The sequence below is a fragment of the Calothrix sp. FACHB-168 genome (assembly GCF_963889195.1).
GTDB classification, from domain to species: domain Bacteria; phylum Cyanobacteriota; class Cyanobacteriia; order Cyanobacteriales; family Nostocaceae; genus Aulosira; species Aulosira anomala_A.
The window spans coordinates 1-48,773 of record NZ_CAWPNJ010000060.1 but is presented as its reverse complement, the minus strand read 5'-3'; the positions used below and the strand labels follow the sequence as shown (position 1 = coordinate 48,773).

At 41.6% G+C, this 48,773-nt stretch carries 46 protein-coding genes and 1 pseudogene; 27 read left to right on the top strand and 20 right to left on the bottom strand.

Annotated elements, in window-relative coordinates; all coding sequences use genetic code 11:
• The coding region (locus AACW45_RS30205; RefSeq protein WP_190636804.1) for an ATP-dependent DNA helicase at window positions 1–1,118 on the top strand (1,118 nt) is incomplete at its 5' end.
• Window positions 1,119–1,295: 177 nt separating this feature from the next.
• Here AACW45_RS30205 and AACW45_RS30200 read toward each other — a convergent pair.
• The 3 genes from AACW45_RS30200 to AACW45_RS30190 form a co-directional block, all read right to left on the bottom strand.
• Window positions 1,296–2,711: an HlyD family secretion protein gene (locus AACW45_RS30200; protein WP_190636802.1), complete on the bottom strand. Its 1,416-nt coding sequence runs from the start codon at window positions 2,709–2,711 to the stop codon at window positions 1,296–1,298.
• Between the two features lie 47 nt (window positions 2,712–2,758).
• Window positions 2,759–4,600 (bottom strand): ATP-grasp domain-containing protein, encoded by a 1,842-nt coding sequence (locus tag AACW45_RS30195; protein WP_190636800.1) that lies wholly within the window; start codon window positions 4,598–4,600, stop codon window positions 2,759–2,761.
• A gap of 220 nt (window positions 4,601–4,820) precedes the next feature.
• Window positions 4,821–4,943 carry a hypothetical protein gene (locus AACW45_RS30190; protein WP_339385104.1) on the bottom strand — a complete coding sequence of 41 codons (123 nt, stop codon included), beginning with the start codon at window positions 4,941–4,943 and terminating at the stop codon, window positions 4,821–4,823.
• A 445-nt stretch (window positions 4,944–5,388) separates the two neighbouring features.
• Here AACW45_RS30190 and AACW45_RS30185 point away from each other — a divergent pair, with 445 nt between their 5' ends.
• A complete protein-coding gene (locus AACW45_RS30185) occupies window positions 5,389–7,533 on the top strand; it encodes a peptidase domain-containing ABC transporter (RefSeq protein WP_190636799.1) in 2,145 nt (714 codons plus the stop codon).
• 506 nt (window positions 7,534–8,039) lie between these two features.
• Here the strand turns inward: AACW45_RS30185 and AACW45_RS30180 are convergent.
• Both AACW45_RS30180 and AACW45_RS30175 read right to left on the bottom strand, forming a co-directional pair.
• Window positions 8,040–9,830 carry a relaxase/mobilization nuclease domain-containing protein gene (locus AACW45_RS30180; RefSeq protein WP_190636797.1) on the bottom strand — a complete coding sequence of 597 codons (1,791 nt, stop codon included), beginning with the start codon at window positions 9,828–9,830 and terminating at the stop codon, window positions 8,040–8,042.
• A complete protein-coding gene (locus AACW45_RS30175; RefSeq protein WP_190636795.1) occupies window positions 9,805–10,218 on the bottom strand; it encodes a plasmid mobilization protein in 414 nt (137 codons plus the stop codon). The genes AACW45_RS30180 and AACW45_RS30175 overlap by 26 nt, the downstream gene beginning before the upstream one ends.
• Before the next feature lie 548 nt (window positions 10,219–10,766).
• Between AACW45_RS30175 and AACW45_RS30170 the strand changes: the two genes are divergently transcribed.
• The 3 genes from AACW45_RS30170 (at window position 10,767) to AACW45_RS30160 (ending at window position 12,991) form a co-directional block, all read left to right on the top strand.
• Window positions 10,767–11,270 (top strand): hypothetical protein, encoded by a 504-nt coding sequence (locus AACW45_RS30170; RefSeq protein ID WP_190636793.1) that lies wholly within the window; start codon window positions 10,767–10,769, stop codon window positions 11,268–11,270.
• A gap of 413 nt (window positions 11,271–11,683) precedes the next feature.
• Window positions 11,684–12,391: a hypothetical protein gene (locus tag AACW45_RS30165; protein WP_190636791.1), complete on the top strand. Its 708-nt coding sequence runs from the start codon at window positions 11,684–11,686 to the stop codon at window positions 12,389–12,391.
• Between the two features lie 318 nt (window positions 12,392–12,709).
• Entirely contained in the window at window positions 12,710–12,991 is a 282-nt protein-coding gene (locus tag AACW45_RS30160; protein WP_190636789.1) for a hypothetical protein, read from the top strand.
• Here AACW45_RS30160 and AACW45_RS30155 read toward each other — a convergent pair.
• The 5 genes from AACW45_RS30155 to AACW45_RS30135 form a co-directional block, all read right to left on the bottom strand.
• Window positions 12,931–16,536, bottom strand: coding sequence for a bifunctional DNA primase/polymerase (locus AACW45_RS30155; protein ID WP_199331269.1), 3,606 nt, complete (start codon window positions 16,534–16,536; stop codon window positions 12,931–12,933). The two genes, AACW45_RS30160 and AACW45_RS30155, sit on opposite strands and share 61 nt — an antisense overlap.
• A gap of 496 nt (window positions 16,537–17,032) precedes the next feature.
• Window positions 17,033–18,718 carry a helix-turn-helix domain-containing protein gene (locus AACW45_RS30150; protein ID WP_190636787.1) on the bottom strand — a complete coding sequence of 562 codons (1,686 nt, stop codon included), beginning with the start codon at window positions 18,716–18,718 and terminating at the stop codon, window positions 17,033–17,035.
• Window positions 18,719–18,912: 194 nt separating this feature from the next.
• Window positions 18,913–19,095, bottom strand: coding sequence for a ribbon-helix-helix domain-containing protein (locus tag AACW45_RS30145; protein WP_190636785.1), 183 nt, complete (start codon window positions 19,093–19,095; stop codon window positions 18,913–18,915).
• Window positions 19,096–19,175: 80 nt separating this feature from the next.
• Window positions 19,176–19,697 (bottom strand): ribbon-helix-helix domain-containing protein, encoded by a 522-nt coding sequence (locus tag AACW45_RS30140; protein ID WP_242045791.1) that lies wholly within the window; start codon window positions 19,695–19,697, stop codon window positions 19,176–19,178.
• On the bottom strand, window positions 19,694–19,936 hold the full coding sequence (locus AACW45_RS30135; RefSeq protein WP_199342976.1) for a hypothetical protein: 243 nt from the start codon (window positions 19,934–19,936) through the stop codon (window positions 19,694–19,696). The genes AACW45_RS30140 and AACW45_RS30135 overlap by 4 nt, the downstream gene beginning before the upstream one ends.
• A gap of 193 nt (window positions 19,937–20,129) precedes the next feature.
• On the opposite strand from AACW45_RS30135, the gene AACW45_RS30130 reads away from it, so the two are divergent.
• From AACW45_RS30130 to AACW45_RS30050, 17 genes and pseudogenes are all read left to right on the top strand, one after another.
• Window positions 20,130–20,420 (top strand): hypothetical protein, encoded by a 291-nt coding sequence (locus AACW45_RS30130; RefSeq protein ID WP_096649019.1) that lies wholly within the window; start codon window positions 20,130–20,132, stop codon window positions 20,418–20,420.
• Window positions 20,374–20,940 (top strand): hypothetical protein, encoded by a 567-nt coding sequence (locus AACW45_RS30125; protein WP_190636783.1) that lies wholly within the window; start codon window positions 20,374–20,376, stop codon window positions 20,938–20,940. Before AACW45_RS30130 ends, AACW45_RS30125 begins: the two co-directional genes overlap by 47 nt.
• Window positions 20,933–21,208, top strand: a complete 276-nt coding sequence (locus AACW45_RS30120; RefSeq protein WP_190636781.1) for a hypothetical protein — start codon at window positions 20,933–20,935, stop codon at window positions 21,206–21,208. Before AACW45_RS30125 ends, AACW45_RS30120 begins: the two co-directional genes overlap by 8 nt.
• A 324-nt stretch (window positions 21,209–21,532) precedes the next feature.
• Window positions 21,533–22,042 (top strand): hypothetical protein, encoded by a 510-nt coding sequence (locus tag AACW45_RS30115; protein WP_190636779.1) that lies wholly within the window; start codon window positions 21,533–21,535, stop codon window positions 22,040–22,042.
• A 12-nt stretch (window positions 22,043–22,054) separates the two neighbouring features.
• Window positions 22,055–22,705: a hypothetical protein gene (locus AACW45_RS30110; RefSeq protein ID WP_190636777.1), complete on the top strand. Its 651-nt coding sequence runs from the start codon at window positions 22,055–22,057 to the stop codon at window positions 22,703–22,705.
• 128 nt (window positions 22,706–22,833) lie between these two features.
• Complete coding sequence (locus AACW45_RS30105; protein ID WP_190636775.1) at window positions 22,834–23,481, top strand: hypothetical protein; 648 nt, start codon at window positions 22,834–22,836, stop codon at window positions 23,479–23,481.
• A 65-nt stretch (window positions 23,482–23,546) separates the two neighbouring features.
• A complete protein-coding gene (locus tag AACW45_RS30100; RefSeq protein ID WP_190636773.1) occupies window positions 23,547–24,122 on the top strand; it encodes a hypothetical protein in 576 nt (191 codons plus the stop codon).
• Window positions 24,119–25,621: a hypothetical protein gene (locus tag AACW45_RS30095; protein WP_190636771.1), complete on the top strand. Its 1,503-nt coding sequence runs from the start codon at window positions 24,119–24,121 to the stop codon at window positions 25,619–25,621. The genes AACW45_RS30100 and AACW45_RS30095 overlap by 4 nt, the downstream gene beginning before the upstream one ends.
• A 206-nt stretch (window positions 25,622–25,827) precedes the next feature.
• Window positions 25,828–26,688 (top strand): HaeIII family restriction endonuclease, encoded by an 861-nt coding sequence (locus tag AACW45_RS30090; protein WP_190636769.1) that lies wholly within the window; start codon window positions 25,828–25,830, stop codon window positions 26,686–26,688.
• A complete protein-coding gene (locus AACW45_RS30085) occupies window positions 26,681–27,523 on the top strand; it encodes a DNA adenine methylase (RefSeq protein ID WP_190636767.1) in 843 nt (280 codons plus the stop codon). Before AACW45_RS30090 ends, AACW45_RS30085 begins: the two co-directional genes overlap by 8 nt.
• A gap of 60 nt (window positions 27,524–27,583) precedes the next feature.
• A complete protein-coding gene (locus tag AACW45_RS30080) occupies window positions 27,584–27,802 on the top strand; it encodes a hypothetical protein (protein ID WP_190636765.1) in 219 nt (72 codons plus the stop codon).
• Between the two features lie 9 nt (window positions 27,803–27,811).
• Complete coding sequence (locus tag AACW45_RS30075; protein WP_206758487.1) at window positions 27,812–28,783, top strand: MvdC/MvdD family ATP grasp protein; 972 nt, start codon at window positions 27,812–27,814, stop codon at window positions 28,781–28,783.
• A gap of 7 nt (window positions 28,784–28,790) precedes the next feature.
• Complete coding sequence (locus AACW45_RS30070; protein WP_190636762.1) at window positions 28,791–29,429, top strand: hypothetical protein; 639 nt, start codon at window positions 28,791–28,793, stop codon at window positions 29,427–29,429.
• A gap of 236 nt (window positions 29,430–29,665) precedes the next feature.
• A pseudogene (locus tag AACW45_RS30065) lies at window positions 29,666–29,731 on the top strand (hypothetical protein); the annotation flags it as partial.
• 54 nt (window positions 29,732–29,785) lie between these two features.
• Entirely contained in the window at window positions 29,786–29,968 is a 183-nt protein-coding gene (locus AACW45_RS30060) for a hypothetical protein (RefSeq protein WP_242046853.1), read from the top strand.
• Window positions 29,969–30,031: 63 nt separating this feature from the next.
• Window positions 30,032–30,655, top strand: coding sequence for a Uma2 family endonuclease (locus AACW45_RS30055; protein WP_190636760.1), 624 nt, complete (start codon window positions 30,032–30,034; stop codon window positions 30,653–30,655).
• Between the two features lie 368 nt (window positions 30,656–31,023).
• Window positions 31,024–31,881: a tyrosine-type recombinase/integrase gene (locus AACW45_RS30050; protein ID WP_199331268.1), complete on the top strand. Its 858-nt coding sequence runs from the start codon at window positions 31,024–31,026 to the stop codon at window positions 31,879–31,881.
• 68 nt (window positions 31,882–31,949) lie between these two features.
• Here the strand turns inward: AACW45_RS30050 and AACW45_RS30045 are convergent, their stop codons facing one another.
• Together AACW45_RS30045 and AACW45_RS30040 are read right to left on the bottom strand one after the other, a co-directional pair.
• The gene (locus AACW45_RS30045; RefSeq protein ID WP_190636758.1) at window positions 31,950–32,162 is read right to left on the bottom strand and encodes a helix-turn-helix domain-containing transcriptional regulator; all 213 of its coding nucleotides are present in this window, start codon (window positions 32,160–32,162) and stop codon (window positions 31,950–31,952) included.
• Window positions 32,163–32,288: 126 nt separating this feature from the next.
• Entirely contained in the window at window positions 32,289–33,266 is a 978-nt protein-coding gene (locus AACW45_RS30040) for a pentapeptide repeat-containing protein (protein ID WP_190636756.1), read from the bottom strand.
• Window positions 33,267–33,434: 168 nt separating this feature from the next.
• On the opposite strand from AACW45_RS30040, the gene AACW45_RS30035 reads away from it, so the two are divergent.
• The 3 genes from AACW45_RS30035 to AACW45_RS30025 all read left to right on the top strand — a co-directional run bounded on the left by AACW45_RS30035 (window position 33,435) and on the right by AACW45_RS30025 (window position 36,196).
• On the top strand, window positions 33,435–34,484 hold the full coding sequence (locus AACW45_RS30035) for a PDDEXK nuclease domain-containing protein (RefSeq protein WP_190636754.1): 1,050 nt from the start codon (window positions 33,435–33,437) through the stop codon (window positions 34,482–34,484).
• A gap of 801 nt (window positions 34,485–35,285) precedes the next feature.
• Window positions 35,286–35,474: a hypothetical protein gene (locus tag AACW45_RS30030; RefSeq protein ID WP_190636753.1), complete on the top strand. Its 189-nt coding sequence runs from the start codon at window positions 35,286–35,288 to the stop codon at window positions 35,472–35,474.
• 143 nt (window positions 35,475–35,617) lie between these two features.
• Window positions 35,618–36,196 (top strand): hypothetical protein, encoded by a 579-nt coding sequence (locus AACW45_RS30025; RefSeq protein ID WP_190636751.1) that lies wholly within the window; start codon window positions 35,618–35,620, stop codon window positions 36,194–36,196.
• 270 nt (window positions 36,197–36,466) lie between these two features.
• Here AACW45_RS30025 and AACW45_RS30020 read toward each other — a convergent pair whose 3' ends face one another.
• The 5 genes from AACW45_RS30020 to AACW45_RS30000 form a co-directional block, all read right to left on the bottom strand.
• Window positions 36,467–36,721, bottom strand: coding sequence for a hypothetical protein (locus AACW45_RS30020; RefSeq protein WP_190636749.1), 255 nt, complete (start codon window positions 36,719–36,721; stop codon window positions 36,467–36,469).
• A gap of 33 nt (window positions 36,722–36,754) precedes the next feature.
• Window positions 36,755–37,795, bottom strand: coding sequence for a hypothetical protein (locus AACW45_RS30015; RefSeq protein ID WP_190636747.1), 1,041 nt, complete (start codon window positions 37,793–37,795; stop codon window positions 36,755–36,757).
• 19 nt (window positions 37,796–37,814) lie between these two features.
• Entirely contained in the window at window positions 37,815–39,524 is a 1,710-nt protein-coding gene (locus AACW45_RS30010; RefSeq protein ID WP_190636745.1) for a DEAD/DEAH box helicase, read from the bottom strand.
• Between the two features lie 174 nt (window positions 39,525–39,698).
• Complete coding sequence (locus AACW45_RS30005) at window positions 39,699–40,427, bottom strand: hypothetical protein (protein WP_190636743.1); 729 nt, start codon at window positions 40,425–40,427, stop codon at window positions 39,699–39,701.
• Window positions 40,428–40,636: 209 nt separating this feature from the next.
• Window positions 40,637–41,254 (bottom strand): glutathione S-transferase family protein, encoded by a 618-nt coding sequence (locus tag AACW45_RS30000; protein WP_190636742.1) that lies wholly within the window; start codon window positions 41,252–41,254, stop codon window positions 40,637–40,639.
• A gap of 286 nt (window positions 41,255–41,540) precedes the next feature.
• Here AACW45_RS30000 and AACW45_RS29995 point away from each other — a divergent pair, with 286 nt between their 5' ends.
• Window positions 41,541–42,185, top strand: coding sequence for a type I restriction enzyme HsdR N-terminal domain-containing protein (locus tag AACW45_RS29995; RefSeq protein WP_190636740.1), 645 nt, complete (start codon window positions 41,541–41,543; stop codon window positions 42,183–42,185).
• Here AACW45_RS29995 and AACW45_RS29990 read toward each other — a convergent pair.
• From AACW45_RS29990 to AACW45_RS29980, 3 genes are all read right to left on the bottom strand, one after another.
• A complete protein-coding gene (locus AACW45_RS29990) occupies window positions 42,180–45,062 on the bottom strand; it encodes a DEAD/DEAH box helicase (RefSeq protein WP_190636738.1) in 2,883 nt (960 codons plus the stop codon). The two genes, AACW45_RS29995 and AACW45_RS29990, sit on opposite strands and share 6 nt — an antisense overlap.
• A gap of 88 nt (window positions 45,063–45,150) precedes the next feature.
• The gene (locus tag AACW45_RS29985) at window positions 45,151–46,272 is read right to left on the bottom strand and encodes a ParB/RepB/Spo0J family partition protein (RefSeq protein WP_190636735.1); all 1,122 of its coding nucleotides are present in this window, start codon (window positions 46,270–46,272) and stop codon (window positions 45,151–45,153) included.
• The gene (locus tag AACW45_RS29980; RefSeq protein WP_096649061.1) at window positions 46,269–47,024 is read right to left on the bottom strand and encodes a ParA family protein; all 756 of its coding nucleotides are present in this window, start codon (window positions 47,022–47,024) and stop codon (window positions 46,269–46,271) included. Before AACW45_RS29980 ends, AACW45_RS29985 begins: the two co-directional genes overlap by 4 nt.
• 459 nt (window positions 47,025–47,483) lie before the next feature.
• Between AACW45_RS29980 and AACW45_RS29975 the strand changes: the two genes are divergently transcribed.
• The coding region (locus AACW45_RS29975; RefSeq protein ID WP_190636733.1) for an AAA family ATPase at window positions 47,484–48,773 on the top strand (1,290 nt) is incomplete at its 3' end.

Sequence of the window (48,773 nt, the reverse complement as noted above, 5' to 3'; positions counted from 1 at the left end):
GTGTCGGGGCAGGAATGGTGCTGCGAGACTTGCTGAATTCTGAAATAGTACCGACAACGAGATTGCAAACAATTTTTCGACAGCGAGACAAAAGCCCAATTATTTATGCAGCTAGTGACGTAAATTTTGGCACAATCCCCCCACTAGATAAATTTAATCAGGCTAAGTCGTGGATGGATGTGGGGGAGTGCGCCATGTTAGAAGCTAGTTCACCAGAAATGACTGCTAAAAGCATTGTTGAGTTAGTCAAATCTATGAAGAAAGAGAATGTAGATTTGAACCAACAAGTGATGGTGTTAGCACCCCAAAAGGAAGGGGCAGCGGGAGTTCACAATCTCAATAAGCTGCTACAGCCTATCTTTAATCCCAAAAATTCCAAGCAGCAAGAAATCGTTTCTGGGTCGGTAGTTTATCGAATCGGGGATAGGGTGATACAACTGAAAAATCGTTATGATACAGTCCCGCCAGTGATGAACGGCGAGACTGGGCGGGTGATTGCTGTAGATGAGCAAAAACAAATGGTGAAGATTTCCTGGGAAGGAGGCGCGATTGTTGACTACTATCCTGGGTACTTTGAGCAAATCATGCACTCGTTTTGTATAACATGCCATAAGAGCCAAGGTAGTGAATTTCAGTATGTAATTTTCCCCTTATTAATGTCCAACTACATAATGTTAACCCGTCAACTGCTTTACACTACGATGACTCGCGCTCAAGGGACGTTCATCGCGGTTGGGCAACCTGAAGCATTAAAGATTGCTGTGACGACAGATAAACCAGCCAAACGGTTTACTGGGTTAATGGCTCTACTTATCTCACCCATTGATGAACTAACTAAAACATTCTCGAACTTAGGTAAAGTTAGGGGAGTTGCAAGTACGAAACCATCTAAGGTCACTGTCGCGTCTAGGCTACACGAACGCGGACTTACTGCCACTCCTGGACAGATGACGACTATCGGTACTATCGCGTTGCAACTGTATGAGGATAAATATGGACATCGCCCGTCAAAGCAACTGGAACAGGTTGGCAAGTTTCGGTTTAAGACTTATCACTATGAGACTGCGGCGGTTGAGTTAATTGACTCTGCGATTGATTTGGTGATGAGAGATGAATGATAGTGGAAACCAAGCGGATTATACAGCAAAAGTCTCATGATACTCATTTCGCTCATTCCTGCAATCATCTAGTAAGCAAGAAGTAAGCAATAAAACTTTTTACTCACGCAAAAGCTTGAATTATAAGGCACCGAAAGGGGTGCGACCTCGCACCTTTCTTGCGCTGTAATGGCTGATTTAGAGGTTGGTCAGTAATCTTGCCTTTCTTAGAATGAATGTCAATATTGTTTCCTCTTTGGCAATGATCTCTGCTGAAATATCCATTCCCGCTTGGATGGGGTATTGCTGATCATTTCGCTCTAAATACAATTTTTCAGGTTCGATTGTGACTTCATAGTAAGGAACAGCACTGGTGGCTCCATTAGTTCCTGGAGTAGTAGCATCTGGTGCAATAGCGCGAACAGCTCCAGTCAATGTGCCATAGTCTGTGTAGGGATAAGCGGAGACACGCAAAAACACTTTGCCCTCTCGACAGCTTTGGATATTGCTAGCTTTGCAAACTTTGATATTAGCAACATCTTGAGTGTTAACCCGCGCTTTTATTAGTAATGACATCTGTCCTGGAGCAATTTGGGCGATTGCATCACCCGAACGGACAAATTGACCGGGGTTTCTTAGTTCCAACTTTAAAATAGTTCCAGTTGCCGATGCCCGCATGATCGCCTTCTGCTGATCAATCTCCAGCTGTTTCAGGTCTTTTTGGTCTTTATAAATTTGGCTTTTAACAGTTAAACGTTCCTGGATCAAGGCTTCCCGTTCTTTGCGTAAGGTTGCCAGAGTTGACTGACCTTGTGCCTGTGCTAGGGCAATCTGTTCTTGGGCGATCGCAACTGTGGCTTGGCTGGGATTGAGTTTAGATGTAGCTCGCTCTAACCGAGCTTGCGCTGTCTGTTGAGCCGATTCCTTTTCTTTTATTTGCAACTGGGTGATAGCACCACTTTCACTTAAGCTACGATAGCGTTTTAACTCATCCTGGGCTAGAGATAAAGCCGCTTTTGCTTCCTTAACTTCGGTTTCTGTGCTGACATGAAGATCCTGATAGTCGCGCTGATTGCGGCTCAATTGAGCTTGTGCAGAGGTAATTGATCGCTGCATTGCCGTTGTTTCAGCAGTAATCTTGCCATCTAATGCCGCCAACCCGGCGGCAATCTGAGCTAGTTGTAACTGATTTTGTTGAATACTGCCACGCAATTGACTGACTTTGGTTTGCAGTTGAGAATCTTCGAGTACAGCGATCGCATCGCCTTCGCGCACCACCTGATTCTCCTGTACAACAATCTGCTTGACTGTTCCTTCCATTGCTGCCTGTACTAAACGCAGTTCTCCCGCCGGACGCACAATGGCAGGTGCTTTAACAACAGCGTTGTACTTGGCAATTGATGCAAATGCCACTGCACCTGCAAACCCAGCTAGTAAAACCAGTCCGCTCAGTGTTGTCCAGAGTCCTAATGGGGGTAAAAATTCTTCCGTTTTAGCGGTCAGAAGAGCTTGTTCCCTAATATCTAAATCTGTATTTTTAAAGCTTTGGGGAACGGCTAAAGAATGTTCTACCGAAACTGTGGGAAAAACTTCTGGGCTAGGGTCGCTTAACATAGGTATCTCAAAAAGATTGAAACTGGAGATTTCGGGGTTACTTTTAGTTATGGTGAAGCAACTTGAAGCCCTTTGTCAGGCAACCGTTCTACTGCCAGATCAATTACTTTTGCAGCCACGTTAACTCCTGTTGCTTGCTCAAAGGCATACCATACAGGTTCACGATTCACATCAAGTATAAAGAGATCACCCGAAAAATCAACCGCAATATCAACTCCCAATAATCCTTTAGGGCTAACAAAAGGAATAACCTTTTCTGCGATCTCCAATGCTTCATTAGCACAAAACTGATAATCAGTAAAAGTTTTTGCATTGTCCCGATCAGCAGTAAGTATTTTTTCAGCTATACCGATCGCTTTACCGTCCAGTAACATAATTCGATATTCTTTTTCTATCTGAATTAATGTTTGCAAGTAAAAAGGATAATCTTTCTCCTCCTCGCTTTGATAAAAAGCTTCAATGACCTGCATTCCGGTACGAAGATCAGTAATAATGTCAACATTCTGTCCTTGGCTGCCAAAAATATCTTTGCGAATTAGTGGAAGTTGCTCTTGTTTAGCCAACTCCTGAAGAAGAGTAATAGCATTTGTGCGGTTAAATACAACATAATTGCTAGGTACTAAACCAGTTTTGAAATAACGCAATGTGATTCCTAATTTAGAAGCAGATCCTCCTGAGTGATGCGTAACCGGATCAATAATGTTACATCCAGATGCATTGAGCGCATGAACTAGAAGCATCTTGGCAATTGGGCTATTTTGACTCTCACGAATAATGCAGGTATCAAGAAGAGACAGATCTATTGACCCCATTAAAATGCTGGGTTTTTCAGAGCCACGCACAAATTTATAAATTATAGAATGAAGACTTTCAATTGAAATAATCTCTTGATAATAGTTAGGTGCTTCTTTATACAAATTCTCAAGCTCATAAGGCAGATTCTGGTGAGATATCGGCATCAGAATACCTAATGCCAACTTTGTTGAGCTTTGTTCTAGCGTGTTCTCTAAAATAGCTTGAGCAACATTGATTCCTGTTGCTTCTCTGAATGCTTTCCATTGGGGAATGCGATTTACCTCAATAATCCGAATATTATCTTGTTGATCCACTGCTACATCTACGCCAAATAGTCCTTTGCTAGTTACATTCTCAAGGGTAACAGCAGTAACATTTGGGACATCAGCAGCAACAAAAGTTCCGCCTTGTGCAGCATTCGCTGTGTGCTTCCCAGGAGCAGCTATTTTTTGGGCTGCTCCTATAGCTTTACCATCTAAAACAACAACTCGATACTCTTTTTCAATTTTCAAAAATTCCTGTAAGTAGAAAGGTTCATCCCTTTCTTCTTCATTCTGGTAAAAAGCATCCAGGAGTTCTAGACCCGTTTCTAGGTCTTCAATTACATGAATTCCTCGACCCTGGCTACCATGAACTGGCTTGAGGATAAGCGGAAATTTCCCATTATTTGCCAAATCTTGCAGTAAGTCTGCGCCATTGTTTCGGTTAAATGCGATGTATGTATTAATTCCGCAGCCCTGATTTAGATATTTGAGAATTCCACCTAACTTAGAGCCTCGTTCGGGGGTGTACCATGCCATAGAATCTAGAACGTCACAACCACACTGATTTAATGTCTGTGCCAAAAAAACAGCTGGTAATTTACGCTGTCCTCCTTGACGAAAAAGCAAGGTATCAAGGTTTGAGATGTCTTGGCCATCCAAAATTATTTTAGGTTTGCTATTGCCTTCAATAAATTGATAGCTAATAGAGCGAGGATCATTAATAGGGATAATGCGCTCATAGTGCTTTTCTGCTTCTATGAAAAGCTGGTAAGTTTCATAACCAATCTGCTGAAGGTTTTGCTGGACAAAGCAGATACCAATGGAACGCATTATTCCTTCTCCTTTTTATTTATATTTTCAGTATGAAAAGTGGTGACAAATATCTTTTTATAGATAACATGAGCAAAAGCCAGCAGTACTCTTGGAAGAAGTAAGCTACTGGCTTTGTACTATTAAAATAACGAATAGAGTGAAGATTTCAATTGATAGGCAATCTATTCACCTATACTGAATTCGTAATCTATTTGAAGAGTACGTCTTCCTCTACTTATCAAGTGCCTTCTTCTGGAGGAGGAGGAGGTGGCCCGCCTGAACCTTCACCTTCTTCTCCGCCGTTGAGCATTTCCATTTGAGCTTCGGTCAATTCCATGTGACCTTCAGCCATTTCGGCCACAATTTCAAATTTAGATCCCAAAAATGCTTTGATAGTTTGCATTTATTGTTACTCTGTTGTTTAGTGTATTTACAAGCAAGCTTGGTTGCTTATAAATTTACTTTCGCTTCTCACAGTCTGTTTTATCATCAGTGTAATCACGGTAATTTATGTGAAGTTTCGGATAAAAGTATCAAAAACAACATAACTATTGTCACATATGCAGATGCACGCTCAACACTAACTAACTTCTAGTTCCAGCGGGAATAATCATTGCATAGAAAGTATCTCAAATTGTTTACGCGATACCCTTACAGGGTATTGAGTCAAGAACAAAGCCTGCGTAGGCAGACTAAGTAAGTGGGAAGCGCAGGGTAGTCTAAGACTTGTATTCCCATTTGGTATTTCTGTGAGCGATTATTTATGTTTGGGAATCTTTAGATTTGAACTTATATTGTTACTCTCGATGAAATATCCCCATGTACGCCAACATAACCAAGAAGACTGTGGTGCTGCCTGCCTTGCGATGATCTCCCGTTTTTACGGACGTATCTTTACAATCAACCGCATCCGGGAAACGGTTGGAACTATACAAACAGGTACAACTTTATTAGGACTAAAGCGTGGTTCAGAAGCCTTAGGATTTTATGCTAGAGGCATGAAAGTGGGCAAAGATTTTTTGCAGCAGATGCAACAATTTCCTCTGCCCGCTATCATTCATTGGAAGGGTTATCACTGGATAGTGCTGTATGGCAAGCGGGGTAAGAAATACATTGTCGGCGATCCTGCAATTGGGTTACGCTATCTGACTCAGGAAGAATTGCTTCAGGGTTGGCGTAATGGTGTAATTCTGCTACTGCAACCCGATGAATATCGGTTTTTTGCTCAGGAATCTGACAAAATTGAAGGATTTGGACGATTTGTTAGACGAGCATTTCCCTATCGCTGGATTTTGTTACAGGCGATCACCATTAACATCATCATTGGTGTGCTGTCTTTAACATCACCCTTTTTGACCCAAATATTAACTGATGATGTCTTAGTCAGAGGTGATACTAACTTATTAACTATTGTTGCTCTAGGGGTAATTAGCCTCAATCTATTCAGTAATGTCATTGGCGTTGTCCAGTCTTTTTTGTTGGGATACTTCGGACAAAGAATGCAACTCGGACTGCTGATGGAATACGGCTACAAGTTATTACACTTGCCCCTGAGCTATTTTGAATCTCATCGCAGTGGAGAAGTAACAGGTCGCTTGGCTGATGTCAGAACCGTAAATACTTTGGTACAGAGAGTTCTGTTGCAACTACCCAGTCAGTTTTTTACCTCCCTGATTTCACTGGGCTTTATGCTTTCCTACAGCTGGCAGCTAACTGCTGTGTCTTTCCTGGGCTTTTTGCTTATGACCATTGTTAATCTTTTGTTTATGCCCACGCAACGGCGCAGAAATCGTGAGGCGATCGCACTCAGAAGTGAAAGTCAGGGTTTTTTAGTGGAGACGTTTCGGGGTATTCAGGTATTGAAAACTACCCAAGCAACTCCTCAAGCACAGGAGGAATATCAGCAGAATTTTGGGCGGTTAGCGCATCTGAACTGGAGTACAATGAAACTTTCAGTTTTCAGCAAGACCTTAACCAATATTCTATCCAAGTTAACAAGCGTAACCTTGTTATGGATGGGCAGTTATTTAGTAATTAATCGCACCCTGACTATTGGACAGTTATTGGCATTCACTGCCATGAGTAGCAATTTTATTAGCTTTCTTAATTTTACGGTTGGGTTAGGAGATGATTTGATCACTGCTCAATTGGTTATTGAACGTTTAACAGAAGTTCTGGATGCAACACCAGAACGCTCGAATGAAGAGAAAAAGGCTTGGACTGAAATTTCCGGTAGTGATGATATTGTTTGTACTCAACTTAACTTTCACCATCCAGGACGCAGAGACTTGTTAAAAGATTTTTCCGTCACCCTTCCTGGAGGAAATGTCATCGCACTCATCGGCAAGTCCGGTTGCGGTAAGAGTACCCTAGTAAAATTATTGGCTGGACTGTATAGCTTGGAATCTGGCAATATTCGGATTGGGATGTATAACCATTCTGACCTTTCATTAGATTGTCTTCGACAACAGGTGGTGTTAGTTCCTCAAGATGCCCATTTTTGGAAGCGTTCAATTGTTGATAATTTCCACTTTAGTTATCCTCAAGTAACCTTTCAGCAAATTGTCAAAGCCTGCTGCATTGCTGGAGCCGATGAATTTATCAGTGAGATGCCTGACAAATATCAAACGGTATTAGGTGAATTTGGTGCAAATTTGTCTGGTGGACAACGACAACGGTTAGCCCTTGCCAGAGGAATTGTCACTGAACCACCGATTTTGATTTTGGATGAATCTACGGCAGCTCTTGACCCCCAAACTGAAGCAGAGGTGTTAGATGAATTACTATCTAAGCGCCAAGGCAAAATGACGATTATTATCAGCCACCGTCCTAGAGTAATTGAACGGGCAGATTGGGTTATTCTACTAGAGAAAGGTGAACTCAAACTTCAAGGAACAGTGAATGAGCTACGTGCACAAGATGGAGAACACCAATGCTTCCTCATGCCATAATTTGTTAGGGAGGAGAGTTAGGTTTTGTAATAGATAAAGCTGATTCTACCGTTTTTTTGTGTATCAAATAATTGACTATTACTCTATATAATAAATTCCACAAGCACGATAATATTATACTTTTACTTAAAAATTGGTAAATCCCGGTAAAAACGCACTCAAAGCCACTTCTTCGCAAAAGTGTTGCGAGGTTGTGGCTGCTAAAAGCCAAGTAAATAAGGCTTTTTAGCTAAGTAATCAGATTTTTTCTTAATTGCTTTCTTACTTAAGCCGCAGTCCATAACTAAACCCCTGATTATTATTCTTTAGGCATTATTTTGAATCTATGCTTGAGATGGAGAGTGTCTTCTTTCCAAGATTTAAGAACTCGTTGCGATGAGGCGGCGACAGCGGAGTGGCTCTTGCGGGCTTGTGGATCTAGTTAGCCCAACCAGTAATTTCTCTGCCCGTAAGAGCCACCGCCTCATCGAGCGAAGCGGCAACGAGTTCGTCGGCGCAACATGAGATCACCGACTAAAACCACGCTGCTGTTGTCTGCGTTTCTGTTGCTCTATGTGCAGTATTTCTAGCAAATCCTCATTCCAACTGTGATTATTGGGTGGAAGTTGCTTACTTTGGGGCAATAATTTTAATACAGTTTTGGCAGTTTCTTTACCTTGGTCATCTTTGATAAATGCCAGCCCAATTCTACTGATATTTTTGAGGAATTCTAGTGGCAAGTTATCCGGGTCATCAACTACTAAGTACATTGTTTTGACTGGTGGTAACCCCTTGTGTGCGTCCATATCCATATGTGCTAACGTCAGTGCATCAATGGGTGAGTCGCACAAAAATACTCTCTCGATTTTATCGTCTGTTTCTCTACCCAAATTAATGTGAAACCAACTCTGTCTTGATTGGGTGTTTTCGCTTTTCTGGGAACAGCGATCGTCTTGACGTGGGGTGTCCCAAACCAGTGCGCCTGATTTAGAACCGTTGAGATCACGCTTGATAAACACAACATTTCGTTGCTGGTCTATGTAACCCAACCCTTTAAGGTGTAATGTTTCGACTAAATTTGATGAGATGCCGCGTTGCTGAGTCAGGTAATTTTTTAATGCAGGCCATAGCTTCTCATCTTCTGCTGGTGGCGTGAACTGGGGTAAACTCTGTTTTTGCTCTTTATTAGATGCCAGTTGTTTGTTAGCGATTAAAACTAATGCTTTAGCTTCCTCAGTAGTCCATCGGGCGGGACTAGCTAATATAATTTCTTCAACTTCTTCGACTGGTCGATTATCTAATAACGCTCTATTAGCAATTTCTTTGTCTCGGTCAGTTACTAATAAGTTTTGCAATTCGGTACTGTAATACTTATATAACTCGGCTGAGGAATTCTCTTTTAGCTTTGGTTTATCTGTGGTTAAAGGTTGAGCTTTATTTTGAGCGATCGCATTTATGGGTTGTTGACTTAGAACTGTTCGCCCGACAGGATTGTTTAATAGCTGCTCAATCTGGGCATCATCACGTTTTGGTTGGTAGTCAACACCGCGATGTTTTTGCAAACCGGGGAAGGTGTAAGCTGCACCCAATTGTGTACCACTAAAAGCAATTCCATCTTTCTCGTAGGAAATGCCTTTTGACTTGCCATTTCTGGTAAATCCTGTTCTGACACTGATACCAGATTGCTGCAAGCGCATAATCAATTCGGGCATTTGGGGATTGTCAACAGATGCATTGTCAATTGTCTGCTGAACTAGCTGTTTAATACTGGGTTGTGGTGGGGTATCGCGTTTACCTTCTGCGTATTCTTCTTGTTCTCGTTTAATGCGCCGAAATTGTCCTGTACTTTGTGTGCGATTTAGTCTTTCTCTGCTGCCTTGGACTTGGGCTAATTCATAGTCAATTTCAATCTGGCGTAAGACTTTTTCAGAGCGTACATAATCCCAGGAATCATCAACTAATAAACTCGTGTCCATTCTGATGCGGCTGGCGGCAATGTGGACATGATCGTCGTCGGTGTTTTGGTGGCGGAAGATGACAAACTGATTGGCATCAAAGCCCATTTCTTTCATGTAGCGATTGCCAATTTCGCACCATTTATCTTCAGAGATTATGTCATCTTTGGCTGCTGATAATGAGACATGATAGACAACACGCTCGGCATCTGGATTTAGTTGTCGAGACAGTCGAAATTCTTTGGCTAGTTCTCTGGAATTTCTACCGCTCATGTTACCGCCAATTAGTTTGGCATTTTCGCTCGATTCCAAATAATCCAGTAACTTGCGAAAACCTCTACCCTTCGTCTGCTTCCCAATCATCGTCTTCCTCCTCTTCTTCTGACCAGTCGGTTTCTTCGGTGTCAGCTTGGGCAATATCTCGTCTGCACTGGTGTAAGATTTCTAAGAGTTCTTGTAACAGTTGTGGGTTGGCTGGTGGAGTGCGCCCCATTTTTATGGCTGTGTTCGTGGCTTTAACAAGCTGATTTAAGTTGTTGCCAATTTGTCCTAGTTCCCAATATGTTTGTAAGCTAATTTTGCTCAGTCGTTTGGGTAGTGGTCGCAACAATCCGTTACGCCTCATTAATTCACTGGCTGACATTCCTGCATCAATTGATTTTATTCGCAACAAATCCAATTCGATATCGCTCAATCTCAGTGAGAAGAGATGATTCCTAACGAGTCTTTTTGACTGTTTGCGATGAGGCATAACTTAATATTTGGGGGGCAATGTTGCTGGGGGGTTTTTTAAGGGGGTGTGCCCCCTTGAACAAGCCGTCGTCCGAGCGGAGCGAGGTTTAGCGTTAGCTAAAAGACATGGCTTGCTTCTAGCCCATTTTCGGGGTAAGGGAGGTGTCGGGTGATACCTATGTACGGAGGTGCAGCGAGAGGCTGGGAGGAGGGATGCGGAGAAGGCGTGATGTGACAATACTACAACTAACAGTGCGTGATGGCAACGGCGTAGCCGTAATAACGGAAAATCAAGCAGGAGGTAAATTCTTTCTTAGACTCCCGCCACAATAGGGGATATAAAATCAGCTAGGGGTAAATGGTAAAAACGGCATAGCCGCAGTAACGAATTTATAACTTTGTTATAAGGAGTATGGCTAAATAAACATCACAGTGTAGCGGCTACACTAAAAGGTAGTTTGGCTTAGGCGCAATAGTCAATTTTTTTGGCATTTTGAAAAGAAGCTGAGGCAGATTTTTTTAAATAGTCGATAATTAGTAGTTAATTAATAACTGCATGAAATAACAATGGCTGAACATCAGGATTCAGAGGTCATTACTAAGAGCAAGGTTGAGAAAGCCATCTCACTGCTAAAGGAGCAGAAGCCGAAAGAGCGAGAGGATGTATCAGACAGGGATGCTGTTCGGAAGATGAGGAGATACATTGAAAAGCTGACTTCATCTAAGTACGGCTACACTTACGATGAAGTTTCAGAGATGCTGAAGGGGCTGGGCATTCATTTGAGTGGGAGCAGAATCAAATATTTAATAGGTGAATTGAGGAAAAGCAGCCGTAGTCGTCAAAAGGCAGAGCCAAGCGACGACAGTAGTACGTCAGAGAATCCGGCTACTGAAACTCAGCCGACAGTTAAAGCCAACAGTGAAGCTGAGAAATCACTTGTAAATAGTGCAAAAGGCAAGAGCAAAAAACAACAGCCAGCAGTGCAGGAAAAAGAGGATAAATCAGTGCCGCAGAGCCAAATAAACAGAAATGCTTTTGTGCCAAAAATTTACAGGGATGAAGATTTATAAGCTGGTTTAATTATGACAATCTAGTGACCCAATTCAACGAGCAGTATTAGTGGAGTCTGCCATTGATGCTATGTCAATAGATTAATTGACTTTAGTTTTAGCCTTTGATGAGTTCAGGCAGGACTAAATATCACTCGCCAACTACTACTCTAAAATCATCAGTTGTAGATATGGGCAGTTTCTCCTTGGATTTTACTAACTTGGGAGTGTCAGGTTTGTTTAATGTAGACTTTGGTGGACGACAGCGCTCACAATACTTTGGTTGGGATGGGTAGCAAATGCGTTCTACCACTTCATTGCACTGCTTGCACACAAAGCGATAGGTTCTCTGTTTGATCACCCGGACATGAGCCTGAACAAAAACTTCCTTACTTTCCACCAGTCTGTTACCTCAATGACAATTAATAATTCCTATGGCTGAATATTCATCGATTCTAAGGTTATTAGAAGCAGAGCGTGAACGCTACATCCTGGAGGCAGCTGAGTTGTCACGCCGCCTCAAACTTGTTCACGAGCAGATGAACGCTCTAGACGCTCTAATAAGAGGATACGCAACAGAAGAACAGATGTATTCTACCCCTAGAGGTTTATCTAATTTCCACTCTCCACAAGCATTTCTTCAGCAGAATTTAGCTGAACTTGATGAAGATGATCTTGCATCGGAGTATATTGAACAGTCAACTATTGTTGAAGAAAACACTGCGATAACTCATTCAGCAATTAGTGATCAAGCTTCACCAACCTCCAATAGCGAACCAACCATCACAGAGGATAAATCTGGGGATGCTTCTACTTTGGAAGTAGATATTTCTGACATCCCCAAACTTGGTACTAAAAGAAAGCCTACCTCTTTGCCACTACTGCCCGAATTTGAAGACTATTCTGTACAAAATGCCATTTTGATTCTGATGCGCCGCCGTCCTGATTTGCATATGCACATTGATGCGATTGTCCGTGACATCTATGGCAATTTACCACCAGAACAGTTAAAGATAGCAAAGATGAATGTTACTAAGGCACTTTCTTCTGGCTCTCAGTTGGGAATGTGGTATCGAGTGCTACGTACTACTGGTGTCTACACTTTGCACTATGAGAAAGGTGTCACTGCTAGGGGTAAATAGGGGCGCATTGACAAGGGGATGTAATGGGTGTATTGATTGCTGTACAAGCTTTTATAAAGCCAAAAGCATTTTTTCTTGGTCGTGCCAGTCAGTGAAATTTTTATTACTACCGCTATAAAGACTATCTAATAGCAGGAGTAATATTAAAAAAAAGTAGCCCAGCCAGCCAAACGTTTGGTAAATCGGCTCACACATTTCTGTGAGATGTCTGTGATTTGGGCGTGAGCCTCGGAGAGAACATAAGGTTTTGGGTTCATCACATGGTTTTTTTCATTTATGCCTCACTTTATAAGCAGAATAGCTATATAATAAGAGTTTTTGTTATTGCTTGCCTTGCAGTTGTCTTTGTGGTACTTAGGTATGGACGATACTCAGCAACTAATAGCTATCCAAGAAGAACTAAAGCAAATTGGAGCGCGGCTGAGAAAGATTTTTCCGCAAACCCATCCACAGTTTGACAGTGTATTTGAAGACTTGGGCGCAGCTGGATATTACATTCGGGAAGCTGGTTATCGTTTAGAATCAGTTCTTCTGACTGTTCAAGGTGATAGCGCAGCTTCTTCTCCTGACCCAGAGACTGGAGAAAATGAAATTGAGTAAATTTCAGTGGGCAGACAACTTAGTGCAGCTATCAGCAGGTTAGCCCTAACTTGCGGGGTGCATTCGTGTAAAACTCGCTCCATTGCTCTATTACCAATGGTTTTGGCAACTAACGCCACTTCGTCTAACAAAACCTCTGGAGATAATTCAGGTTGTTGGCACAATATGGGGAAGTATTCACTGGCAAGCCACTGTTCGTCTTCCTCCAATTCTGAAAAATTTTTATTACTATCGCTATGAAGACAATCTAATAGCAGTAGTAATATTTTTTTAAACTTCGCCCAGCCGCCCCAGACTTTGGTAAATCGGCTTACCCAGGCTTGGGAGATGTTAGCAATTTTGGCTACAGCCTTTTGGCCAATTTTCTCCTGCGACTGCCACAGTTGGGTAAAAGCGTTGACGATGGCGTGTCCGGTCTGCTGAGAAGCAGTACCAGCTTCCGGGCATAATTGGCAGGCATCAATGCTTTGTAATTTAACATTGGGGAGATGGTCAGCTAGGAAACTCACGTCATAGTCAGCACAGAAGTAGAAAGTCAGCTGTTCGGTGGGGCGACGGTGAGAACGCAAGCGCCCAATTTCTTGGATAATTTCTGCTTGCACCAATTCGGTGAGACACTTTTGGAAGGTGCTGTTTGTGCCTACGAGGTTGACTGGTTTTCCTGTCATTACCTGGAGTTGTGCTGCCAAAACACCAATATTTTGGTAGGGAATGCCAAAGCTGGCTAGAGCGTCAGCATCACTAAATCGGTTAACGCCGCGACCATCAACAAAGTGACCATATTCCCGGCGGTCAGTGGCAGTGTCAGCGATCGCTTTCCAATCAATAATGCCGAGTTGGGAGTGCAGCTTTGTCAAAGCTTCTTTGAGGGCGTTGACGCGGGCTATAAGGGACGGAGAACGATATTTAGGCAGTTTTCCTAGTCCAATGACGTTAATGACCGATAAATTGGCATAATCAGGGCGCTGTTGCTCAATTACTAATACGGGGTCAGAGCAATCTAGTTTTAATTTCAATTGGCTGGTGGTGAGCGTAGCATCGAGAAAAATATTAAATTGGGCAGAGTTGACTAGTTCAATATGTTTGGGGTTTTTTCGGTAAATGCTCAACACACCCCAGGAACAGCTAAAAGCACCGTCACCTTTCCAGGCTTCTAGGAAATCAGGTAGCCAGTACAAGGGGAGGTCGAGAAATTCTCTGCCAGCGTTACGGGCGCTGTCCTTGGTAATTTGTTTGGCAGCGTAACGGGCGGCGGCACTTTTTTTGAGTTGCAAGTCGTTGTTAACGTCGATAGTGTCTAGGTCTTCTAGGAATTTTAAATCGGGTTCTAAGGCTTGCCGGAAAGCTTCAATATCTAAATCAGAGGGGAAGGGGGGTAGCATTGACCGGATACTGGCATCATTAAAGCCGTAGCGGTCGGGAGAATCGATGTCTTGAGTGAATAGCGGGTGTAAGGCTTGGATAACTGGCTGGAGTTGAACTAGCAGTGATGGTGCGTTGAGTGCCAGTTGACCAACGGTTTTTTCAAAATCAGCTTGATTGACATCAAGGGAATGCACTGGTTTGATCAGTGTGCCTGCTTCTTCCCAAATGCGACCGACTGTAAAAGCTTGGTCGGCAACGTTGATTAAGTCAGTGGGGGTAGAATCGGGGTGCGCTCTGAGTTCTCTGAAGTGGTGAATTGTTGTGCGTTTTTGAAAGCGGAAGCCGTAACCGTCACCACTGGCGAAACGACATTGGTTTTTGAGAGAGCAACCATTACAGATGGGGCTAATGTCGCTTTCTTCAAAATCGAGGCTGGTAAAGTTTTTGTGGCGAAATGCGCTGAATAAATAAGTTCTGTGACAATTGCCCACAGTGTCGGCAGTTTCACCCGGTTTAATCCAGAGTTGGAAGTCTTCGCCTAGAGGAGTTTGGCGGGAGGGGTCAAGTTTGAAGCCGTTATGTCGCACTGGCAGGTCAACAAAGTTTGTCTCGATGGGCAGTGTGGAGGGGTTGCGGTGGTTGGCATCTTGGTAAATGAGTTTATCAACGCTGAATTGGGCTGCTGTTAGCATACCAGCGCGGTAGCTTTTGCCTAAACCAGGGTGTGATTTGTCTAGAATGAGCTTCCATCCTTTAGAAACTGCCTCAAGCCAAGCTTGGATATGTTGGTCTGGGGTGCATTGGATTCTAATATCGGCTACATCGTCGGTTTTAACTGGGATATTACCTGGTTTGTAGTTGATAATTTGGTGTGAGCTATCCTCAACTTTAGGCAGTGTCGCTGCTGGTTGATTACTCAACCCTTTGCCAAACTTCTTAAATATGGGTTGAAAGGGAGCTACGGTCTGCGTGATTAAATTTTGGAAGCTAACCAAATCAGCTTTAATCTGCTTTATTTCCCATTCAGCGCGGGTGATAACACGCTTGTCTGCGAAAAATGATTGAGGTTCACGGATGATTGCTTCTGGAACTGTTACGCCAGCATCTCTTGCTAATTCTTTAACAATTTCTGCAAAGTCGTAGCCCTTGGGTGTACCATAACCACCGCATAATTTCCAACGGTACTGGACAGCAGTGCCACCTTCACCTGTTGCTTTGTCTTGCCAAGCCCAGTTCTGACCATCCCACCAAACATGGAATGATGTACCGCTAGCAGATTGTCGCCAAGGTGGACAACCTTTGATCGTCTTGCCGTACTGTCTAAAGTTATGTCCTTCCCAGCAGTAAATTTGCTCTGGGGAGAGCCGGGGTAAAACCTCAAATTCTAGAAAGTCAACAAGATTGGTGCTATTTTCCTTTATCGTGCCTTGCTGCCGCATCTCTGCCCATTTGACAGCACGTTCTTGACGCTCTTGCTCTTTGTGCTGTTCTTGTGTGGCAAATTTGATCAGCAATTCGCACAACCAGCTAGGGGCGATCGCAACTTCTGTTGTCTCTGGTGAATTAATCCACTGATAGCTGCCCGTTGTCGGGTGTCTGCTAGGTGGTAGGCAAGATTGAGAGCGATTGTATCTAAATTCCAGTAACTCAGTTGGCTTGCCCTCAGTATCACGGGCAGTTTGTAAATCCTCCCACTCAGTTAAAACTGCTCTGTTAAAGTCTTTTAGCAGTGGCCTAACTTCATTGGGAATTTGGAATAGCAGCTGATAACGCCCTGGCTTGCCAGAAGTCCAAGAAACAGTTTTAGGTAAGTTACCGCCACAGATTGCATTGAGCAATGGTTCAGCAGTGCTGCCATCAACGTCAATCGCCAGCTTTCCATCTGATGCTTCACCCGTTCGCAGTCCAAAACCTGACCAAAAAGCAGTGTAGGGATTGCCTTTTTTGCTAATCTTCTTTTCACCGTGCAAGATTAGCCTTGCAATCTCGCTATGGGGGATAAATTCTTCTGTCTGCCAGTTTTCGCGCCGTGGAGATTTATCTTGTAGGGGTGTCAGTGACCAATTTTGAGGGATATCTCTTAAGCCGTTGGCGATATCCTTGGCGTTGGGAACGCGGCTAAAAGGTTTCCAATCTTCTGTTTCTGTTTTAGTGCGGGTAAGGGTAGCCGATGTGTTCATTTAACCCCCCTCCCTGTTACGGCGTTCGTCATTTGTCACTCCTCTTGAAAAGCCGCTCATCAGCCATTACCCCTTGTGCTGGTCACTCTAGAATGGGTGCTATGGGATTTTGGTTTGAGGGCAGCTAAAAGTTTTCAGTAGCAAAAAAGTTTTTGATATTTTTGGACACCAGGAAATAATGCCAGATTGGTCAAAACCACTCGGCAAAACTGATCTAATTAATCTAATTAATCAGGGCTGTTTTAAGAGGCTACAACCCTTATGCAGCAAGGATTTCAAAAATGGATTGTCCGGGGATTCTAGAGTTTTTGTCCGGGGATTCTAGACTTTTCGTCCGGGGATTCTAGAGCCTTTGTTTTAAAAGCCAACGCTTTACAGGGCAAAGCTTTGAAGCCAATTTTTTGAATTATTTTTTTTAAAACAAGAATGCAACAGAAAACTAGCCATCCACAGCCGGATTGCCAACTCGTAGTTGAGAAATGCAGAGTAATAATACTTAATCTGGGATATCTAAAAGCGTTTGGAGCTGGGCGGCAAGTTGTGGATTAAAGGTGCGCTCACCCCGTTCAATTAGGGAAATCAGGTTTTGAGATACGCCGAGAAAACCAGCCAATTTGGATTGAGACCAACCTTTAGCAATACGTGCTTCTTTAACTTGACTGCTAGTCAAGCTGATTTGTGGTTCTGGTATGGGCGTGGCTTTGGGCTGTAACTTTTCTACTTTGGGTTTAACTTTCGGCTGTAATCGTTCAACTGTAAGTTTGGCCTTGGATGCTATGAGTTCTGGGATAGGGCTTGGGGGTTTGATAGTGAGTTTTGCATCCAACAGCTTATCAAGGTAGCCTTTAGGTTTTTTTTCTTTGGAATCTGGTCTTAATTCTTCGGGGTAAGTTTCGAGGTCAAATGCAATCTGCCAGCCCAGTTTTAGTAGTAGCTTTATGGCACTATCCCAGTGCTTTTTTAAGTCATAAGCTCGGCGGCGATCTAACCTAGCTCTATCTATAATTGGTTTGGCGAATGCAATTTCTAATAGCTCCTGTACTTTGTAATTTCCATCAAGGCGAATTCGACTATCCAATGTTAAATAGATAGCCAGTCTTAGTGCGAGTTCATCATGGTAGGGATCTATTTTCAAAACTTGTTGGGCTAAGTAGCCAAACTGATATAAAGCATCCCTGGATTTTGCGCCTGCTCTGTTTAAAAAATGTTTAGTCCAAGCACCTGGTTGAATAATTAACTGAACTTCATCAGGCTCATCTATTTTTCCTTGTAAATTTATCTGACCATAGGGCACAACTGTAATATTCCACATTCGCCCTACAGGGGTACTAGCATTTATTCCACCTTTTTTGTTCCTCCCTTCTACCCATACTGCTTTAACTAATAAACAATCTAATGCGAAAGCAGTTTTGGCTATTTCTGAGAGTTTTTTATGTTTGGCTAAATCAGTGCGCTGATCCCAACCCATATCTTTTATCAAGTCACTGGCATTGAGAATAAATAAGCTTTCCCACGGTCTTTCCTGTTTCATTGCATAGGCAGCAAAGATTAGGTGCAGCTTGGCACTGTTAAACCCAAATTTATCAATGATTTGTAGTGCTTCATCCCAAGGAAGCATGGAAATATCACCGGGGTTGGCAATATAATGCTCAATGAAGTTTTGAGAATCACCCTTAGCTCTATGTTGTAAGTAGGCTATTCCATCTTCATTTTGCTTCCATAATTCTTTTTTGATTTGAGAGTCAATGCTGGAAAACATAACTGCTGCGGTTGGAATAGCTTCAAAGTCTTGAGACTTAAATAATTTTGTCTGCCTAACTTTGATTGAATTATTGGAGGCGGAATCATCTGTAGTTTCAAGAGAAGTTTCATTCTCTTGGATACTATTTTTACATTTCTTTGTTCGGGATTTATTAGCTGGCGGTTCTAATTCTTCTTCGGCATTCTTCAAAGAATTATTGTCTGCTTTGGGAAGATTGAGCGAATTTATTACAGGAACTTCTTTAAAAGACTGTAATAAATGATTACGTAAAGCTTTGAGGAATTGTTCTTGATTCGGAAATAAAGTTGAATCAATTTCTATGATTAATTTACTAAGGTCAATGTTTTCCTGACCTTCTTGATTAATCAAGTTGAGATTTACGATTAATGGAAGTTGCGGATTTAAATCATTTGCCGCCATAAAACAACTCTCATCGAATGGAATTTAGCTGCTAGGGCTGCATGGGCAACAGCAGGCTTTTCTGATTGGTATATCTGTTAGCCGCCATCTAACATCAGCAAGCAAAAGTATTCTCTGCCATTTATATGTGTCAGCTATTTCAAGTTGATCGCTTTATTAATGGCAGGGATGGCAGGCTTAATTACTGTTTGTATTCATTTGTCCTTCTTGTCTTTACTAGATGATGAGGGAATCCTCCCCTGTGTCTCAGCTTCTTCTATAGCTTTTTCAACTAGGTACGCTACAAGGTTGGCAACGGGACGACCTTGGTCATCAGCCCATCGCTCTAATGCGTCAAAAACCTTATCAGGTAAAGTTACGTGAACTCTTTTACTCACTGCATCTAAACATATACATTTGCCTTATATCGTACTTTTTTAAGACTGATTTCTAGACAGTCATTGGGGTAAAAGTACCCTCATTTGTCCTTTTTATCTTTGTTGGATGATGAGGTTTCGTTTTGATTTTCTTTATTACTTTTCTCCAATGTGCGAAACTCACCTTTTTCTTTTGCTTCTCTGATTGCAGATTCGACCAAGTAAGCAGCAAGGTTTGCTGTTGGGCGACCTTGATACTCAGCCCAAGCTTCTAAATCTTCGTAAACTACATCAGGAATGGTTAAATTAACTCTTTTACTTGCATCAGGATTATTCGTTCCATTAAGCAGAGGCTTGAAATGGGCGATTAGCGCATCTTCAATTTGTCCTAACAGTTTTATGTCGTTACATTCCAGCCATGCAATGCAAATCTCACTACCCAATCTTGTGAACTGCTTGTACCTGTTGTGTGCAGTTAGCCTTTGGGCAAGGTTTATGGTCTTACCAATATATAGAACATCCTCGTTCTGCATCACAAAGTAGATAGCTGAACATTTTGGCAAGCGCGATCGCTCATTTAAAGGCAATGAAGGCAGTAAAAGCGGGTCGATGCCAGTGTTCATTTACTCTCCTTGCCTTCTTGGTCTTTCAACTCGAAATACTCGCGTAATAGGTTCTCCAACCCCTGACTGTTATCGACACCATTCTCTACGCAATAAATTTTGAATCTTTTGAGTAGGTCTTGTGGTACCAACCCCCTTACCAAGCCGTAGTTAGGATCTTTTTTCTTATCTGTCACAGTAGCAATGTGCTGATGTAGCAACTCCTGCTCCATTATTCCATGCTCCTTTTTAAAATTCATTTGTAGCAATGTTGCGACATCGCGACATAGTGCTATAGTAACTTATAGGACGCAGAAAGTCTGCAAATTTTTTAGAAGAATCAAAAACAACCCAAATGCGTCGAATCTTGTTTTTTGGCATGGGCATCTGATTGCAACCATGCTCACAGTTATGTCTGCAAAAGATTTCAGTGATTTTTAAGGACTCCAAAATATGACTCAAGCGCGAGTTGTGATTAGGGGCGCGGCCCTAGAAATGGGCGAACATCTTTTGAAAACTACAAAATTAGCAAGTTTAACAGAGCTAATTAACGTGATGTTTTCTAGGTACGGTAGGCATTTGGAAGCTACTTGGGAAGTTTTGCCAGCCTTTGATGTAGATGAATGCGCTCTTTTAGCAAAATCAGTGTCCAAAGTAGTTACGCCAATATCTGCACCAGTAGCAGATTGTACTTTTGATGAACAATCAACCACGGATAGAAGCAATCAACGAACTACCTCTTGAGAAAGTAATGCTTAATCAAAATCAAACAAGAAGGTTAGAAGCAATAGCACGTTGGCTCAAAGAAATTCGAGATTCAGCCGAATTTAAGCAACTGGAATACTCTCCAGATGTCACACTAGCCGACGCAATCCAAGCAGTGGGCGAACTACTACAGGAACAAGATCATTGTGATTACAGCCCGTCGAATTTTACTGATGAAGAGTGGCACAAGTATCTAGAACAAAGACCAGTAATGCACATTCGCCGCCTTATTCCTTGGCGTGAAAAGATTAGCTCATTCATCCAAGATGCTGCGTCAGAAGTAGCAATTCTGAGCTTGCTAACTACTGGTTTTATGGTTATTGGTAGTATCTTCTGTCACGGCGTTGACCGAATTGAGCAAAGTAGAGGCGAGAAATATCAGCCTACATGGATTTGCAATGCCAAAATTTTTGAAGGAAGTGCCATTGCATCTATCGCCATCTTCCTGGGTGCAAGCCTGACGGGTGCGTGTGCATCTGGAGGTAACAAAGATGGATAACTTAATTCTCGTCTATGAACCTTCTACCTTGTCACAGTGCAAGGTGTATCAAATTAAGGGTGCGCTGTATCGCTTTACAGGTAAATGTCCTTGGGCAAGAATTGACCATCCACAATGGTGTTTCACCCCGCTAGCTGGACAAAGGGGAAAAGCCGACATCAAGCTAAATCAGAACAATGTCCGACATGGGATTTATGAAGTCCCAGGTATGGTTGCCAGTAGTCAATCTGAAGTAATGGGATTGGGCATACAGCAAACCTTGTTTTGATGTGTTTGATTTGCGACTGGCTTTAATGCTTCCTTGAGCAACACGGGAAGCAAAACTAGATAATTCAGGGGCGACTTGTGGGGGTATGTGAGAAAGTGTCAGTAAGTCGCAAAACCTGAAGAGTCCTATTATTGCGTGGTTATATGCGACAAAAGCAAGGCTTTTAAAGGTCGTCCAAATTTAAAAATCCAAGGTTATTGATAGCCGTCAGACTCAGAACTATATCAAATACCTCGAATCAGACTTAGGGCTAAATCAAATACCTTGACATAACCGGATGTCTGGTTAATTTGATACCAAATTAAGTAATAACTAGGAGGTCGTGTGACTACAAAAGTGTATTCAGCTAAGTATCGCCAGCTGAAACAGATTTATGAGCGGAAGATGGGTAAACAAGTTTCAGATATCACTTGGTATCGAGTAGTAGCTTTTCTCAAACAGCGTTTTAGCTTAAATGTGGAGTCAGCAAACGCTCAAGAAATAGTTGAGATGTTTGCAGGGCTAAGGCAGCGCTACGGGGCGCTAACTCCTGCTAGCAAAGGATTTAATGAGCGCTGGCAAGTTTTTAAGCATTTCTATGAGTTAGACGCTAGTTATAACGGCAAGGGCTTTTTAGTTGCGCTGGCAGATTATCTAAAAATTAACCTTGATGACGTACCGCGCAGCACTCGTTACTACTGGTTTAGTCAAGCGGGACTATCTTTTAACGCCTTTCATACTTACCACAGCAAGGATTTAGCGCTGGTTGGGTTTGTTGCTGCTAAGTGGGCAATCAACAGGCGACCGCAGCCGATGAAATCCGCTATCCCTGAAGTTTTAGTACTAGCCAAATAAAGAGTAATCATCATGTCTAACAAGTTCACTAACAATGTGCGTACTCGTTTATACAAGCAAGGTTATCAAGGATTCACCAAGGATGATTACACAGAAGCGGCGATCGCCTCCGAGTGTGATGACCTTGACAATCCCAGCAAAGACCAATTGAGCCAAGCGGTTGAATATCTCAAAGAAAAAGCAGTCGGTCGATTATCAGTAATTGATGAACCAGTTGAAGAAACATTTTTAACTAGTACACAAGATTCACAGCCTGAGCCTGATAAGACTCAGCTTGCAGTTGCAGAATCAGAAAACCAGATTGTGCTGAGTGAGCAACAAAAACAAGCACTGGTGACAGAAATTGCCGAAGGTGCAGGGATTGAGTTAAAAGCGGCGGATGTGAAACAGATTACAGTGTCCATCGCTTCTACCTTTGCATCCAGAAAAGATTTAAATGAGGCAATTTTTAATGCACTCGTCCACTTTGCAAAGGAATTTAAGAATCAGGAAGTAGCGAAAATCCGGCGCAAAGCTGACGAAATCAGGCGAACGCTGGCGGAGATGGACGATGCAGCAGGTAGCGAACTGACGCAGATTAAACAAGCGATGGAGGCCACTGCCCTGGACTACAAAAGCCAGTTTGCAGACCTCGCGTTATCTTTTGCCGGCATCATCGATTAAGCAGACAGGTTCGCTCACTTACAGGCATTTGTTAATTGGGCTGGTGGGGATACCGTTGATCATCGCGCTGGCGGCTCCCCTCGCTCAATGGTTTGTCAAAGAATGTTGCTCATACAGGAGTTACAAACGTGAAGCACATCAAGAATATGGTCGGCAAGCACGGTAAAAAGCTCACAGCAAGGGCGCAAAAGCTGGGGATCGCTGATAGCTTAATCATGGGCTGTATTAATGGTGATGATGCAGCGCTGGCTAAAGTAGGGGAAATGGGTAATGAGGGCGATCGCATTTTAACCATCATGCCCTACATCACAGATAACCTCAGTGCGTTTATCAAGGGTACTGAGGAGTACAACAAAGGACTAGCTGAAATTTATAAATCTGCTGGCGCTTCTGGTATTGCCATTGACAAAGCCAGTGCTGATTTGACGGTAGCGAATCTCAAGTACGGTCATGAACGCTCAGAAATTGGATTGAAACTGGCAAGCGATCGCACGCTAGAAAATCAGCGTTACAGAGAAAGCATTGACCTAATTAAGCTCAAAGCTTACATTGACTACCACATGAGCCAAGTTGACCATCTAGGGGCTTCTAAATCGCAGTTAGCCCGACCCGTAAAGGCACAATTAGATGCTGATAGGGCTTATGAAATGGAGAAAGCCAAACACCTACTAACATACGGCGAAAGCGCAGACCTTGATTTAGTACCTCGTAAGTCATTCACGACTAACAAACTAGTCCAAGCGTTCCGCACTGCTGTTTCTACAATTTTCGATTAATTCAAATAGCAAAATCCCCTACAAGTTAGCGCTCAGTAGGGGAAATGATCATATTAGTAATAACAATGTTAGATGAACTTGACACCTCACTGCAAGACGGAGACACCGAAAAATCACTTGACTATCAAGACTATCCTGATACTGCATTTACCCAGGATGAACAAGAAGCTATTAGAAGATTCAAAGCTAAAGAAATTGAAAAGCTTAATCGCAGTCGCGCTGTTCTCAAAGGTATTGAATCTTGCGGCTGGGGTGTGACTTCCTATTGCTTGGCTAAGTATTTAGTAATAGCTACAGGCTCGTCTGGGTTGCTACCTGCGGTTGCTATTGTGTTGGGAATTAATCAAATAGTTAATCGGGATTTATTAGAGTTCTCCGTAAATAAATCTCCAGAAGGATGGGTTTTTACGGACATGGACAAGGCTATCAAATTTATATTTCAAACTATATTTGGATGCTTCATTCTGTGGACTGCTGTAGGCGATTTCTACGGTACATTACAAAGTTCACATCAGACTTACGAGAATATCAAAGCAACTGTAAAAGACTTTAACCGTCTGCCAGCAGATGACAAAACTATTGTGTTTGTAGTCGGTGCATTAGTAGCTGGCGGCGTTGTTTACGCAATCAGCAAAAAATGAAAGCTCAATCATTGTTAAAAACGGGTGCTTTCATTGGTGTATTTTTAGGACTAGCAAGTGCCTACTACTATGGACAAACACCGCGCCCTTATCAATTTACTGAAGTGCGATTTTGTCCAGTAACAGCTAATAATCGCCCAATGAAGCACTATGATGACCCCGCAGAATCACAATCAGCACTCGATAATAAATACTGTCGGTTTAAGTACAGATTACTAACAGAAGTATGGAACTCACGACAGTTTAATGAGCAAGTGTCACTTCCCGAAGATGCTTTTATTGTTAAAGATTTAGCGCCATCGGCTAACACTAGCTTATGGCTTTTAACTGCACCTGCTCTAGTCTGGATGGGTTATTACTGCTGGGCTGCAAAAGATGAAATTGACAACTCCGAAAGCTTTCAACGCCTAGAAGATTTCAAGACAACCATTAAACACCAAGGCTTAGTTACTAGGACTGAGCGCGATTTACAGTCACATGAATCAGAGCGGATTAAGGACAAGCATAAAAAAGATATAGACAGACGCGCTGACAATCAATTAGTTGAAGAAGGTTATATCTCACTTGATGAGTTACGAACGCAGTACCAACGACAAGCAGAACTTGAAAATTTGCAATTTAATAATACTAAAAAACAGTTTACAGTTGCTGACTCAGTAGCTGACAAAACCGTTGCTGAAAATCTCCGAGATCAAGCTAAAGCTGACCAGGAACGCAGCAAGATTGAAGGCAAAATTAAGGATGTGAGTGCAGACAGTAACAGCAATCAATCTGTTGACCAGCAACGAGCAACTGAACTCATACAAGCGCTCAAGGCTCATGAGGACGGCTGGTTGTGGAAGATTATCGACAACCTAACCCCCCTGTGGCTAATCGGTCGTCAGGGGTCAGGTAAAACTTACACGAGTGCGGCTATAGCTCTTGTAAGAAAGCATTGTTTAGGAATTCCCATCTACTACTTAATTGACCGCCACGCGACTGGGGATAACTCCAAAGCATGGCGATATCTTGAGACTCAAAATATTGCCGAGTCAGAGTTAGATATAAGCACTGCGCTTGATACTCTCTGTGAGCATTGGCTATTAAGAATTAAAGGTAAAAATGACTTAGAGCAACCTGCTCAGATAACACCAGAACAAGTGCTGATTGATGAGTACACCAACCTGAAATCATTGATTGGTGAACCCGCAGAAAAGTTTTACAAACTGCATTTGACAGACACTAGGAAAGCAAAAGTTTATGTGACTGGTATTACTCATAATGACACGAATTCCAGCTATCCCGAAGGCACACAAGCAATGAGAGAAGCGGGTACAATCCTCATTCAAAAATTCTCAGCTAACGGTAAAACACCGCTACCAAGAGTCAAGATTGTTCGTGGCTTGCTTGATGATAATGGGGAAGAATTGAAAGAAGCAGAGCGTACATTGCCAAGCTGGTTTAACCCAGAGTCCATTTACAATCATTTCAACGGTAAGCCGATTGAGTTAGATGGTTAATTAATGCGTTTACTGAGGATCATACCTGCAAACATAAGGGCGATCTGCTACTATAAACAGTTTGTATTACTTAGAAATGCTGCATAAAAAGTCATAAAAAATACGTAATTTTTGCACCTGCTATTGCATAATTTTACGATGCTTTCAAATCACATTACTTTGACAGTATATCGGTTAATCTGTGGAAAACATAATGTTCCACAAATATGACACCCCGTTCAAACCTGCATGGTCGTGTATTAGAGTACCTGATAACAGAAGTAATAATTAGAACACACTCAGGAGCCAGCTTAACAGTTAGAGCTAACAATGCTCAACTTAGGGATGCCAGCAAGTTGCCAGAGTTGGATTCATTACTCTTAAATGAACTGACAAGTGCAGCTGATGCGCTGTTGCACTTGTGGCTCAATCCTCATTTTCAGTTGTCTAACCAAGCATCAATCACGATAGATCGACTACCAGATCAAAATCAGAATGATGTTACTGACATTCGTCTAACTTCAAGAGCATGGACAGTCAACTTATCACTCAAACACAACCATACCGCACTCAGACACCAACGTCCTGGCACAACTCCAGTTCACTGCGGTTACGCTAAAAATGACCCACAGATGCAGCAGTTTAGACAACAATACCGAGCAACCACACAGGAGTTCATGCAATATATTGGGCAGGCAAAGCTCTTTGCAGAATTACCGCCTGCTTTGATTGAACAGCATTTATATACTCCTGTCTGTAATTTGGTGAGCCAATTTATCAATAACCATGCTTCTATTTGTGCCACTAAGTTATTTCAGTACCTTGTTGGTGATGTGAATTACTACAAAATTATTGTTGATACTCACGCCAAAACCCTGACTATTCAGCAGTTTGCACAAATCCAAATGCCTACTAACGTGATCCCAACGGTCAATAAACAGTATGTAAATTTGATTTTTGACAATGGATGGGAAATTTCTATGCGCTTACATACCGCATCAAGCCAACTGAAAAGCTCTCCCAGTTTGAAATTTGATACTAAAGCACTAAAAAATCCGCTTCCTGCTACTATAATTCCTTATGTTTAAAAGTCCATTACGTTATCCCGGTGGTAAACAAAAGGCAATTCCTCAAATTGCTCACTATCTACCTCCTACATTTAAGGAATTCCGCGAACCTTTTGTCGGCGGAGGTTCTGTATTTTTTCATGTTTTACAGAAGTACCCTAGTATGCCTTGCTGGGTCAATGATCTCAACCCAGAACTGTATTACTTCTGGCTAATGGTCAAAACTAATCTACCAGAGTTAGTTGAGTCAGTCTGGAAAGTAAAAAAACAGACAACAGATGGACGTGCCTTGTTTAAATCTCTCGCTGCCGCAGATACGAGTATCATGAGTCCACTTGATCGGGCTGCGCGGTTCTTTGTTCTTAACCGGATTACCTTTTCGGGAACCATTGAGAGTGGTGGTTACTCTGATGCTTCCTTCAAAGGTCGGTTTACAGACTCTTCGATTGAGCGACTAGCAGCTTTGGATGATTGCTTTGTTAATACCCATGTAACTAACTTCGACTACAGCACCCTACTTACTGAACCTGGGGAAGATGTATTTATCTTTCTAGATCCACCTTATCTCAGCAAGACTCAATCTAAGCTTTATGGTAAGAAAGGTGATTTGCATACCTGTTTTGACCATTCCCGCTTTGCCAAGCTAATGGCGGAGTGTTCACACAAATGGTTGATCACTTACGATAATTGTGAACAAGTGCGGTGTAGTTTTTCTTTTGCCTACATTTATGAGTGGGAGTTGCAATACGGGATGAACAACTACAAACAGGAGAAGGCAGAAAAAGGCAAGGAACTGTTCATTACCAACTATCCTGTTGAATCATACAATTTACCTACAATCATGGAGGTTGTGTGAGGGGAAGGTTAGAACTGGCAATTTTACAGAAATGACGAACTATCTTAACCGAGGAAAACTATGAAATGTAGTTTCATATCTTTATATCAAGAAAAAGCGTTTCAGGAAAAGGAAAACACTCACTCAACTGATATTATACTTGGCACTCAAACTAGGACAGATTCTCGTGAGGAACTAGATCAAGATCCAGATAATCGTGGAACTCAAACTTCTACAAGAGCGCGAGAAAATCCTGATATTGATTACTCAAATACAAAGTTCACTGTGATTCCAAGATAGCAGAGTTGAATGATAGTAATTCTTTCAAATTCATTAGATGTGACAGTAGACTATGTTTGCTCCAAACTAGAGCAAAATAGATGTGATTATGTCAGACTAAATACTGATGAGCTAATCGAAAAAGCAGAGTTGCTATTTCGACCTAACAAACTATCACTTTCTTTGGGTCATCTGAAGTTAGTGCCAGAGGAAATAACTTCTGTATGGTACAGGAGACCACAGCCACTTAAGCTTCCAGCAAGCGAATATTTTGAGAAGGGTGAGCAAGCACATACTCGTAGTGAATGGAGTGCAGCTATTGAAGGATTTCTGTCGCATATTCCTGCTGAATTATGGATTAACCATCCAAAAAACAATGCTTTAGCTTCATCCAAGTTAGAACAACTGAGCCGTGCACAGAGATTAGGGCTTACAATTCCCAAGACCTTAGTTACTCAATCCTGGGAGCAGGCTATCCAGTTTTGGAAGGAATGTGAAGAGAGGTTAGTCATCAAACCGCTTTCACATGGATACATTGAAAGAGATGATCCTCAAGAAGATACAATAATTTTCACAAATGAGGTCACATTAGATAAACTTTATGAAAATCAAGAAATTTTATCATTGTGTCCAACTCTATTTCAAAAAAAAGTAGATAAGTTATGTGATGTTAGAGTGAACGTTATAGATGAAGAAACTATTGCTATTGCCATTTATTCTTCAGAGCAAAATAAATTACAAGCAATTGATATACGCAGAAGTAATATGAGGGGAGTTCGATATGAATCTATTGATTTACCATCTCAACTCAAGGATAAGATTTTAAATTTGTGTCGTTCATATGGACTGCGCTTTGCAGCTATTGATATGGCAATTAGTATTGATGCAGAGTGGCTTTTTTTTGAAATTAATCCCAATGGTCAGTGGGCTTGGCTAGATTTAGAGGGTGTAACCGATATTGCAAGCTCATTGTTGAGAGCCATGCAAAAAATACCTTTGTAAGTTAGATATGAATTTACCTGCTTATATCACATATGTACTAATGCGCCTTGTGCACATTGAATGTACTTTATCAGAGGTGCAGAATAAACAATATAACTCAAATAAAGATGTTGTTTTGATTTCAGCAGAGATAGAAATAAATGATGACAAGGTTGATTTTTTAAAAAATAAAAATACTGAAGTAAAAGAACGGCGATTAGCGATAGATGCTAAAGCACGTACATTATTAACGTTAACTTCTATTTTACTTGGGTTAGTCTCAAGTACTACCAGCCTAGCATCTGCAAAATCTGTAGGAATATTAGCTATTTTTCCAATTGTTTTGCTTTTCTTAACAATATATTTACTAACTGTGTACTTTGGTGTTGAAAGAGGACAAACAGTTGATTATGAGTATCTATTTTTAGATACAAAAATAGCTAAAAAAATATTATGCAATGATATGCTTAAATGTCAAGATTATAATGAACGTGTAACGAATTTTATGATTGATTTGTATCGTTCTGCGCTACGTTATTTTTCTTTTGGGATGCTGTGTATCATGATTATTGGTATTGGCAATATATATAAAGATAGTAATTATATGTCAAAATTTGTTATTGAAAGTATAACTCAACATTTTGCAAATCATACTTTATCTAATTAAAATAAAAATTTAGATATAGATACCAAAAAATCAAATTCAGAGAAAACAATAATCAATCGTGCAGCAGCTTCAACACCAACCAGATATCCTACTTTTGCATTTTAGACGCAAACAGATTATTTATAACGTGGCAGATTTAAATGTATCAATAAATGATGTCATTTTTACTTCATTTAATTCAGATTAATAATTAATTTAATGCAGTTGACAATTGCATTCTCTGAAACGAGAAGCAATTGATTGAGTGGGTACAATTAGAGTCAACTGGCACACTGCCGAAAAACGAGATAATAGATATTATTATCATAATTGCCGTTTACAAGTTTTCTTTGTTGAGTAGAGAGGAAACGGAAGCTATGCTGGGACTGACTTTAGAGGAAACGAGGGTTTATCGGGAAGCGAAAGCTGAGGGTCAAGAAAAAATATTGAAAGCAGCTGTGCCACTGTTACTAAAAACAGGGATGAGTATAGAACAGATTGCCCAACAACTCAATGTTGATGTAGAAGCTGTCCGGCTTGCTGCACAGGAGAGCGCGTAACAGAGTGTCATCAAAAACAGTCAACGGTTTTGGTGTAGCCGGAGTTTCTAAAGGCAGGCGAATATGCACACTGTAATTACACCTGAAAGAATCGAGTTGCCACCTGGTACAGTCGTAAGGATGTTGGGATCTTGGCAGGATTACCAACTACTGAGTCAGCAACTAGGAGATCGCTGCTCGCCTCGCATTAAATATCGACCAGGAGAAATTTTGCTGATGGCACCGCTACCAGAGCATGGAAGAGATGCGAGCTTGCTGGCAGATATTGCGAAGGTGTTGCTGGATCATTTAGAGCAAAGATACGATTCATTTACGCCCATTACCATGAGCTTGCCAGAAGTCAGCGGCATTGAGCCTGACTTTTGCTTTTATATTGAAAATTGGAGATCCGTAGTAGGTAAAAGCCGTATCGACTGGCAGAGTGACCCTCCACCAGATTTAGTGATAGAGGTAGATGTTACTAGTTATACCGATATTAATGACTATCTCCCTTATAAAGTGCCAGAGGTTTGGCTATTAAAGAATAAGCAGCTATTAGTTTATAGATTGCAGGGTGAAAATTACGTAATTACAGAAAGCAGCTATTTCCCTAACGTAAGAGAAATTGTGCAGCAATGCTTTCAAATTGCAAATGAGCAAACAACAAGTGAGGCGATTCGGTGGTTAAGAAACTTGTTGCGTGGGTAAAGAAGCTGTCCAGTTCGCCGATGGGTTCCCGTATAGACATAGTGTAGACGCTGGTGTAGACTGCCGTTTCTGGTTTAGCAGGGGTGAAAATCTTGGACTGGGGCTACTGGGCAGCGTTGCTATCACTTTTCGGTCAATTGATATCAATTGCTCCTAAATTTGGTATAGCATCCGGCTTTTATAGTGTATCCAGCACACTCAGCCTGCGACTTAAGTAAAACTTATCAATCAACGAGATTATGAGGGTTGTGGACGAGACGATTGATAAGTCTGGATTAAGTGTGTGGAGTCAGTGACGAAAGAATAACCTTTCCAGGGATAATGAAGTGTAATAGTAGGTTTCTACTCATCACACACCCATCCCCTGTATGAGAACGCTGAGAGAGTTGGTAGAAGAGTGGTTGGACGTGCATCACGGTAAAACTAGGGCTTCTTATCAAAATACCATTCACAAGTTTCTAAGTTTTACATCGGTGGAAGCGATCGCCGACATTCAGATCCGCCATGTCCGGGAATGGTTAGATTCGCTTCAGGAAGCGGACACGACTAAGGTTAAGCATCTCAATATCCTTAAGGCGTTTTTTTCCTATGTGACCAGTTTGGAGAAACCGCCGATTTCTCGCAGCCCGATTCCCAAGCAGTTCAAGTTGCCCAAGCCGAAAGATACTTTGGTGGAGCGTATTCTGACACCGGAGGATGTGGATGCGATGATTACAGCGACGACTGACAAGCGCAATCGGTTAATTTTAAAGACTTTGTATTTAACTGGGATTCGGGTTTCTGAGTTGTGTGGGTTGAGGTGGAAAGATGCGATCTCATCTCGTGGGGGCGGTGGGCAGATTAATGTTTACGGCAAGGGTGGGCGGACTCGTAGAGTTCATGTTCCCCAGGAGCTATGGCTCTCCTTAATGTCACTGCGCGGTGAGGCGTTGAAAGATGCGCCAGTGTTTGCCAGTGCTAAGGGTAGACCTTTGGCCCCTTCTCATATTGACCGGGTGGTGAAGCGGGCGGCGGCGGCGGCGGAATTGGAGAATGCTATGAATGTTTCAGCGCACTGGTTTAGGCACAGTCATGCTACCCACGCTTTAGATGAAGGTGTTCCAGTGCATTTGGTACAGGCTACTTTAGGGCATACAAGCTTGGATACTACGAGTAAATATTTGCACGTTAGCCCCGATAGAAGTTCTGGGGAGGTTTTAGTTAAGCGATGGTCTGAGCCTTTTTAAATTTTCAGCTTTGAATTCCAAGCTCCGTTTTAGGCAATTTGATCATCATGGTTTCCACCTTTGTAAATCTAAAGATTCTGGCGGTTCAAACCCGTTTTTTCCGCAAGGCTCGTCATCCCCGAACGTGCTTCCACCACGTTACGTAGTGCTTCCAGAAAAAAACCCAGATCGCCATCCTGCTCGTACTCTTCAAGGGCAACGTCCAGGTAAGCCTTTGCCATTTCCGGGTTCAGCAGCTGCTCGAACACAACCGCGTCATGGTTTCTCAGTTTCTTGCTCATCCTGTTCCTCCTGATAAGCCTGCCAATATTCTTTAGCTTTTTCTATGTCCCTCTCCTGGCTGTCCTTGTCGCCACTACACAGGAGAATCACCAGATCGTTCGCGGATTCACCAAAGTAAACTAGCATTAACGAGGAGATAAACCAAGCTGTTCACAAAAATTATTACTGTACTCTGCTGTTTCCCAATTTTGAGCAGATTTAACTTGTTCTATAGTTAAACCTTTAGCGTTCCAAAAATTAGCTCCTTCTATATTGGCGTTCTTAAGTTTTGCTCCTTCAAGGTTAGCATTTCCAAACTTTGCTCCTTTCAAATTTGCTCTTTGGAAGTTGGCATTTTTAAGGATTGCTCCGCGAAAACTAGCCTCTGTAAAATCAGATTCCTCAAGATTAGCTTCTTCAAGATTAACGCCCCAAAGAATCGCTTTTGAGAGTTTAACTTGTTGAAGAGAAACATGAGGCGCAATTAAGTATGCTCCTGCTGCTGCTGCGTTGAAACCTATTGGGAACTTGGTATCTTCATCGAATAAAACTTCTCTGAGGTCGGTACTTTCCAATTTAGCTTTTAGAAGAGAAGTACCATAAAGTCTAGCTCTATAAAGTTTAGCTTTACTGAGATTAGCTTCATCAAGCATTGCACCAGTAAAATCAACTCCAGTGAGATTAGCTCCTACTAAATCTGCTCCAGTTAAGTCAATACGTTTTAAATCGGCATTTTGAACATCTATATTTCGCAAAGAAACGCCGTCACTGGCTAATTCTTCCAGAGCAATTTTTCTAGCATAGCTAGTAACTGTACCAGAAGCCGCCGCCGCATCGATTGCTTTCCAATACTCGAAATGTGACCTCTGTCTTTCAGCAAGAATTCTTTCTTCTCGTTTTGGGAGTTCAAGTAAAAAAACCGTTACACCTATCAGCACTCCCAGTTTACTAAGAGCATCAAGAATTTTGATAAAAGCTAAATTTGAAAGCCAGTTAGCAATAGGAGTGGAAAAAAATAAGGTAATTATTAAAAGTATCAAAGCACTAAGCCAAACAGCCCAAAGTAAAAGTCGCTTTAGCCATAATAAAGATTTTAATTTTGGCTTTGAGTGATTGCTTTTCAAGATTATTTACCCTTTTGCTGTCTAGGTGATTAATATAATAAGATATAGCCAAAAAAAGGCAGTTTTGACACAATCTTGTTGCGAATTTCTGAGCTTATTGTATTCACGCAGCGTCGGTTACTACAGTTCATGTAAAATACAGTAATTGCTTAATACGTTCTTCTACGAGTGACCGATTCCCTTTTTCCTGAACTGAGCAACTATGATGCTTTTATAAGCATCCTTAAACAGCGCATTCGCACCGCGCAGGTGCGGGCGGCACTTGCTGTTAACCAGGAATTAGTGCTGCTTTATTGGCAGATCGGCAGGGAGATTCTACAACGCCAGCAGGCGGAAGGGTGGGGAACTAAAGTAATTGAGCGCATAGCCAAGGATTTAAAACGGGAGTTCCCGGATATAAGGGGATTCTCCTCTCGTAACCTGAAATATATGCGGGCTTTCGCGGAAGCCTACCCTGACGAGCAAATTGTGCAGCAGGCTGCTGCACAAATTCCCTGGTTTCATAACTGCGTTTTGCTGGATCGTGTAAAAGCACCAGAGCAGCGGGTTTGGTACATCCAGCAGACTATTGAAAATGGCTGGAGCCGCGCCATCCTGGAGATGCAAATTGAGAGCCGTCTTTATGAACGCCAGGGGAGTGCAGTCACCAACTTTAGCCAGACCTTGCCTAAACCCCAATCCGATTTGGCGCAGCAACTTATTAAAGACCCGTATCATTTTGACTTCCTGACATTAAGCAAAGAAGCACAGGAAAGGGATTTGGAGCGGGCGCTTGTGGATCGTATTCGTGACTTTCTCCTGGAACTGGGGACAGGTTTCTCCTTCGTGGGAAGCCAGTATCCTATTGAGGTTAGCGGACAGGAATACCGGCTTGACCTCCTGTTTTATCACCTCAAGCTTCGCTGCTTTGTCATCATCGACCTGAAAATGGTGGAATTTCAGCCGGAATTTTCTGGAAAAATGAACTTCTATGTGTCCGCAGTGAACGCTATTCTGCGGCATCCTGATGATCAGCCCACCATCGGCATCATTCTTTGCAAGTCTAAAAACAAGACTATTGCCGAACTTGCACTCCAAGGAATGACACAGCCTATCGGCGTTTCTACACATAAGGTAGGAAAAGACGTTCCCGAACAGCTTAAAGGTATCATGCCAACGGTGGAACAACTAGAGATGGAGCTAGATACGGCTGCTGCTGAACTTGAAAATAGGATTTGAGCTTTTCAATGCTTAATGTAGTATAAATGTTTTTTTAAGTAGTATTTGGTTAGTTCTTGTTTTTCTTCCTTGATTTTGATTCAAAAAACTGGCCAAAGTTTTTTGCGTACTGTGCGAGAATTTTTGGTCAATTTTTCAGTCCAATATTTTGGAGAAATATTGGGAAGAGTTGGGAAGATCTGAAGTTGTTTTGGGAATTATTGGGAATTATTGGTGAGTTTTCAGCTTAATGAAAATAGGGTCAATAGAGTTGATTCAAGATTTAAAAATTTAGAGAATATCGGGCAGCATTGGGAATTATTAAAATTTCTGTGAGAGATTTTGGTGAGTGTTGGGAATTATTGGGTCAGATTGGGACATCAATAAATTCTCATTGCCAAAGCTGAGAGTTTGAGCCAAAACTAGAGATGATTTATTGCTGAAACCATTGAAAAATCGTCCTGGAGTTTCTGTTAGTATGATTTCGCAATAAACACATCTAAAATTGTTTAGGAAACTCTTCAAAATGTCTATCGATAAAAAGGAACTGGTAAGTCGCGTATCTAAACGTTTAAGCTCTCGGCAGTGGCACAGTTGAAGAAATTCTTGATGCCACTTGCTTAAGAAATATATGAGTCTCTAAAACAAGGCAAGAGTGTATCTCTACGGAACGAAAGGCACTTTTTATGTCAGAACAGAACGAGAGTGTTGGGTGTTTAAGTTCAATCCCTCACAACGCTTGCGTCATGATGCAAGGTTGGTCGTCTACTTATAAGCCATAGCATTATTCCAAGACAATATTTCTACCGCGCAGCCAAGAAAGTGAGCAACTCCAAGCCTGATAAAATCAAGAGCGAAAAAATTGAGTGTTTGATAAGCCAGGGGGAAAGCGGGAGCAAGCAAGAAGCGAAGTCATACTTAAATGAGCGTGGCTCACTGCCTGAAGCTAAACCAGCAGCGAATAAAAAAGTTAAAGTTTCACTAAGGGTGGAATGGGAATTGGATATGTGAGAAGATTCAAGAAAATTATCGGTTTAATATTTGTTAATTAAGGGTGGTACAAAAATATTTGTTTGAGAAGATATAAAAATTGTATAAGCTAATGTGAGAAGATTCTGAAATAGAAGATTCAGAAAATTATCGGTTTTACCATTATGAGCATATATGTTTATGTTATTACAATAATTCTCTTATTAATGCTTGGGAATTTGTTAGCACCATTAATAGGTGAGAAGATTCAGAAAATTATCGGTTTTTCAATATTGAGCATATATGGAATAACAATCATTATGTTATATTTAATTTGCTCTTTGTTAGCACCAAACTTGTCAACTTTGAGTTGTCTTCGTGGTGAATATTCTAAATTTAGTTGTGAATTTATTTCATCTGGTATATTTGGAACTTATACAACTCATATCCCGTCTGGAGAACTCCAATCAGCTGAAATTGATGAAACATGCGATGGTGGAGATTGTAGTTACGGAGTTTTTCTAAAAACTACAAAAGGTAAAATTTATATACCTACTAGCTATAGTATTGAATTTCATGCTCAAGAAGATAGAGATAGAATCAATCTTTTTATTAAAAATAAAAATCAGAAAACATTGATGCTTAGGAAAGAGAACCGATGGATGATTATATATACAGTTATTTTGTGGGGAGGATTGATTTTATTTATACTTTATTTGGTAGCATCTATTTTTGAAAGATATATAAGTTTTAGGAGAAGATAAGAGAGAAAAACAAGTATGAATCAGTAATTATGAATATTTTTGGCAATGAGCAATGCCACTTTAGAGCTTTAAACCTAAAAGGGTAGCCGCCGAGATACCCGGCTGAACCCCTTATAAATTGACATGGTTCGCAGTTCGGGGTTGCCTTCTGGTGACAAGGGGCGGTAAAGATTCTCGCGGTTCAGACCCGTTTTTTTTGCAAAGCGCTACTTGATTTTGAGTAGCTTCACTAATATAACGATTTGCAGACAAATCTCTAATTCCTTATAATTAACTTTCGTTTTGAATTAGCGATGAATTTATGATCATCCGATTCACCAAACTCAGATAATCGTCTAATTCCTCATATTCATCTAATTCTTTTTCTTCCTCTGAAGTAAGTGCAGATTCTTTTTGTTTAATTAATAATGCTTCAAGTCGCCCCTGTACTAAGCTGGAAGCTCGAAATATCGGCACTTCTCCTACTAGCTCGATGCGGACAGCACCATCTAATGGGAAGCTGTTAGGCAAGTGTGACAATTTCATCTAAACCTCCTTTAGTAGCGGAAATATCAGCAATTACTTCTTCCAAACTGTCGGTGAGATAATGTTAGCTTCCTTGTCATCTAAATAGAAATCGTAAACAGGTTCTCCTGATAAGGAACAGCGTAGCGGCTCAATAATTTTAGTGAATGGATTCCAAACTGCTGTTACAGTTCGTTTTGCTTTCTTCCTTTGCAATTCACATTGAATATGTACTGTAGGTAAATGAATAATCATGGCACTGTGCAACCAAGCTTCCACACTCATTGCGTAACGCTCTTGGATATCTAACAATTTTCTTTCTAACTCTCTATTAGTGGCTTCAATTCGTGCTAGTTCCTTATCTTTATCATCACCCTCCAAATGTTTTGACACAATCTTGTTGCGAATTTCTGAGCTTATTGTATTGTAATAAGCCTTGAGTCTGTCTTCATCTCTAGCTCTAGCTCTTGTTAATTTAGCCTGCCAATTTTCTAGAGATGTTCCAATCAATATTGCACTTTGATGTTCAATTAACTTCAATAATTCATCAAAAGGGATAGATAATGATGTTTCTTCATTATCAACAGAAATTCTGTCAGACTCCCAGAACAAAGCATCACCGATTTCTACTGGTGTCACTCCTGTTAGTTCATTGATAATAAACGACACTAAACCAATTCTTTTTTCATCTGCATTCGCTGTGTAAGCCACATTACACAGAATGTAACGAGTGATTTCTGGTTTAGCTTCTACAAAACGAATTAGACCATTTTGCACTACGAATCTCTCTGAGATTGTCTTTTCAAACCCTGTAGTTTTTAAATAGCCATCAAATTTCACACCCAAGGCACTAATCAGTCCTTTAGTAGCTAATAGGTCTGATAACTTATTTAATACTTCTGAATGATAGGTAACAAAAACACTTTGAGGTACATCAACTTTAGTTGTAAATGTAACTTCTTCGGGGAGTGAAAGAAGGGATGCTATATTTTCAGTTAATAACGCATTTAAAATGTGTTCACTGGCAGGTTCTGCTATTCCGTCATGCAGAGAAACAATTTTTTCTAAGGTCGCAATAATCGGGTCGGAAATCATATCTAATTAAATCAATCTCTCAAGCTTCAAAATCTTCACCAAAAATCTGCTCATCCAGTTCTTGAGTTTGCTGATATTGGTTTTTGGCTTTCAACAAATTATCTGCCAATTGGTCAAAGGCTGTATCTAATTCGGGTTTGACCTGATGTTTAAGCCAGATATCCATGACAATTTCACTAAAGTCAAATTCATCATCCACATTCCCCAAAATTGTTTCAATCTCTCCAACCACCAGTTCAAACATATTAATTTTGTCGTGCAATATCCGCAGAATATATTCTTCGATACTGCCCTTGAGACAAAAGTTAAAAATAAACACATCTTGGGTTTGTCCAATGCGGTGAATACGACCAATGCGCTGTTCTATCTTCATTGGGTTCCAAGGCAGGTCATAATTAACAATCGCATTGGCAAACTGAATGTTACGTCCTTCGCCGCCTGTTTCAGATGCCAGCAGTACAGAAACATTATCTCGAAAGGCGGCGATCGCCTCATCTTTCTGTTTAAGGGACATCCCACCCTGAAATTCCGCAAAGGGGATATTTGCGGCTTCCAAAGTTTTAGCCAAATAAGTGCTAGTTGCTTTATGGGTTGTGAAAACCAAGGTTTTCTGGCGAGATTTTGACAGCATCTCTACCAAGGCTTTTGCTTTCTCGACCTGCTTTACTTGGGCAGCTCGTCTTGCTAAAGACTTGAGTTCTTCATCGGGTAAGCGAAGAGTCAGTTGCTTGAGGGAGTCAGCCAAAGCACCGGGAGATGAACCAGCACGCATCAGCAAATTGGTACGGGAGAGTCTATCTAGCTTGGACTCTTCTTTCCGCAAATACTCACTCAAGTCCTGGTAAAGTTTCTCCTCACCTGCGGCTGGGGTAACGGTAATCGTAGTGGCGAAGCGTTTGGGCAGCTTGACATCTACTAAGGCGCGGGTATTTCGTACCATGACTTCCCGCATCAGAGAGCGTAACTTTTCTGGATTTTTAGGGACTCGTCCATTTCTGGAATCGACATATTCTTTTTTAAAAGCAGCTTCTGTTTGTAATAGTCCCGGTTTGAGGAGAGTTAGCAGATTAAACAATTCCACAAGGGAGTTCTGCACAGGCGTAGCAGTAAGCATGAGGATAAACCGCTTATTCAGGGCATTGACCAGTTTCCAGTTGAGGGTAGTGCGATTTTTCAGGTGGTGGGCTTCATCGACAACAACCAAGTCCCAAGTGCGACTGGTGACGTGGGGATAATGTTTAGCAGACTTAGCCGTGTTTAATGAGGCGATAATTCGCGGATTATCTGCCCAAAAAGATTCTATTGGTTGTTGGGGGTCACGGTTATCTGTGGTGATAGTGGCGATATTAAATTTGTCACTTAACTCTGATTGCCACTGGGAAACTAGGGATGCGGGAGTTAACACTAGGAGGGACTGTACCATACCCCTGGCTAAGTATTCGGCTATGATGAGTCCCGCTTCAATGGTTTTGCCCAATCCAACTTCATCCGCAAGTAATGCCCGTCCTCCTAGTTGTCTAAGGACTTTTCGGGCTGTTTCAATCTGATACCAGTATTTATCAATAGCAGTGAGGGTGGGCAGGCAAATTAGCTGATCGTAATCTGCCATTACCGAGAGGTTGAACAGGTCAAGACGCGCCTCGTAAAAGTTAATTGGGTCATATTTACCGACTTGAAGGGCTTCTAAGGCAGTTGAAGAATTAAATTTGAATGTATAGTTTTTCTCCATAATGCGCCCTTGCTAGCTACTTTTGACCACTTCCAGCACATCTAAAAGATACCATTATTATCCAGGGTGCTAAAAGGCACTCACCTTTAAACTTCAGAGAGAGTGGAAGCTGCATACCTTTAGGGCGCTTGTTTTTTACTCAAAAAGTTTAAGTATCGCTACTATTTCACAGATTTATTTATCGACAATTTCGCTAGTTATTGTTTGCAAAATATCGTTGACATCTTGTGAAGTCTTAGAACTAATTCCGATGGACTCTAGATTTTCAATAGCTGTCTGATATTCTTCTGGAGATTGGTACTGTTCCTCAAAATAATGTTCATCTTTATACCCATAAATAATAAGATTTGAACCTATTTTCTGAAAAAATTGCTCAGATGGTATCAAGAGTTTTCTACTCTGAAAAGAGCCTTCAAGATAACCATAAAAGTAGCTGATAAAATAGTTGATTTCTTGACGAGAAAATTCTATTTCAAAAGGTTCACGCAGTATTTGATGATCGTAACCTTCTACATCGCTCTCTAAAACTCTGTAGAAGCTGAAGTAGAGTGTACCGCGATTATCATAGATATCTATCAAATAGAAAAATTTCCCTTGTACTTTTTCTAAAATCATTAATACGGGAAAAGAAAAAGAACCTTTCCAATCATCAATCCAATCACTACTTTCGCCAAACAAGTCTGTTAAAGCCACCAAAATTTCAGCTAAATTGAGTTTATTTTTGTTCTCACGTTCTGAAAGATAAAAGTGCATATAAAACATATGATCATCTCTAATAGGAAGGCTCTTTTGCCTAAGCCTCCTAAATTCAGCATCATCCAAACGCCAAAGTTCGTATTTAATATCTTTCCGTTTGAGTTCAACTTTCTTACGCTCTTTAATTTGCTTAACTACTTGTCTCATATGTTTGAATTGAATTCATAACGATACCTAGTATTAATGTACTATATTAGTAAGTTAGCAAATAAAAAGCCATGAGATACTACACTGGTAAAGTTTGCCAGGAGGTCGCTACTGTTGCTGTATGGGTTGATGGCTGGTGATTTCTCGGTACGTGCAAGCTGCTGAACATATGGCAACACGTCTTCAAGATGCTGCACAATAAAACATTGTTAATTCAAAGGCATAGGAATAGTTGACTTGACTGACTCGCGCTCGTGTAATTGATTAAACCAATTTCCTAAGTTAGGATACTGCAAAACCCAATCTTCATTTAAGCGAAAGTTATAGTAACCCACGGAACATAATGCTGCTACATCCGCTGCTGTCCATGTATCATTACCTAATAAGTATTGAGACTGGGCTAATTGTTGCTCGAAAATTGCTAAAAGGCGATTAATTGACGTTTCTAATTTTGTCCGATAACGAGTCGGGGCTAAATCATTGGTCAAATTTAGTACCCATAAGTTGATAATATTATCACCTAAATTATCTGCTAATTCTTCCCATTTTCGACACTCAAGCCGTTTTCGAGGATTACTTGGGTAAAAACTAGGTTGTGGATAGGTTTCATCCAAATACTCTGCAATTAATGTAGAATCCCAAATAACTGTACCATCTTCTTCCACAAACACCGGTACTTTACCAATAGGAGAAATTTTTAGAAATTCAGGAGGTTTATTTAAAAGATTAACTTCTTTGAGTTCGCAATCTAAAATTTTCTCTGTTAACAATATGCGAATTTTTCGAGAAAAGTTTGATTGTTGATGATAATACAATATTCTATTCATAGATATTTCCATCTTAAGCTCTGTTATAGAGAGAGTCTCCAATAAGAAAATTACTTTTATTTCACATCTAAACGTCCGGCGGGACAATCAACTACTAGGTAATTATAGTCCTTGGGTTGCTTAGAGATTTCTTGAAATAGTTCGTCTTTGTGATGAATCACTTTGAAATACTCAAAAAGGCAATCTCTGAAAAGTTTAGCTTTCTTTAATGCAGTCATACAATTGGATTAACGCTATCTCTCCCCAGGTTGCTTCGCTGAACCTGGAGTATCTCGCGGAAAACAAGATGACAAAGATCACAGCAATCACAGAAGCGATTACCAGTTTGAGTGAAGCAGAAAACCGCTTTGGTTTAGTTCGCATTGAATCAGAACAATTTTTTCCTGAGTGGTCTAGCGAATTGCCCGAAATTACGGAAGCAGAAAAAACCGCCTTGGATGTACTACGGCGTAGATATCTTTACCACCGTGGCGAGGGTGATTTGTTAGAAGGAACAGTCATGTTGCTTGTGGTGTCGCCATTATTAGCACTGTCTGGATTTTACGACCCTCCTTTCAGGATTAAAGCAGAATCATCTGTGGATTTGGTACTGGATGATGACGAGGAAGTGCTGCGTGGTCGAATTGATGTTTTGGTGCTACAAAATCGGTTATGGGTGTTGGTGTTAGAGTCCAAAAAAACCACGCTTTCGATTTGGTCGGCTGTACCGCAAGCTCTAGCTTATTTGATGGCTAACCCTCAACCCGATAAACCTGTGTTTGGTATGGTAACAAATGGGGACGATGTTTTATTTATCAAAGTGAAGCGAGAAGCCGACAGACAACAATATGACTTGTCACGGGTCTTTGCTCTGTTTACATCTGCCAAAGAACTGTACAACATTTTGCAAATTCTTAAGCGTATTGGTCAGGTAATCTGTGATCTCTCATAGTCTGCCGCAAGTTTCGGTTTCACCATGTAGCCGAATGTGTTCAACCAACCGCTTGGTTTCACCGCCTGCTAATTCTAGTTCCCTGAGATTGCCCACCAAAACAAATAATTCCTTTGCTCTACTAACGGCTGTATTTAGTAAATTGGGTTTGCGGTTGAGAAACCAAAAACTATGCTCTTGGTGACACTGGTAAGGAGAAAAGATAATAGCTGCTTTTTCTCCACCCTGGAAGGTGTGAACTGTGCCAATATCATCCCAAGAAAAGTTTCGCCACCGATTAGATAGCCGATACCTCAGCGCGTTAGCTTGCTGCAAAAACGGCGACATTACACCAATTGTCTTTGAGTTGTCATCCGAGCCAATAGAATAGCCATGCTTAAGCAAGGACGTTATAACAGTTTCTACAGCATTGATTTCTTCTGGATTGGTGTTATGGGTGTGGCTTCCCTCGACGTGGTATGCCAGTAGATGTGGTTCTGTTGCAGTCTGGCGATTATCTGAAAGGATTTGCAGACCACCAGGATAGTTAGGGCTGCAAAACTGAATAATATCTGGGGTGCAACGGTAATGATTTCTGAGAATAATGCCATTGCCTAAGTCTCCTTCTGTACCACTAACACCAGCAGCACGATGATAAGCAGTAGCTGTGTATTTGGCAGTGGGGGCATAGCGATAGTAGTCTTCATTCCCCATGCCTACATCTAGAAAGGCAGTTCTCAGATATTGTTTAATGGTATCGTCGCAAAGGTTAACTATTGGCTCAATTTGTTGGGGGTCGCCAGCTACTACTGCTTTTTGCGATCGCACTAGCAAAGGAAATAATTGATGTACAAGAGTTGTCCCAGCTTCATCCACCAGTGTCAGCTTTACGATATTGGAATGAAGAATTGGCAGCATATTACGTATTGATTGCAGGCTGGAGCTAATCACAGGGAAAATCAAACTCAAGTCACGGTAGATGGCATCACTCTCAGTTTCCAGTTTGAGCAGAGCCTGTCCATCGCCCATCAATACGCTGCCATAAGTTTCTAATGCTCTCATCACGCTATCCTTGCGCCGGAGAGTTTCTTGCAACAGAAACGCCCAGGCGCGTTGAAAAAGTTCTAGCTGCAATAAGTGGTGGTCACGGTAAAAACGATTGTAGAAATCCCCTTGTGGGTAACTATCAAGTTGTGTTTGGATTTGTTGATGTTCTGCTTGTTTTAACTCTAGTTCCTTATTTAAAACCGTTATTTGGCTTTGAATTTCAGTTACTTCTCGGTTAAGACTTTGCCATTGCTTTTTGAACTCCAGTTTTTGGTTAACAGAGGTCAATGCTGTGATTAAACTGGAGCGGTCAAGGGGCATTTGAAAGGGATGGGCTGTAGCCAAGGTATTTAAAACAGCAGCGTTAATTCGATTTGCCAGACGTTTGAAAATTAGCTTATCGGTAGTTACACTCAGCCAGTCCAAGGCGCGTTTTGTAATGGAGTCGGACTCTTTTGGTAGTTCGCGTTCTGCCAGGGATAAAGCTTCTTTTATTTGCTGGTAGGCATCAATGGGAAAATTTGCATAATCTGCCAAACTTGATAGCTGTTCAGTTAGGGTTTGTAACTGGGAAGACTTAGCAGCAATCTCGTTATTGAGAGATTGGATTTCTACATCCAATTGCGATTGCCGTTCGACATCGGTAACTTGTTGGTTGGCATCAAAGTAGTTTTGCTCTATTAGTCGCTGAATTTCGCTTTCTGTTTGCAGTAGTTCCAGTTTGGTTTGTTGCCAAGCAGATTGATCAAATTCAGCATGACGCAACCAATCTTGGGTTGATTGCAGTTTGGGTAGGGTTTCCTTACGGATATTAGTTTGGTTGCCGCCTGGAAGATAAAACTGTTGAGCAGGAGAATTGATAGTCAGGCGTTGTTGGAATTTTTTAATGGTGCTGTTATTAGTGGCAACAAAGAATATTAAATTATTTGCATCATCTTCACCGTGAACAAGTCGTAAAGCCCGATTGACTACTTGCTGTGCTATGAGGTGCAGAAACACTTCTGTTTTTCCAGTCCCCGGTGGGCCACAAACAGCAGTTAGTAAATTCTCCTGGGCGTGTTTGAGGACGGACGCTTGAAATTCATCAGGCGGATGAGAAGGGAAAGCTCCCCAAAACATCACTTCATGTGTGGGTGATTGTGGCTGACCCCAGAGGTACTGCATCGCTGGGTGAGTTCCCGTTAGCCATTCACTCAAAGCGCCAGGGGGGTGAAGTTGCTTGAGTATTTCTTGCAGGTCAAGCTTCAGCAGAGCGTTATAGGGCGTAAAATCGCAACGCAGCAAGTAAGGTTGCCGACAAGTTTTATATTTTCCATCGGGTAAGTCTACCAGTTCAAGAAAGTCTCGAAGCGTTGGGAAGCTCCCTTTAAATGTGTCTTCTAGAAATTTCAAAATTCCTGACGAAACAATCAGGGATTCAGCTTGCTCTTCTTCTAGAGAGTACAGCCGCATTAAATTAACGACAACTGGCTGAAACTCGTATTCGGTCAAGTCCCAGCCTGTTTTGCGGTAATTACCTTTAAGAATGGGTGAAATATCAATGGTGAATAGAGGCAGGTATTTCAGCTTTTGCTCTTTTCCCTTGCCTTGGATTATATAGATTTGTGGGAAAGCAACAGCCATCTGAACATCATTTTTGTTACCTCTTTTAGCTGCTTGTTGCTGTTGCTGGAATCTTGTAAAGACTTCGCTATCTAAGAGTAACTTGTTATTAACAAGCTGCACTCCCTTATCTACTACCTTTGAATAAATATCTGAAGAACGCTCGACCTCTGCTTGAGTCAGTTCTTCTAACCTGATGTAGCTTAACCAAGCTTGTACTATCTGGATAAGTTTTTCTGACTCTAGCATGGGAACTTAAACATTGAAAGGCACTGAAGCTTAGTATAAAAAATATTTTAGCCTTCTGCTTTCTTCGTCATAGTTCGAGTATGTAAAGTTACTCAACATTTGTCAGTGCCTCTAGTTGTGTAAGTAATTTTTCTATTTGCTTACGCTTCTTCGGGTCTGACCAAATACTCGACTTTCTAAGCTTGGTGGTTGCAGCAGTAAAGCGCTCTTTGTAATCATTAGACTCGGTGTTGGGGGTAGAGGCTGGGCTTTTCTTTTCACTGACACGTTGTTTGATTTCGCTTAAAGACCAGTTGTTAGCAATAGCTTGGTCTAAAAAGTCAACACGCTCTGAAGTATCCTTAATCTGAGCGATGGCTTTGGCTTTGGTGTACTCTAGTGAACCTTGTCTTAGTGCATCAAGGATATCTTCTGGGAGGTTAAGCAAAGGTAGGCGGTTATTAGCAAATGATTCCCAAGTCATTAAACCTAAGCCTTCAAATACTTCCTCAACAATTTTGAGGTCTAGATTTACTGGATTGACTGGGTTTGAGCCTTGCTGTTCATTGCTTTCATCTTTTCCAATAACGTTATTGGAATTTGACGCTGCATCCAATTCTTGTTTGACAAGAACATTATTGTCAGCATCTAATTTCTCGTTTTCATCTTTGACAACATCATCCTGATCAGCATCATCTGAGGCTGATTTTTGATTTCCAATAACGTTATTGGAAGATAAAGCTGCTTCTTTGCGTTCGTGTTGCAAACGTCGCAATAATGGCGGTATCTCTTCAACGGTGCGACCTAGTCTGAGAGCTAGCAGTTGCAGAATACCTTCGGTTTCTTCGACTGGATTAAGGTCTTCGCGAAGTAAGTTTTCTATCAGTGCCAGTTGAAAAGCTGCTTTATCGTCTAATTCTCTGATGACAACGGGAACTTCTTTTAAACCAATTTCTTGGGCTGCACGGTAGCGACGTTCTCCTGCTACTAGTTCGTGTTTTTCTGCATCAAGGGGGCGTACTAAAAGCGGTTGCAGGATGCCATGCTGTTTTATGGATTCGGTTAACTGCTTTAATGCTTCCGGGTCAAAGTAACGGCGTGGTTGTGTCGGTGGCAGAATAATCTGCTCTAATGGCATAGATTGGGGAGAACCAGCATTCAGTACGCCTGTAGTGTCCCAAGGGACTTCTATTTTGCTTTTGAGAGGTTGACTGGCTTTGGTGCGTCTCATTTTAATGCTTCCAAACTTACGGCTATTTTTTTCAAGATGGCAATAGATGGGTGCTTGGGGTCGTAAACCGCCAGGGGCATTCGTTCTTCTGAAGCATCAACAAAAGCAGTAGAGCGAGGAATGGGTGGGAATATTGTTCCAGCGTTCGCTAGTTGTTCGGTGATAGCTGCTAAGGTACGAGTGTCCTGAGAATTACGGGCATCGTATTTTGTAGGTACAAACCCGGCTAGAAGTAGTTTACGGTTGGGTTTATTGCGGACGGTAGCAACAGTTTTTAATAGTTCGCCTGTACCTTCAAAAGCTTTGAAATGGGTTTCTAGAGGCACAAGAACATGAGTGGCAGCTACAAGGGAGATGTAAGAGAGTAGCCCTAAGCTGGGAGGGCAATCTATTAATATGAAATCGTAATTGTCTTCAATTGGCTCAATGGCTTCTCTCAGGCGGAAGTCGCGCATGGAAGCATTCACCAATTGCATTTCTGCCGTACTCAGAGAGATATTGGCAGGGGCTAAATCCATACCATGAATTCCCTCATGAATTGGCAGGGGTTGTTCATCCACAATAGCACTGTGGACAGTCTGCTCTAATTCTCTCGGAACCAAGCCCATAAAAATCGTTAAGCTGGCTTGCGGGTCTATATCGATGAGCAAGACGCGATGCCCCAATTGTGCTATTTGGTAGCCCAGGTTTTGGGTAAGGGTGGTTTTGGCAACACCTCCCGCCTGATTAAAAACTGCGATGATTCGGCTCATCAGAAAAATGGGTAGAAACCCCGTCCTATAAGGACGGCTTTACAAGCCCCTTACGGGGACTGGTTTTTAAATGGCGATAAGCCCAGGAAACCAGCAAAACCCGTTTAAGTCCCTTCCCGCAACACAGATAAGATGTCCTGTCTAACAGCACCTAACCAATTAGGCTTGCAGATAGTCCAGACTAGGGAAGTATCTGGAAGTGCGTACCAACCTGCGTCTCAATGCGGTATTCACCTCTTGCGTTGCCTAAATTGGTTTAGACAATCCTCACCCTTGAAGGGTGAGGTTGGTGAAAAGTGAGTTTGTTTACCTGCACCATTACAACTTAAGATAACGGTGATATGTCAATAGGCAATGTTTATTTTTGTTCGTGGCTGCTATTTTATTTAAAAATGGATCACATAGGTTATAGCAGATCAAATTAGACAAGAACGCTGGCATCAAGGAGGATGGTGTTTGATGATTTCGTTCCCTAAAGTCGATAAACTTCCAGAGCTAACCTTGAGCGAAATCCAGCAATATTTAGAAAGTGGGCTTTTCCGGGGAATTGGGAAAAAAACTGCCCAAACTCTTGTAGAACACTTTGGCTATGACACTTTATTGGTAATAGATACCGCGCCAGAAAAGCTTCTTGCAGTTCCTCAACTTGGGAAATCTCGAATCGATAAAATTACCAAAGCTTGGTCAGAGAGTAAAGCCAATCCGATAAGAGGAGCTATTGCCCAACTTTTGGCTGTGAGAACATCATTGAGGTTAACTTTAAAGATTTGTGACTATTACGGACACCAAACCTCATCGGTACTCAAAAGCGACCCTTACAAATTAATTGATGACATTGAGGGCATCGGTTTTAAAACTGCTGATGAATTGGCGATATCTTTGGGCATCCCCCTTTCAAGTGAAACTCGTTACTCTAAAGGTCTACTCCATGTCTTGAAAGAAGCATTGAGTGAAGGCAATTGTTTTCTGCCTGAATCCCATTTGCTGGCGCGTGCGGTGTCTTTACTCCAGCGTCAAGAGCATACACCCGATTATAAATCTTTGAGTAATATTCTTGGTCAGTTAGTTGAGAACCAAACTTTAGTTTATGGCGAGGTTGCCAATAGTGTTTATCAAAGAGCCGCCTACCGCGCTGAACTGTCTGTAGCGTTAAAAATTCAAACTTTAGTTAACCGACCAACTTACTCAACAGAACATCTAGAACACTGGTTAGCTAATTTTGAAGCGCCTGAATATAAGGAACTCTCACGCTTGAGTGATGAACAGATCAGTGCCTTATTCATGGCAGTTAAACATCCTATTAGTATAATTACAGGCGGCCCAGGGCGCGGTAAAACCCATGTGCTAAAAACTTTGGTGCAATGGTTGGCATCCATTGGGGCAACTATAGCTCTTGCAGCCCCGACCGGAAAGGCAGCAAACCGGATGAAAGACGCAACTGGAATGGAAGCAAGTACCATTCACCGTTTACTACAATGGCAGGGACTAGGGCACGCTTTTCACTATAACGAGAATAATCTTTTAGATATTGATTGGTTAATTGTTGATGAATTTTCAATGGTGGACATATTTTTGTTCAATTCCCTATTGAAAGCTTTACCCGCAAAAACCAAAATTCTGTTAGTAGGAGACTCTGATCAATTACCCAGTGTCGGGGCAGGAATGGTGCTGCGAGACTTGCTGAATTCTGAAATAGTACCGACAACGAGATTGCAAACAATTTTTCGACAGCGAGACAAAAGCCCAATT

Excerpts from the sequence above, each read along its gene's own strand:
- AACW45_RS30200 (WP_190636802.1), bottom strand. The coding sequence starts at position 2,711 with ATGTTAAGCGACCCTAGCCCAGAAGTTTTTCCCACAGTTTCGGTAGAA.
- AACW45_RS30195 (WP_190636800.1), bottom strand. The coding sequence starts at position 4,600 with ATGCGTTCCATTGGTATCTGCTTTGTCCAGCAAAACCTTCAGCAGATT.
- AACW45_RS30185 (WP_190636799.1), top strand. The coding sequence starts at position 5,389 with ATGAAATATCCCCATGTACGCCAACATAACCAAGAAGACTGTGGTGCT.
- AACW45_RS30180 (WP_190636797.1), bottom strand. The coding sequence starts at position 9,830 with ATGATTGGGAAGCAGACGAAGGGTAGAGGTTTTCGCAAGTTACTGGAT.
- AACW45_RS30175 (WP_190636795.1), bottom strand. The coding sequence starts at position 10,218 with ATGCCTCATCGCAAACAGTCAAAAAGACTCGTTAGGAATCATCTCTTC.
- AACW45_RS30170 (WP_190636793.1), top strand. The coding sequence starts at position 10,767 with ATGGCTGAACATCAGGATTCAGAGGTCATTACTAAGAGCAAGGTTGAG.
- AACW45_RS30165 (WP_190636791.1), top strand. The coding sequence starts at position 11,684 with ATGGCTGAATATTCATCGATTCTAAGGTTATTAGAAGCAGAGCGTGAA.
- AACW45_RS30155 (WP_199331269.1), bottom strand. The coding sequence starts at position 16,536 with ATGAACACATCGGCTACCCTTACCCGCACTAAAACAGAAACAGAAGAT.
- AACW45_RS30150 (WP_190636787.1), bottom strand. The coding sequence starts at position 18,718 with ATGGCGGCAAATGATTTAAATCCGCAACTTCCATTAATCGTAAATCTC.
- AACW45_RS30140 (WP_242045791.1), bottom strand. The coding sequence starts at position 19,697 with ATGAACACTGGCATCGACCCGCTTTTACTGCCTTCATTGCCTTTAAAT.
- AACW45_RS30135 (WP_199342976.1), bottom strand. The coding sequence starts at position 19,936 with ATGAATTTTAAAAAGGAGCATGGAATAATGGAGCAGGAGTTGCTACAT.
- AACW45_RS30130 (WP_096649019.1), top strand. The coding sequence starts at position 20,130 with ATGACTCAAGCGCGAGTTGTGATTAGGGGCGCGGCCCTAGAAATGGGC.
- AACW45_RS30125 (WP_190636783.1), top strand. The coding sequence starts at position 20,374 with ATGAACAATCAACCACGGATAGAAGCAATCAACGAACTACCTCTTGAG.
- AACW45_RS30120 (WP_190636781.1), top strand. The coding sequence starts at position 20,933 with ATGGATAACTTAATTCTCGTCTATGAACCTTCTACCTTGTCACAGTGC.
- AACW45_RS30110 (WP_190636777.1), top strand. The coding sequence starts at position 22,055 with ATGTCTAACAAGTTCACTAACAATGTGCGTACTCGTTTATACAAGCAA.
- AACW45_RS30100 (WP_190636773.1), top strand. The coding sequence starts at position 23,547 with ATGTTAGATGAACTTGACACCTCACTGCAAGACGGAGACACCGAAAAA.
- AACW45_RS30095 (WP_190636771.1), top strand. The coding sequence starts at position 24,119 with ATGAAAGCTCAATCATTGTTAAAAACGGGTGCTTTCATTGGTGTATTT.
- AACW45_RS30090 (WP_190636769.1), top strand. The coding sequence starts at position 25,828 with ATGACACCCCGTTCAAACCTGCATGGTCGTGTATTAGAGTACCTGATA.
- AACW45_RS30085 (WP_190636767.1), top strand. The coding sequence starts at position 26,681 with ATGTTTAAAAGTCCATTACGTTATCCCGGTGGTAAACAAAAGGCAATT.
- AACW45_RS30080 (WP_190636765.1), top strand. The coding sequence starts at position 27,584 with ATGAAATGTAGTTTCATATCTTTATATCAAGAAAAAGCGTTTCAGGAA.
- AACW45_RS30075 (WP_206758487.1), top strand. The coding sequence starts at position 27,812 with ATGATAGTAATTCTTTCAAATTCATTAGATGTGACAGTAGACTATGTT.
- AACW45_RS30070 (WP_190636762.1), top strand. The coding sequence starts at position 28,791 with ATGAATTTACCTGCTTATATCACATATGTACTAATGCGCCTTGTGCAC.
- AACW45_RS30060 (WP_242046853.1), top strand. The coding sequence starts at position 29,786 with ATGCTGGGACTGACTTTAGAGGAAACGAGGGTTTATCGGGAAGCGAAA.
- AACW45_RS30055 (WP_190636760.1), top strand. The coding sequence starts at position 30,032 with ATGCACACTGTAATTACACCTGAAAGAATCGAGTTGCCACCTGGTACA.
- AACW45_RS30050 (WP_199331268.1), top strand. The coding sequence starts at position 31,024 with ATGAGAACGCTGAGAGAGTTGGTAGAAGAGTGGTTGGACGTGCATCAC.
- AACW45_RS30045 (WP_190636758.1), bottom strand. The coding sequence starts at position 32,162 with ATGAGCAAGAAACTGAGAAACCATGACGCGGTTGTGTTCGAGCAGCTG.
- AACW45_RS30025 (WP_190636751.1), top strand. The coding sequence starts at position 35,618 with ATGAGCATATATGTTTATGTTATTACAATAATTCTCTTATTAATGCTT.
- AACW45_RS30020 (WP_190636749.1), bottom strand. The coding sequence starts at position 36,721 with ATGAAATTGTCACACTTGCCTAACAGCTTCCCATTAGATGGTGCTGTC.
- AACW45_RS30015 (WP_190636747.1), bottom strand. The coding sequence starts at position 37,795 with ATGATTTCCGACCCGATTATTGCGACCTTAGAAAAAATTGTTTCTCTG.
- AACW45_RS30010 (WP_190636745.1), bottom strand. The coding sequence starts at position 39,524 with ATGGAGAAAAACTATACATTCAAATTTAATTCTTCAACTGCCTTAGAA.
- AACW45_RS30005 (WP_190636743.1), bottom strand. The coding sequence starts at position 40,427 with ATGAGACAAGTAGTTAAGCAAATTAAAGAGCGTAAGAAAGTTGAACTC.
- AACW45_RS30000 (WP_190636742.1), bottom strand. The coding sequence starts at position 41,254 with ATGAATAGAATATTGTATTATCATCAACAATCAAACTTTTCTCGAAAA.
- AACW45_RS29995 (WP_190636740.1), top strand. The coding sequence starts at position 41,541 with ATGACAAAGATCACAGCAATCACAGAAGCGATTACCAGTTTGAGTGAA.
- AACW45_RS29990 (WP_190636738.1), bottom strand. The coding sequence starts at position 45,062 with ATGCTAGAGTCAGAAAAACTTATCCAGATAGTACAAGCTTGGTTAAGC.
- AACW45_RS29985 (WP_190636735.1), bottom strand. The coding sequence starts at position 46,272 with ATGAGACGCACCAAAGCCAGTCAACCTCTCAAAAGCAAAATAGAAGTC.
- AACW45_RS29980 (WP_096649061.1), bottom strand. The coding sequence starts at position 47,024 with ATGAGCCGAATCATCGCAGTTTTTAATCAGGCGGGAGGTGTTGCCAAA.